We start from the raw sequence: 57,671 nt of genomic DNA, 5'->3' as shown, positions 1-57,671 counted from the left end.
GGTCGAGAACAACATCGTCCAGACGATCGCGTCGGCGGCAGGCACCCTCTCGGCCATCATCTTCGTGTTGCCCGGCCTCATCATGGTCGGCTGGTGGACCGGATTTCCCTACTGGATCACCGTGGCGCTGTGTGCGATCGGCGGCATCCTCGGCGTCATGTACTCCATCCCGCTACGGCGGGCACTGGTGACGGGATCCGATCTGCCCTATCCCGAAGGTGTGGCCGCCGCCGAGGTGTTGAAGGTCGGCGACTCCACCGCAGGCGTCGAAGAAAACCGCGGCGGTATGCGGATCATCGTGGTGGGCGCGCTCGCGGCCGCCGGGTTCTCCCTGGTCGCGGCGCTGAAGGTCATCAGCAGCTCCCTCGCCGGTGCCATCAAGGTCGGCGCGGGCGGAACCATGTGGGGCGCGAGCCTGTCGCTGGCCCTGATCGGTGTCGGACACCTGGTGGGACTCACCGTCGGTATCGCCATGCTCGTCGGCCTGGTCATCTCGTTCGGCATCCTGCTCCCCATCCAGACCAACGGCAATCTCCCCGCCGGTGAGTCGCTGCTCGATGGCGTCAGCAGCATCTTCTCCTCCGACGTCCGTTTCGTCGGTGCCGGCGCCATCGCGATCGCCGCGATCTGGACGCTGCTCAAGATCATCGGCCCGATCCTGCGAGGCATCCAGAACTCGATGGTCTCGGCGCGGGCGCGGCGTAAGGGCGACAAGGTCGACCTGACCGAGCAGGACATCCCGATCACCATGGTTGCGGGTGTGATCCTGGTGGCCCTGGTTCCGATCGGTTTGCTGCTCTGGGACTTCATCCACAACACCGCCCTGCACGGCACCGCCACCGGCATCATCGCCGTCAGCATCATCTTCGTCTTCGTCATCGGCCTCGTGGTCGCAGCGGTCTGCGGCTACATGGCCGGCCTCATCGGTTCGTCCAACAGCCCGATCTCGGGTGTCGGCATCCTGGTCGCCATCCTCGCCGCGTTGCTGATCAAGATGGTCTACGGCGACGCCGACGACGCGCAGAACACCGCGCTGATCGCCTTCACGCTGTTCGTGACCGCGGTGGTGTTCGGTGTCGCCACCATTTCCAACGACAACCTGCAGGACCTCAAAACGGGTCAACTGGTGGGTGCCACGCCCTGGAAGCAGCAGGTCGCGCTGATCATCGGCGTGCTGTTCGGGTCGGCGATCATCCCGCCGATCCTCGGGCTGATGAACACGGCCTTCGGTTTCGCCGGTGCACCCGGCGCCGGCGACGACGCACTCGCCGCCCCGCAGGCCGCGCTGATCTCGTCCCTGGCCGAAGGTGTCTTCGGCAGCGACCTCGACTGGAACCTCATCGGTCTCGGCGCCCTGATCGGCGTCGGTGTCATCATCGTCGACGAGATCCTGTCGCGGTCCTCCAGCAAGCTCAGCCTGCCGCCGCTGGCCGTCGGTATGGGCATGTACCTGCCGATCGCGCTGACCCTGGTCATCCCGATCGGTGCCATCCTCGGCACGATCTACAACCGGTGGGCCGTTAGGACCGGCGGCAACGTCGAACGCAAGAAGCGGATGGGCGTGCTCCTGGCCACCGGTCTGATCGTCGGCGAGAGCCTGTTCGGTGTGCTGTTCGCCGGCATCGTCGCGGCCACCGGCGACGAGAGCCCGCTGGCCGTTGTCGGCGACAGCTTCAGCAGCTGGGCCGAGATCCTGGGTGTCCTCGCCTTTGTCGGTGTCATCGCCTGGCTGTACAAGTGGACGCAGCAGGTCGCGCGCCCGCTCAAGGACGCCACGGTCACCAAAGACTGACGTTCAGAGCTCGTCGACGGTGATGTGACCGTCCTGGAGGGCACGCGCGAGCAGTATCGCCTTGGTCACCGCCGGTCGTCCCGCGGCGTCGTACTTGTCGCGGATCCGCGTGATGTGGGTGTTGACCGTGGCGCCGGAGATGAACAGGGTGCGCGCCGCCGCGTCTTTGGTGTCGCAGACGAGCCAGGCACGCAGCACTTCGATCTCGCGCGCGCTCAGGGACGGTCTGGTCGCGGGTAGGGCAACTGCGATCGTGTCCACGGGTGATTCCAATCTTCGGTGTCCGGCGGCGGATTGACCGGCGGGGTGTACCCGAAATTAATGTCGCCGACGACGGCCGCACCAGACGCGTCTTGCGGGGTCCCCCGAGTGGGGGGCCGTACAAATCGGGGCATCGAAAAGGGCTTCGGCGGCGCCGGCCCCCCGCTAGGTCTGGGCTTCGACCCCGGTGTGGTCGAAGGTGATCCGCCGGGTTCCGGCGCGGTCATGCACGTAGATCGAGGCCAGCGCCAATCGTGCCGGGGGCAGGATTCGCACACAGATCTCGCCGTCGTGAGCATCGCGCAGGGTTTCGATGATCCGAGCCCGCAGCACCTCCCTGATATCGGCGGGCGTCGCGTCCATCCCGTGATCGTCGATGAGGATCACCTCGACGCCACGGGCCCGGGCCAGCCGCGCCGACGCATCGATCTCGGGGCTCGTCAGTGCGGGTGCCCGCAGGCGGTCCCGCAGGTTCGCCTCGACGAGTTCATAGGTGGCCGCCTCTTGCGGGGTGAACTCTTCGGCGGTCGCGATGCGTTCCAGCAGCGGTCTGGCCATCTCGTCGAGCTGACGCAGACGGGCATCCCGTTCTTCGGTGGCCGCACGGGCCGCCGAGAGCGCCGCGATCCGCGCGGTGGCGGCATCACGCAGGGCGAACACGGCTTTACCGTTGGGGCGCAGCGTGAACGACAGCAGGGTCGCCATCGCCAGTGGCCCGGCGTCGATGACCACCATCCCGGCACCGAACAGGAAACCCTGGTCGGTGAACGTGGCCCAGAGTCCGTACACCAGCGCCATCCCGAGCAGCCCCCACCAGGCGCTGATCCAGCGTCCGCGCACCGCCATGAAACACAGAATCGTTGTGCCCGCGCCGTGCGTCCACCCCTGCAGCGGCACCTCGAACGGAACCGGCATCACCGAGAGCATCAGCGCGGACGCGATCGGTCCGGCCGCGGCCAGGGCCCAGGTCAGCGGCATGGGCAGCGGGTCTCCCGGCACGGTGATCAGGGCGATGGTGCCCGCCGCGAGCACCACCACGCCCACGGCGACCGGCCAAAATGAACTGATTCCCTGCCGGGTTTCGATGGCGACGATGGTGATGGCGACGATGTACACCGCGACAACACCTTTGGCCGCCGGCGTGTGCATCCCGAGGATCGCGGTGATGTCCCGAGGTGCCTGCGCTTGTGACCGGCTGATCATTGCGGTCGCGTCCAGTGCAGGGCAATCCGCGTACCGTGCCCGGGTTTTGACTCCACGGTGACACGACCGCCGTCCAGCACCGACATCCGACCCCGAATACTGACCGCAAGTCCCAGACGCTGCGGCGGCACCGCACGGAGATCGAATCCGACGCCGTCATCACTGATGTCCACCTCGATGGAGTCGGCTTCGAAGCGCGCGGCGACATTTCGGGTCGCATCCGGGCCGGCATGGGTCACACTGTTGCGCACCGCTTCGGTGGTCGCTGCCGCGATGGTCAGCACCACATTCGCCGGATATGTCTGGGCGTCAACGCTTTTCGTGACCTTCGCCGCGATGGTTGGATCGGCATCGACGACCGCGCCGCGCAATTGAGCAACTGCGGCGTTGGCCGGAAGGACGTCGTCATCCGTCGGTTGTTTATGGAATCCGTCCATGTCGGCCAGGGTGCGTTTGGCCTGCTCGGCGAGGCGCTGCGAAGCACCCTGGCGGGCGGCGCCGAGCAGTGTCGACATCACACCGTCGTGGGTCAGTGCGTCAAACCGGGTTCGTTCCAATGCTCTGGCCTGTGACGCGGCCGCTTCCGCCGCTGCCGCATAGGCCGATTCACGCGTCGCGTCGAGGATCGCGGCGGTCCTGATGGCCATCACCGCGGCGGAGAACGGGATCAGGCAGAAGGCGAAAGCCCACGCGATCTCGGGGATCACCGGGCCGTTGAACTCGGGCACCCGGACCTCGTGGTTGATCAGCTGGACCACCACGGTGACCCCGACCAGGTAGGCAAACGCCCACCGCGCCCGCCACGCCGCTGCGGCGACGATCGCCGGAAGTCCACTGAATTGGGAGAACCACATCCCCCGTTCGCTGACCAAGAGCACTCCGTCCCAGCCCAAGGGCCAGAGAGCCAAAGCCACCACGTAGGCAATCGCTGCCGCCGACGCGGTTCTGCGTAGGACAGGCGCACTGCTCCGCATCGCGCGGGCTCCCATGGCGAGTCCGGAGCCGAAGATCAGCATGATCGCGGTGACCGTCCACCACCCGGCCATGACGTCCATGGACTCCCCGATGTTGGGGATCACCAGCACGAGATAAAAAAGGTAGCCACCGCCGACAAACAGTGAGAACTGTTGCAGGATGCGCTGTCCGGCGGGTTTGGCTTCGTCCCCGAGCGCGGAAGCTACCGCCGGAAGCGGCGCGGAATCGGTAGCCATCCGTCCTCAATCGCTCGTTTGTACAGGTCGGTTTTGGTGGGTGCGGGCCGTCCCGCGTCCCGATACTTCTTGCGGATCCGGTCGACGTAGTCGCTGACCGTTTCGGGCGACAGACCGGTCTCCTTCGCCACCCGCACCGTCGGCTCCCCCGACGCATACAGTTCGAGTACCTGCCGCAACCGGGGCGGCAGGTCGACGAAGCCGGGGTCCGAATCCAGCGCGGCGGCCCAATCGACGGACGCCACTTGCCGTCCCGCACCGGCCGTCCGGATCGCCTCCTGGATCTCGGCTTTGCGCGCCGACTTCCGGATCACCCCGAGCACACCCGCCGAAGCGGCTTCCCGCACCAGGAACGGTTCGTCGCCGGAGGTGTACACCAGCGCTTCGATGTTGGCTTCGCGTAACCGGGTGACGTTCGAATGGGGTGACGAGCCGTCGGACAATCGCAGGTCCAGGATCACCAGTCCGATATCGGAGGTCGACTGCAGCAACTCATCGACCGTCTCCGCGCCACCGACGAAGGCCATGTCCGTGCCCTCCTCGATGATCGCCCGCAACCCCTCCACCACGGACTCATGGTCGTCGATCACACCCACCCGCAAAACACCGCGATCGGTCACCGGCGCCACCGGCCATGAACTCGCATGCCCACATTCTGACCTACGAACTCACCTGGTGCGCACCGGGATCGGTTACCCGGTAGTAGTATCTCTGCCCTTGAATCCCTCCTGCCACAAGGCCATCCACAAGACCGTCTCACGAAAGGACGTTTGGTTTTGTAATGCGAACACGTGGATCGCTGATGCCAAATGCGTACTGGCGACTTCGTCGGGCGGCATTCTGCACCTCGCCCTCAGCAGATGGCAGGGGATTCGGATACGCCAAACCGCGACCACAGTCGTCGACGCCGTATCCTTCGGGAGAAGGAATACCCATACCGAGGAGGTACCTGTGGCCGGCGGTCTCGTCGCACTGCTGGATGACGTCGCTGCGATCACCCGGGCCGCTGCGGCGACCCTGGATGACGTCGCGGCCGCAGCAGGTAAAGCAAGTGTCAAGGCTGCAGGTGTCGTCGTCGACGACACTGCGGTCACCCCGCGCTACGTTCACGGGTTCTCCCCGGCCCGCGAGCTGCCCATCGTCGGCAAGATCGCGATCGGATCGATCCGCAACAAGCTGCTGATCATCCTGCCGGTAGCCATGCTGCTGAGCCAGTTCCTCCCCGCGGCCCTGCCGTATCTGCTGATCGCCGGTGGCCTGTTCCTCTGTTATGAGGGCGCCGAGAAGGTCTACGAGGCCTTCGCCGGCCACCACGGCGCTGACGACGAGCCGGCCGCCGAACGCGGCCCAGAGTTCGAGAAGACGATGGTCAACGGCGCCATCCGCACCGACTTAATTCTTTCGGCCGAGATCATGGTGATCTCGCTGTCCTCGGTGGAAGACGAACCGTTCGTGACGCGTCTGCTGGTCCTCATCGCCGTCGCATTCCTGATCACCGCGCTGGTCTACGGCGTGGTGGCGCTGATCGTGAAGATGGACGACGTGGGTCTGGCGTTGGCCGGACGCAAATCGACGCTGAGCCAGCGGGTCGGCCGCGGACTCGTCTCGGCCATGCCGAAGCTGATGACCACGCTGACCGTCGTCGGCATCGCGGCGATGCTGTGGGTCGGCGGGCACATCCTGCTGATCAACATCGGCGAGGCCGGCTTCCACTGGCCCGCCGACCAACTGCACCACCTCGAACACTGGGCGGAGGAACTCGTCCACGGCTGGTTCGGCGGCGTGCTGTCCTGGATAGGCGGGACCACCGCGTCGGCGCTCGTCGGCCTGGTCGTCGGCGCCATCATCGTGGCGATCATGCATGTGATCCCCAAGCGCAAGAAGGCCACGGCAGCTCACTGACAGCTCGCCGGAAAGACCGGTCGGGACGAATGTTCTACTGGGGTTCGTGACTGAACGCGCCACCGCCCTGGAGATCTCGCCCGAAGCTTTGACCCTAGGGATCTCGCTGTACTCCATGGCAATCCTGATCAGCATCGGCGTCGGCATCAACGCTGCCCGGCGACATCGTCGTCGACTGGCCTGGATCATGGCATCGGTCGTCGGGGTACTGACCATCGCTGGGGTGGTCATCGCAGTTCTGAGTAGTACGACGCACTCTCCGTAGCGCCGGGCTTTACCGGGTTTCGGCTTGGAGCATCAGGCCCTAACCGTTGACCGGAGGCAGTACCGGCAGCTCCTGAGCTTTTGCCACAGCCGACCGCCGCACAGCCTTCAAGGTCGCCGTGAACGAGTTGTCGGCGCCCTCGATGTTGAGAGGCAAGTCGAGGGTTTCGATCAGTTCATCCTCGAGTAGCCAGGGCTTTGGGTGCGTGATCCACGAGACCAGTGCATTGCGTGCCATCCACTCCGACAGCGTTGCCTCCCCGCTGCCGAACATGAAGCGCTCGCTGAGCCCAACCCGCCTGAGTTCATCAGCCAGCAGGCAGCCCAGAGACTTTCGCAGCGTCCGATGTTGACCGGGAAGACGATCGACTGCACTCCCGGCGTCAATGCACGCAGATCAATATTCATCAGCTCATCGTCACCGTCGCCCTCCCCTGTTCGATTGTCCCCGGTGTGCTCGATCGCCCCATCTGGTGAGGTGCGGTTGATATAGAACACAAAGAAGGAGTCGCTCAGCACCTTCCGATTCGGATCGACAGCAAGGTCGCTCGCGTCCAGGTCGAAGTCGACCCCGGAGGCGTCCTGACATCCCAACCGAGACCGACACCGGCTGCCGTCAAGTTTGGAGCCTGCTTGCTCAGAAAGACGTTTCCGCCTTTACCCAGGCTGACCGACATATTCTTCCTACAGCTCATTCTCCACGTGTAGTCCGAACGATGGACAAGGCGGAGTTCCCTTTTCCCATTGCTGCACTTGACATTAGCGCGCTGCCCCCGACATCCCGGAAAAGGCACAGCACTGAATGCCGATCCGCAGCAATTGAATTCGACGTCAACCCGGAACAACCTCGCGCGCGTATCGAGAAGTCAGGACACATTTCAGCGACCACGCTGGCGGGAATCAGGGTGTGCGTCTGTAACACTCAGGGCCCGGGTGGCTATATCTGTATGAATGCCGTCGATCCCCTCCGACGGCGCACGCCCCGAAAGGCCACCCCTCCCCTATGCCTGATCCCTTCGCCATGCCCTCCAACTGGGACCGCCCACCGTCCGGCCCGCCGCAACGCACAAAGAAGCGCAAGTGGCCGTGGATTGCCGGCGGGTTGGTGGCGGCACTGGTGGCGTTCGGTGCCATCGGCGCGGTGACCGGAGACGATAAGCCGACCTCCGTCGCCGACAAAGCCCCCGCGCCCCTGAGCACGACAACCACGACGACGACCACCACCCCCACCGAGAAGCCGCTCCCGGTCGCGACGCCCATCGCGCAGGTGAACAACGCTTCCGGGGCCAACAGGGCGATGACCAAGCTGAACGCTCTGGAGGTCAAAGGCCGCGCGCCGAAGACCGGGTACGACCGAGGCCAATTCGGCGACGCCTGGACCGATGCCGTGAGCGTCGAAGGCGGACGCAACGGGTGCGACACCCGCAACGACATCCTGCGCCGCGATCTGACCGCAATTGTTTACAAGGCGGGTTCACGTGGGTGCGCGGTGCAGTCGGGCGTGCTCGCTGACCCGTACACGGCCACATCGATCAACTTCCTCCGCGGCCAGGACACCTCGAGTGCCGTCCAGGTCGATCACGTGGTGGCGTTGTCGGACGCCTGGCAGAAGGGCGCCCAGCAACTCACGCCCGCCCAGCGCATCGACTTCGCCAACGATCCACGCAACCTGCAGGCCACCGACGGCCCCACCAACCAGCAGAAGAGCGACGGCGACGCCGCCACCTGGTTGCCGCCCAGCAAGGCGTACCGCTGTACGTACGTGTCCCGACAGGTGGACGTGAAGTCCGAATACCAACTGTGGGTCACGCAGGCCGAGAAGGACGCCATTGCGCGCGTTCTCAGCACCTGCGGTGCCGCGATGCCAGAGGCTCCCGCTGTCGCCAAAACAGAAACCGCGACTCCTCTTCCCAGGACCTCCACACCCGCGGCGGTTCGCCCGGCGAACACCCCGCCGCCGACGCCCGCGTACACCCCGCCACCGGCGCCCGCGTACACGCCGCCTCCGGAGCCGGTATACACGCCACCAGCGGTCATCGACACACCGTCGGTCTCCTATGCGAACTGTGCCGCCGTGCGCGCTGCCGGCGCAGCTCCGATCTACGCGGGACAGCCCGGTTACAGCAGCAAGCTCGACCGCGATGGTGACGGCGTGGCCTGCGAGACGTGACCGGATGGCCCTTTCAACAGGTACCCACCTCCCCCACATGATCTCGAATTGACAGGCCAGACACCGACGAAAGCAATTTCGGCGGGACATCCGTTGCAGCGGAGAGCATTACAGATCCCATAAAGAAGCCAGGAAACCATACGGTTTCCCTTTCCTAGTACCACCACATCACGCGAGAGGCACCTTTTCGATGTCAGACCAGCCCCAGAACCCCGGACAGCCCAATCCCTATCAGGGTGGGCAATACAACCCGAATCAGGGTGGGCAGCCCTATTCGCAGCAGCCGTATCCCCAGCAGGGTGGCGGTTACTACCCTCCGCAGCAGCCCCCGAAGAAGCGGAAGAAGTGGCCATGGATTTTGCTCGCCATCTTCATCGTGATCATCGCCGGCATTGCCAGCTGCGCGGCTCTGATTGGCGGGGTAGCGAACGAAATCGACAAGGATTCGAAAGAGGTCGTCCAGGTAACCTACGAGATCTCCGGTGACGGTCCCGGCGGGTCGGCGACCTACACCACCGGGGACCTAGATACTGCGCAAGAGACCGACATTCAGATTCCTTGGTCAAAGCAGGTCGACATCACAGGTCTCCTCAAGTCCGTTTCACTTATCGCGTCGAATGGTTTCGACAGCCAGGGAAGCATCACATGCACCATCAAGCGGGGCGACACTGTGATCGTCACCAACACCTCGTCCGGCCCAGGAGCGACAGCAAGTTGCTCAGGAGACGCTGATACCGACTGATTTCGCATCGGGCCGGCCGTCATCAGCTGTTGGTGCCGGCTGGCCTCGAATCGTGGGTAACCGCCGACTGCCGGGAGGACAACCACCCCGGCGTCCGGTTCACTTCGTCGATGATGCCGCGTATCGGCCGCTATACCGCCACTGCCGGCAGGTCCACCTTCTCCACGTCCACCAAATTGTCCGAGTAGACCCCAGCATTGCCCAGGGTTGAATGCTTGTCCGCGGTAATCGAATTCACCGTCGATCCGGAGCACTTGTTCTGCCAGTGGCCCACGTTGGCCATCACCAATCCCGGCAGCAGATTTGGTTCCATGGCCGCCGGCCCCTGGAACATGCCCCGGTCGTTGAAGACCCGCACGAAGTCGCCCGCGTCGATGCCGCGTTCCGCGGCGTCGGCCGGGTGAATGAACACCAGCTGCTCACCCTGGGCGACCTGCTTGTCCGCGGCATTGCCGTACTGACTGTTGAGGAACGCGTGCGGCTTCGGCGACACAATGCTCAGCGGGTATTTCGCGGCGAGCTCAGGATTCGACGCGACTGATTCGAAGGGCGGTATGTAGTCGGGTAACGGATCGACGTAACCACCCTGTTGCATCCCCTCATACATCGAACGCCACACCGGGACAACAAAGTTGCCGCCTTCAGCAAGACTTGCTTTGAACTCGCACTTGCCCGACGGTGTGGGGAAGTTCCCTTCCGCGTGCGGTGCCCGGACGTCGGGCATTCCGACGTTGAGTCGCATCCAGCCGACCTCTTTGAGCTTTTCGAACGTGATGCCCTCCAGGGCCGGTGCGTCCCAGTCGTGGAAATCGATGAGCATTTGTTCGTCGGTGCGGTCCCAGTAGGAATCCATGTAGCCCATGGTTTTCGCGAGTCGCCGGAACAGTTCGACGTTGGGCACGCACTCCCCCGGCGCTTCGATGGCCGGTTGGTTGAGCGAGATGTAGAGGTGGCCCCAGGTGACCATGATGTCGAGTTGTTCCGCCTGCATGGTCGCCGGGAGGATGATGTCGGCGAACTTGGCGGTATCGGTGATGAAGTGTTCACTGACGACGGTGAACAGGTCGTCGCGCATCAGACCCTGCATCGTCTTGTTCTGCGCCGGACCCTGCGACACCGGGTTCGAGTTGTAAACGAACAGCGACTTGAGCGGCGGGTCGAGTTCCATCTCGCCGGTCAGCGCCATGCCGAGGTCGAGTTCGTTGATGACGCGGGTCCCTTCGGGAATCCACTGCGGCATACAGATGGCGTCGAACTTCGTCGGGAACTCCCAGATCGGCATCTCCATCGTGCCGCCACCAACATGCCGCCAGGCACCGACCAACGCCGGCAGGCAGGTGATCGCACGAATCGCCTGACCTCCTCCGCGGCTACGCTCGAGTGCAACACCTTGACGGATCGCGGCGGGCTGACTCGTCGCGTATTCGCGTGCGAGGGTTCGGATGTCATCGGCGGGGATTCCGGTGATCTCTGCGACGTACTCGGGTGTGTACTTCGCCGCCCGTTCCGCGAGCTCGTCGTAGCCGACGGTGTACTTCTCGACGTAGTCCGTGTCCGTCAAGCCCTGCGTGATGATCTCATTGATCAGACCCATCGCAAGTGCGCCATCGGTACCGGGTTTGATCGGTATATGCCAATCAGCCTGTCGCGCAGTGCGGGTGCGGACCGGGTCGATGACGACGATCTTGGCGCCGCTGTTCTGGCGGGCTTCGAGTAGAAACGGCCAGCCGTGCAGATTCGTGCTGGTCATGTTCATGCCCCACACGATGATGTATTTCGAGTGGGCCATCGATTCGATGTCGAGGCCGCCGGTACCACCGACCGTCATGTGCCAGGCGGTGGACGAACCGGACTCGCAGTACGTCTTCTCCGCCACCGTCGAGCCCATCCGGTTGAAGAAGGCATCGCCCGACGTCAGGCCGTTGAGCACTCCTTGGTGTCCGAGGTACGCGTGCGGCATGATCGCCTGGCTACCGTATTCGTCGATGATCGACGTCCACCGCTCTTTGATCTCCGCCAGCGCTTCGTCCCAGGTGATGCGTTCGAACTCGCCGGCCCCCTTGGGGCCGACGCGGCGCATCGGGTGCATCAACCGGTCGGACTGGTAGTGATGTTCGGGGAAATTCTTGAGCTTGACACAAAGCCCACCTCGGGTCATCGGGTGGTCCTTATCCCCTTTGACATCAACGAGTTTGCCGTCTTCGACGTGATAGAGCATGGCGCAGGTGTCGGGACAATCGTGCGGACACGCCCCACGCACGATGGTGAGGTTTTTCCCGGTCAACGAATCGGCATCGGTTCCCAGAGTCATGGTGGCTGTCCTCCAAGGGCGTTTGGAGAGTGAACAATGACCCTTTCAGTAAGCGCGCCCCATGTTGCACCGACGTGAATTGATTATTAATTCAGCTTGTCGGCCACCGAGTAGGCGGTGAAACCGACGCTCGGAGGATGTTGCGATGACCGGGTCAGGCGATGACACACCGTTGCTGGGGTACCCCCGTGAACCGGTCGATCATCCAACCGAGCGCGGTCGGGATACCGAAGAACCCCGGGATACCGTGTCCTGCAGCGGTTCCCGGGAGTATTGGCGGCAGCGGGAAGGTGGTGAACTGTACCGTCGCACCCCGGCCACACCAATCCCGGGCGACGTCACGTGAACTACTCCACGGCACCACGTCGTCATTGTCGGACGCCACGATGAGAATCGGCGCGTCGGGCGTCAGGCTGCCGATGCGCTGCTGGTCGAAGATGGGCTTGAGGACCGGGCTGGCAGTGGCCACGTCACCCAGCGCGCGACCACTACTCGTCCACGCGTTCGTTCGCTGGAACGCGTACCGCGCCAGCGTTTCCGGCACGCACTGGTTCGCAGTTTCCCGCAACAGCGACTTTCCCGCACTGTTGAGCACCCGGTCAAGTTCGGGACGGGCCTCGGGATAGTCGGCGTAGACACCGTTGAGCGCGTATCCGACAGCACCTGTGAGGATTCCACCTTCAGCGAGCGCCAGGGTCTTGAGCGGGTCCACGGGCGGGGCGCCGGCGTAGGTTCCGCGGACGTTGAGCTCGGGCGCGTACTGGGCTTGCAACTCGGCGGCGCCGGCGACCGCTCCCCCGCCCTGCGAGTAGCCCCACATCCCGACCGGCGTGTTGCCCGGCAGGGATTTCAAGTCGATGGCCGCCCGGGCCGCGTCGAGCACCGCATGGGCCTGGCCCACCCGGTTGAGGTACCCGTGCACCGAGGGGGTACCCAGGCCTTGGTAGTCCGTGACCACCACCGGGATTCCCTGCGCGACCGCCGCGTAGATCGCAGCAATCTCGTACTGCACCATCACGTCGAGTCCACCGCCGTACTGGATGACGGAGTTGAACAGCCGCGACGGTGCGCATTGATCGCCTTGACCGTGGGTGCCGACGGCGACGGCGATGATCGGTCGCGGGCCTGGCTCAGCCCAGGGAATGGCCGGCTCGAAGTAGGTGCCGGTGACGGCGGTCGGTGCACCGTTGATGTCGGTGCTGGCGTACATGATGCGGGTGCCGGTCGCCGGGAAGGCTCCACCGTCGGCCGGGGCACTGAACGCCAGCGGCGACGGTTCGGACCGAAGAATGCTTCCCGGGCTCTCCGAGATATCGACAGGCGGCTGGTAAAACGCAGGTCCCGGCGCCGCGGCTGCACTTCCCACTCCGCCGAGCATGGTTACCGCGGCGAGAATCATCACCGCCAAAACACTGAGCAGCAGGTGGTGAAGGCGTGCGACGGTGGGTGCCATTCTGCGGAAATTACCAGGTCCGACGTGCACGAGGACCAGTTTCACGGACATGGTGTCCGGGCAATTACGTGGGCACAGAGATCGTCACTCGGATCGGTATGTTCACGACCGCCCGACGAGCCTCCGTAGCCACCCGCCGAACCCGCCTCCGTTGCCAATGGGCTCGTCGGCCATCCGACTGTTGATGGCCTCGACATCGTGGAAGGCCTCCGCTCGGGCCCGGATCGCCTCCACGGCCTCAGGTCCGGGATCGTTTGAGCTGCCGGTGCTCGTGGGCTCCTACCAACCGCGCGCGGAGCGCCGCCATACGAACAGTTTCGGCATCGCGCAGGGCCAGTCGCGCGGCGGTCTCCTGTTGCCGAACAAGGCTCACGTCAACGGAGCGTGCGTGTTTCGCGGCATCCTCGAGGAGCTTTACCCGCTCATCGAGCTGCTTGCGACGGGCATCCAGCCACTGCTTGCCGTCTGCCGCGGCTTGTTTGTCCGACGCGCGACGGGACTGCTTCAGTTTGTCGACCAGTTCCTGCATTGCACTTGCCTGCACAGCCGAAGAAGCGATCCAGAACAGATCCGCCCCGAAGTCAACGTCGCCCAACCATCGCTCGGCGGCAGCATTCGAGAAGGTGATCACCTCGACCGCCAATCGTGCCTTGTCCACGAACTTGCGGTCCTTCTTGTCGCAGTCCGCCACCTCGTTCTGGGTGACCAGTTGGCCGGACGCCACCAAAGCCCTTCTGTGCGAATCCCGTTCATTCTGCACGCGCTGTCGGAGCCGCCCTCCGCCCGCGAGAAGAGCCGCGGCCATGATTACACCGCCGAGGAGAAGCCCGATGTGCACGATCGATGCCGCGACCAACGCGCCGACCACGCACACAGCGGCCGCGCTCTTACCGAACCATCGACTCGACACCCCCGACAGGATCGGACGCCGCCTCAGACGAGGTGCGTCGGCGGCGTAGTAGTCGTACAGATCATCCACAGGAGTCAGAGCTCATCGATGGTGATGAGGCCGTCCTGCAAGGCCCGCGCCAGCAGCGCGGCCTTGGTATTGGCGGGCCGGCCGACGGCCTCGTACTTCCCGCGGATGCGCGAGATGTGGGTGTTGACCGTCGCAGCGCCGATGAACAGCGAGCGGCCGACTTCCTCTTTGCTGTCGCAGATCAACCAGGTCCGCAGGACCTCGATCTCACGGCCACTCAATCTCGGCCCGGTGGTCCGGGCACCTGCCTCATCCATTGTGTCCATCACGGATCCAATCCCTCCCTCGCAGACAGTCGGAGTTGACTGCCATCTACGACGAGAAAGTAGAGGAAAGGTCTGACAACGAAATCCGTTGCGCGGCTGGATATTTACTTCCATGCGTGTCATTTCGAACGCGTGATCGAGCGGTTAGGGCGATTGACGGGAATTGTCAGACATCTTCTCTACCCTGGCCCACACACGTCAGAGGGAGGTGCCCGATGTCCACGTGCCATGACATCCGCATCAGCCGCTTGGGCCTGCCGTCGACGAATTGACAGGACGCAACGGCGATCGTCGAAACGCCGTCATCAGATGGCATGTCCCCCGATGGACCATGCAAGCGACACCCTCCAGGTTCTACACTCTCCACGAAATCTTCTTGGGATAGGCTCTCAACAGTTCGACATTGCCGGGGGGCAGCAAGGGGGGAATAATGCGGATAGATCCCGCTGTGGTGCATGAGTACGCGAAAGACGTTTGGAAGATCGCTGACGTTGTCGCTGGGGTGCGCCTTGACTCGTCGTTCATGCATGGCTCGTACGCGTGCGAAGGCACCGACCTGGTCAAAGGTCTCGCCACGCACGCTCACGACCAGCATCTTGAGATGCAAGCACTGGCCAAGGAGTGCGACGATTTCGGTACCGCATTGAAGTCGACTGCGGATACCGTTGCGCGACACGAATCGGATAACGAACGGTCCTTCACCGACCTATCCAGATCCCGCTTGACGTGACCGTACTAATCTCGCAGATACGTAACTGGAGAGTCGGAGACATGGGCTCCATGGCCACGGACCTACGAACCAGTGCAACCACCCTGCACACGAGCGCATTGACTTTGATGAACCGACTTCAGGGGATCTCGACCGACTGGCAAGGCGAAGCACGTGACGAAGCGGCCCTCGAGGCCAACGCAAAGTCCGAGACTTTGAAGCAGAAAGCCCAACGGCTACAGGCCACCGCCGACATCATCGACACAGCAGCCGTGCAGCTGAAGTTGCTTCGCGACAGCGTATTAGGCCTCGTCGACGACCCTGGCAACAAGGTGAAGTTCTCAGTGTCGGATGACGGCACCGTCGCTATCACCGCCCTCTACGCGTCCCAGTTGCAGATCCGAAGCAATTGCGACGAAGCTCTCTTCAGCGCATGGATGGCGAAGCTGGAGATCGAGCGGCGGGACCTTCAACGCAAGCTCACGACGCAACTCGGATCCGCAGACTGTGCGGGACAATTCTACGATTGGCAGATAACCAACGCTCTGATGGGCAACACCGCGGCCGGGCGTCCATTCTCACCGCGGATTCCGCCTCCACCACCCAAACCTCTCGGACCGAAAGACAAGGCAAACAAAGACGGGTCAGGGCCAGATTCCTACGACACTTGGGACCCGGGGTTGCTGGACCAAGTCAGCCTGCAACAGCTCCGCACAATCGCCGAATCAGGTTCGTGGGCGACTTCTCCCGCCACTGCGCAATCGTCGGCACTCCTGAACCACTACTTCGATAACTCAGGGACCGACTACCAAGTAAGTGTCAACCAGATGCTCAAAGACATGCCGGCATTCAAGACGGAATCGGCTGAGCAAGCCCGCATTCAATTCGATGCAGCGAAGACCGACCTCCCCGCGGGATACATGGGACCAATCGCGTTCCAAGGTGAATATGACAGCTCGTACCGGCCGAGCCTGACGAGCAACCCCGATTGGAATGCATCGCTAGGGACCTACTCGTATCAGTCCAGTGGGGTTGCAACACCGACGGCTGACGGCAGCTACGACTTGTCGTACCAGACCAGCATTTACGATTTCTACAATTGGGATTCCACAGGGAAGAGTCCCAGTTCTCAGTATTCGGACCTCAACAATCTCAATCGAGCCGGCTGGGCCAACACATTCGATACCGTCGGAACTTCCGGCCTGCGGGCAACAACATGGCCGTGAGAGGGATAGTGCACGCACACAGGAGATTCGCGCCCAACCAACATTCGAAACGAAATTGAGACATGCATCCACTCACCCCGCCTGCTAGCCGATCGGTATTCCGGCGGAAACGCGTTCTCATCCCGGCGGCGATTCTCCTGCTCGTCATTCTCGCTACGGCCTCCTTTTTTGCGTGGTATCACCGCAGTCCGCAGCAAATCGCCGACGCCGCGACAGACGAGTCTCGCGTCGAGATCCCAGCGGACGCAACTGAGGTTTCGGCCACCTACGACCGGATCCGCATCCAAGGCGGTTGTTCACGATTGTCATTCCTGATGCCGAGCCAGCAATGGCGCACGTACGTACATCAGTACGCCACAGAGCCATTGACACCTTCGAACTACGGCCCCACGTCAACGTGTGACAGCATCCCGTCCGATTGTGTCGAGGATGTCCGCCCCGATGGGCTCACAGGGTTCATCAGCAAGGACGAGATTAGCGACGGCGCCAAGTATCGGTACCTCTTCGTGATCCCGGAATGCGAGCCCGGCCAGACACTCATATCGTGGAGTACGTTCGACATGTAAGCCCAGATGCGCGACGCGACTGCCGATTTCCTTCCACCCGATGTCAGTTCGATCGCATGATTGAGCAGAACGGCCGACTGGCGCAGAATTGTCACACCCCACCTCATAGTGGCCCGAGCTGAGTGCCACAGTGGAAGCTACACCGCCTCCGGTACCACAGCGTCCGTTCGGCATCCGATCTGTCTAGTTCGCTACGGTATGGGTCTTTGGAAATCACGCAATCCGCTAAACAGATTCTATTGGTTGGTCCGAAGCCGTGATCTAGTGGCTGAATCGACTCGGCGCCTGCCGTCTGACGTAGCTCAAATAGACTCTGCAGGATCGAATCTGGCGGATCCAGTGTCGGACAAAAAGCCCGATAGCAACAACGGATCGCGCTGCCATCGTACGAGGGTTGGCCCGGACTACTCGAGCCGGCGACATCTGCCGCAGGCCTGAAATGGTGAGCTTCACAATTACGAGAAGGACTCTAAAGTGGTCGACAACGACAAGAACATTGTGCCGGTCTGGACCCTGGCCACCCGGGACGTCACGGTGCCCGTGCTCACGGGTGATGAGTCCATGACACCGGAGCGGCTCTCCGAGCTGCGGACCGTTCTGGCAGCCCTCGCCGACGCACCAATAGCAACTCTTGAGGCACACCCTCTGCCGACGACCTTTGACCGCAACCGAGGCATCCACCTTGACAGCGCAAGTCCGCTGGCCACACACCTCTCGCAGTTGATCAGCCAGACGTCAAAATCAGGCTCTGCTACGACCATTAGCGCCGGCGGCGAAGCCCTGTATCGGATGGTTGTGCCGGCGAAGGTTGCAGCGCAGGTCGGCGGCGGGCTCGTGAAGCCGATGGCCTCGAAGGCAGTTACCGGTGGCGTACACAGCGCCCTCGTCGGATCCTCAGGCATCGCCGCTCAGGCGACGTTTGTTCCGGTCGCCGGCCAAGCCGCGGCAGCCGGAGCTGCGGGTGGGTCAGCGGCCACTGTCGGCGTCGCAGCAGCCGGCGCAGGAGCGCTCACAGTCGCTGCTCCGCTGGTCTTGATGGCCGTTGCAGTCGGCGTCAGCGCGCACGCGGACCATAAACGTCAACAGGCACTCGAAAAGATCACTGAACTGTTGGAGAAGCTGAACGACGACGCGCTCCAGCACGAGCGCAGCGCACTCAACGGATGCCGCGACGCAATCGACAAAGCCACCGGAATCTTGCTCGACCAAGGACGTATTGGCGCGTCGATCGGGCTCGACTCCGCTGTTCACGCCATCAGCAGTGCGCTGGCCGATGCAGAAGCGCGTCTGAGCAATTGGGAAAGGGGCCTTGCAACCCTGCAAGACGGCCGCGCCGAACTCAAGCCGTTGCGCCGGGCATTCAATGGAATCGACGAGGAAGCCGGGGAGTTCTATGCTCACCTCGAACTCGCTGAACTCGCCATCGCTTTGAAGAAGCGGGTCATCGTTCTCCAGGCGGTCGAGCACGCTCAGATGGATCAAGACAACCCATTCGAGAGCTTCACGCGGACCCTCAAGCACGACCAAAAGCGTGTCAACGAGCTGGAATCGAGGATGGCGTCAGTGCTTACGGGACTGTCAAAGCTCCAACTAGATCGCTCCCACGGTGTTCGCGACTTCATGTTCTCGGGGGGCGACGTCGATCTGCTGCTGCGCACCTCCTATCGGTTGCGCGATTTGGGAAATGGCGTCAATGACACCCCGGTGCAATCCGATGTCACCATCGACATCGCGCGTAGCACGGACGGATCGGTTGTCGTCCTCCCTGCGCTTGTTGCTTAGACGTATCCCAGTTGTTGTACGACCTAGAGCAGAGGTATGAGAATGCCAAACGGCCGCAACGCAGATCCTGCGATCGTCGCTGCCAAGCTATCGCGGATTCGCGAGCCGCACGTCGCCGAGTTGAACCGTCTCGCCGACACGATTGCCGACACGCTGAGTCTTCCACGCGGTCACGTGCCGTACGTCGATCCCGATCAAGGCGGAGTCAACGCTCGACTCCTGGTCCTGCTCGACAATCCGTCTACCAAAGCAGAGGCCGGCACCGGGTCGGGACTGCTGAGTCTGGACAACAACGACCGGACCGCCCGCAACTGCAGAGAAGCCTATGCGCGACACAACGTGTCATGGTCTGACGTAGTGCACTGGAACGTCGTTCCTTTCCCCGTTGCCGACGCCCAAAATGGTGGCTCGACATATGCCGAACGAACAAAAGCCGCACACTGGACGCGCGAACTCGTAGACCTATGCCCGAACCTCGAATTCGTTCTGCTCCTTGGCGTGGCCGCACGTGATGGGTGGGACCGCGCGGCAGTCGACCGCGAATTATTCGTTCTGCCAAGCAAGATCCCTCATTGCTCAGCTCGGGGCCTGAACTCACCTGGCGGACGAGACCGATTCGAATCCTCGATCGAGCAGGCGGCAACGCTGCTTCGCGGTGATTAGCACGTTGTGGAATTGAACCCAACCACAACCACTCTCGATATCAGCAACGACCTGGAAGAAGCAGAATGGCACAGAACCGTTGGGACTACGAAGAAGGCGACATTCAAATCGTCTACACGTCACTGCCTGGCACGGCAGCACCTAAGGTTGGCGATGCCTTGCCCGATGTCTATTCACTGCAACTCGACGGTAACGGCGAGGAACCTGCGGCCACTCACGGCGAGGCGCAAGGAAGTGTTCTTCCAACGGCCATACCAGCGGAAGCGATACCTCACCTCGGCGTCTACGTGTACGCCCTCCGCGACGCGTCTACGCAAGAAGTCTTCTACGTCGGGAAAGGCCGCGGCAACCGTATCTACCAACATGTTTGGGCAGCAATCGGAAATTATGTCGTCACGTCCAATCCATCTGAAGCGTTGGGAAACGACGACTCTCCCGAAACAGTCACCGCCAAAAATGAGCGTATTCGTCGGATCTTCGACAGTGGAAACACCGTCGAACACTGGGTTATCAGACACCATCTCGAGAAGTCGGACTCCGCGGACGAAGTCGCGTTCGCTGTCGAGCAAACCCTGATCGACGCACTCCAACTGAACAACGCCGACCTCACAAATGTCGTCGCGGGACACAAGAAGACAGCATTCGGCATGAGCAGGGTCGAAGACCTGATCCACCACTACTCGGCCCAGCCTGCACCCGCACTGCCGATCCCGTGCGCCCTCATCAAAGTCAACGCCGCAGCCAATCTCCAGGCAACGCCTGAAGATATCTACCGGTGGTCCAGAGCCGCGTGGCGCGCAGGCTACGACATGAGACAGATCCGTGGCCTTCCAATAATCGTCTTCGCCGACGATGTAGTCCGCGCAGTCCATAGAGTCGAAGCGTGGAAGCCGGCACGCAATGACTCTGGCCGAAAAATCAAAAACTGTTGGCAATACACCGGTCAACCGGATGACGCACTAGAAGCGGTGTTCAAAGGAAAGAGTCTGCGGGATGTTCGCGAAGCGCGACCCAACCATTCTTGGCGGCAACACGGGTGGCATCCATATCCCGCGCCGAATCCAAAATAGCCTGTTCGAGTTGCTCAACCCGAAAGAAACAAGCACTCGTTCTTCTAGCCAAACGTCCTTCTGCCAGCACCTCAGGAACCCGCGAGCACCGCTAACAGTCGAGATACGCTTTCGCACAACATCCGGACTTCAACAGCCGTCGGCGACAACTCGTAGGCGTGGTGATGGCAACACGCACTAAGTTGGTTCCACGTGAACTCGATCTGCGCCGTATGGCTCTCGCCGTCTAGCGATTTCAGGATCGCCAACCGCGATCGCATCGTCGCGCCTGGACACTCGGCTCCCATCTCGGCCAGCCGTACATCGACCAACGTCTCTACGGCCTGCCGTGCGACAAATGCGGCGAGGCGTGCTGAGTTGCCGGAACTCGGTCCAGCGGCCCCGTCAAGGATTCGCTCGGACTCCCGCAACAGCTGCGCCACAGCATTACTCGTCATACTTCGGCCAGAATATCGTCGACCGTCTTACGGAGGCTACTCACATCATCTTTTGTGATGCTACCGATATTGCCGTGCGAGCCCCTGTTGCTGATGCTCAGCGCCGGGAAACGATGCGGCCGATAGCTCCGCCAGCCCGAGATATCACCCGTGGCGTCCCCTTGAAGTGCCAACGCGACTCGCTGATTGGTCTTTTTGCACGTCTCCCACACAACTTCCGATTCACCGTGTGACTCGCCCGCAGCCGCACATTTCGCGTAGAACACCTGCTGGGCAGCGGATTCCAGCGCAAGCCGGAACAGACCCGGCACCGCACGTCGCTTGATTTCGTCGTCAACGTTCTCATCGGCCACCAGAACGAACGCGTCGGTAGCGTACCTAGTCGCCGGGTTCTCCGCTGATTTGACCGAGATGGAGGAGCCCGCTTCCCGGGTGACCTCAAGTAGCTGAGCAGGGACTCCTAGTTGGCGAATGGATGCGGCGAGCCGGTCGTCGTGTGAAAACACGATCACCTGTCTGGTCTCGGCCAGCGTGCGTAGAACGTTGATGAAGCCTTCGATCTTGGCCGGATCCATCGCTTGGATGGGATCGTCCAGAACAATGAAACGGAACGGGCTTGCCTGCGCAGCTGCCCGCGGAATGAACAACGCCAGGGCCAGCGCATGCAACTCCCCCTGACTCATCACTGTCAAGGCGGCCGCCGGCTTACCGTCGACACTTCCTTCGAGGACTGCCTTACGGTGAGTCCGCTGTCCGTGCAGCGTAATTGAGCTGATATCAACGTTGCTCTCCTGGCGCAACTGCGACCAGATCTCTCGCGCACGATCAGCTATCGGTTCCATACGCTGATTGCGCAGTGTGTTTGCGTTGGCAGTGACCCACTTCTTGGCGGCGTCGAGCTGAGCGACAACGTCGTCGCTGCCCCGAGCCGTCTGCTCCAAACTCAACCAACCATTGATCTTCGCCGCGACGGGCGCCCACTCATCTTCGAGAGTCGCAAAAGCCGCAAACGCCTCGGCCTGAAGCAGGATGAGAGCCTCAGCAACGGGTGACATCACGGAATCCAGGTGCTCGGCGAGGCTGCCCGAGTCTGCCGGCACCGCTCGCGCAACTGCTAACGCGGTCGCGTAGGCATGCACGGATGGCAGCGAGACTCCATCAATCGCGACGACATCCACTAACCCAGCTACCAGCGCGCTCGCCCCCTTACGCGCCGCCTTCAGGTCTTCCTGCGCAGTTCGATAGTCACCAAGCCGCTCATCCTCTGCCGTAAGGAACCTGCGCGTGTGTTCCTCCCATGCGGTGTCGAGCGTCCCGACACCGCAGACGGGGCAATGCTCGTCGTCGCCCGTCTCGCGGTATGCCAACGCAAGCCGCAGCAGCGCTGACCGCTGTTCAGCGGTAGCAAGCGCCTGATCCGCCAATTCGAGGACCCGTGATTCGCACTCTCGGAGGGACGATGTCGCTGCTGCAACGGCGTCGAGATCAGGCACCTGGATTTCGGCAATCTGGCGAAGCCTCGCCAATGTGACTGTTTGTGGCGAATCGGCGCCACTCACCAATTTCGCAATTGCATCGAGTTCAGGACGTCGCTTCTTCACCAGTTTCGCGGCCTCGACTGCCCGTGGGTCATTAGCTTTTTCGAGGGCATTCTTCAACACCTTCAACGCGTCAGAAGCCTGAATCCGCGGTTGCTTTCGTTCCTTCAGAAGGTCCGCCAGACGCTGCTCCGCGTCCTGGACCTCTTCGAGGCCAAGGAGTGTCGCCAGCTTGTCGTACAGTTTCGAGGGCTCTTGATCGAGCAGCGCACCGATCTCGTCGTAGGTCAGGATCGGCCGATAGATATCGAGTGCGGTCGACCACCCCAGACTGGTGGTACCAGGCTCCCGTTTGGCGCCGGCGACCTGAGTCCAGGTGTCGCTGCTGTCGAGCTGTGCGTCATCGGACCAGTCGACGCCGACTGTGGTGACCTTCGAGTCCGGTACCGCGAACTCGACCCGCACCTCACACGGCGTGCCTTGATGCAGGTTTCGCCAACTGTCGGCCCACATTTTCGCGCGCTTGTTGCGCCACCGGTAGCTCTGCCCAGTGAGCGCGAACTCCAAACCTTCAGCAAAGCTGGACTTTCCGGAACCATTTCGACCACTGATCACAGTGATGCCGGGATACGGCGAAACATCGAGGGTGGCTCGCGGGCCGATTCCTCGAAACCCCGCAACCGAAATCGACTTCAGGTAGGCGCCGACGGGTTGGACAAACTCCGCTGCGTCACTGTCCGGTCGTTCGGCGGGGGCAGCCGTTCCGTCGATTTGCTCCTGCAGCGCGTAGTCGCTGTCGAGCGCGCCGATTACGGCGTACTTCACGTGCTCTTCCAGCGTCGGATCAGCATCCAAGAGATCCCACACAATCTCAATCAATGACTGCTCTGCGGCCGACGTCGGTTCTATCATCGAGGCTCCTCCAAGTGATCTGAATTGCCACTCTCGCAGATGTATCCGACGTTGGGACTCGATACGGATTCCCGGGTGGTACGTCACAGTTCGTCAGACCCTCGTGATCTACTCCAAGAGTGAACGAACCTCTCCCCCGCGGTATTTACGAGTTGCTCCACACGCGGCGGGTCGACGCAGACCTGGGCTCCCAATCACTCTCTCCCGATTTCGCTGATATCAGCGATGGTGACGTCCCAACGATCTTGAGCCGGCACCTTGCCGAGGCTCTCGTTCGACATCTCGGTGCCCTCAAGCCGACCGATCAAGTCGCCCGGGCTAACGAGTTCCTTGGTCAGCTCGATCAGACGGACGAGGTTCTACGGCCTGAGTTGCTCGTGGCCCTCCGGGAGGCAGACGAACCGAAGCTGCAGCGCCCAGCCACACCGCTCTCGGAGGTCGCCCTCCTCACCAACACCAAGGGCGAGCCAAACATGGCCGGAGAGATCGCCCATGAGCTCGCGAGCGCGGACAGCGTGGACCTGCTCTGTGCGTTTATCCGCTTCGCCGGCATCTCGGTTCTGGGTCAGCAACTTGCGGCTCTTCGCCAGCGCGGGATACAGCCGCGAGTCCTCACCACCACCTACCGCGGTGCCACCGAGCGACGTGCGCTGGACACCCTGGTGACGAAGTACGGAGCGCACGTCAAGATTCGATACGAAACCGCCTCCACCCGACTACACGCCAAAGCCTGGCTCTTCCGTCGCCTCAGCGGCTTCGACACCGGTTACGTAGGAAGTTCCAACCTGTCACGCTCGGCGATGGTCGATGGTCTCGAGTGGAACGTTCGGATCTCGGGGGTCAGCACACCATCGCTGGTGCGCAAGTTTGAGGCCACCTTCGACACCTATTGGAATGACCCAGCTTTCAAAGACTACGACCCGGCCACCGACGCAGATCTTCTCGACCGCGCGTTGGCCGAAGCTGGCGGCAACTCCCAGGGTCGGCAGACACTGACCGTGTCCGGACTCGACGTCAGGCCCTACCCGCACCAAGAACGGATTCTCGAAGCCCTCGACGTTGAACGGCAGGTGCACAACCGCCACCGCAATCTCGTGGTCGCGGCGACCGGAACCGGCAAGACCGTTGTCGCCGCGCTGGACTACCGGAGTTTGTGCGAGCGCGCAGGCGAGCGGCTTCCGCTCCTTTTTGTGGCCCACCGCAGGGAGATCCTCGAACAATCGTTGCGCATGTACCGAGAAGTACTCGCTGACGCTAACTTTGGCGAACTGTATGTCGGCGGGGAACGACCAACTCAGTGGAAACACGTGTTCGCCAGCATCCAGTCACTTCATTCGAAGGTACTCGACGGTATCAATCCAACGCAATTCAAAGTCGTTGTGGTGGATGAATTCCACCACGCTGAAGCCGCGACCTACAAGCGACTCCTCAACCACGTCCAGCCCACAGAGCTTCTCGGTCTGACAGCCACACCAGAGCGCACTGACGGCCGTGATGTCTTTTCGTGGTTCGACGGCCGAATCGCCTACGAGCTCCGGCTCTGGGACGCACTCGAACAAGACCTGCTGTGCCCGTTCCACTATTACGGTGTAGCCGACAACACCGACCTGCGTTCGATTACGTGGTCACGCGGCAACTACAACATCAGCGGGCTTTCAAACCTCTATACCAGCACCGACGCTCGCGTCCGGTTAGTTCTACAAGCGCTGAGCGACAAGGTCAGCGACCCGACCGCCATGCGCGCGCTCGGATTCTGCGTGTCAATTGCGCACGCGGAGTTCATGGCACACAGATTCACACAACAAGGAGTGGAGTCGCTAGCAGTATCCGCAGACACCAGTCCTGTCGCGCGTGCAGAAGCGTTCGCCAAGCTCCGAGCTGGGACCGTCCAATGCTTGTTCGGGGTGGACGTCTTCAACGAAGGGCTCGACATCCCTGATGTCGACACCCTGTTACTCCTGCGCCCAACGCAAAGCGCAACTATCTTCTTGCAACAGCTAGGACGCGGGCTTCGACGCACCAAGACCAAAGCAGTCCTGACTGTCCTCGATTTCATCGGCCAGCAACGCCGAGAGTTCCGGTTCGAGAATAAGTTTCAGGCGCTCACCGGGTCCAGCCGCGGACGATTGCTTAGCGAAATCAGCGAAGACTTCCCGTTTCTTCCTGGCGGCAGCCGGTTGGTCCTCGATAAGGTGTCCCAGGAGATCATCACCGAGAGCATTCGGCACACGATTCGACTTAACCGACGCGCCGATCTCGTCGCCAGCATTGCCTCGCACAACCCTCACACGCTGCAGGAATACCTCACGGAATCTGGCCACGACCTCGTAGATGTTTATGGTGGCACCGCCGGCAAATCGTGGACCGCACTGGCCCGCGATGCACATTTGCCCACGCCTGCTCCGGGTCCCGGCGAGGAGGCCTTGCTCCGACGGATTCGGATCGTCACGCACGTCGACGACCTCGAACGCGCCATGGTGTACCGGAAACTCGCACAACCCGGCGGCCCCCGATATCGCGAACTGTCGTCCCGCGAACAGGCGTATGCGCGCATGCTGTTCTTCCTGCTGTGGCCAGATCGCAGCAACCACGAGGACTACGACGCCGGCCTGCAGCACTTGCAGTCCAATCCAGCGATCTGCGACGAAATCGGTCAAATCCTCGATGTCACTACCGACCAGATCAAGCACGTACCCAAACCCATGGATGCCAACGACCTTCCACTCTTCACCCATGTGCACTATCGACGCGAGGAGGTGCTCGCTGCTATTGGGTGGGCTTCGTTGACGCGCAAGGCATACGGCCAGGCGAGCGGTGTCGTATGGACGGACGACGGGGCAACGGGAGCGTTGTTCGTCAATCTCCACAAGGACGAAGGTCAGTTCAGCCCCACCACCATGTACCGCGACTTCCCGATCTCCCGCGAGACGTTCCACTGGGAGTCCCCGAACAACACCACAGTCCAGTCGAAACTTGGTAAACGTCTACTCGGTGCGAGCGGCGAGAACGGGCGGGTGCTGTTGTTCGTCCGGGACCGACCTAACGGCGACATCGGCGCGGAGCCATTCATCTTCCTCGGCCCCGTTGACCTCGTCAGCCATCAGGGTGAACGTCCGATCGCAATCACGTGGAATCTACAGCGACCGATGCCAGCCGATGTGTTCGCTAGTGGGTCGGTGATTGCGAGTTAGCATACCCTCCAATGAGATTGGGAACACTTAGCACGAGAGGTGTATGTCAGCAGAAATCGCGTTGTGGCGGGTAGAAGGCGAGGCCAAGCGAGTCTTGCCATCGTCTATGCCGCTAGAGTCGCGCCTTGAAGTAATCATAGAATCTGACCCGGCGATGCTTGGCCGGCAGTTGATGATCATCGGACGTCGGGTGATCACCGCACACGGCAAGCAGATCGATCTTTTAGGTATCGATGGCGATGGGTACTTGCACGTAATTGAGCTTAAGCGAGACAAGACACCGAGGGACGTAGTTGCCCAGATCCTGGGCTACGGCTCGTGGGTTCAAGATCTATCGAACGATGACGTACGGGACTGCTGCACAAGTAGGTGACATCTGATCTGGCTTGCCTGCGGGCGGTCGGGAAGGTCAGTGATGCCCTTTTCTCGCAGTCGCAGTTGCATAGCGATCCAAGGACCCGAAGACCCACTCACCGGCACCGCCACCCGGCAACCCGCCTGCCTACGTCACGAAAAGTACTGCCATACAACAGCAGAAGCGATCAGCGCATATCGAGATGAAAGGCCGGGGCTAAGTTGCTCGTCACGTCGCTGCAGGGGGTCGCCAACCTTCGAGGCGGAGACCGCTTCGACGAGATCGGTTGCCGATGGACTACTTACAGTCGACGATCTTCCCCTACCAGTCCGACAATCCGGGCGGGCCGAACTTCGCGAACCAATGTCACGTTCTAGTATCTGCGATACAACCGTACTAATGAATTGGGGCCAGCGAGTTTGAATTGGCGCGGTCTCAGGTGCGAGCGGGACTGCCCTCGAGCACGCTGGTGTGTCGGACGAAGTCGCTAGGCTGAGCGACGCAACGACGGTGTTGATATCAAGAGACGGAAAGGCATTTGGATGAAGCTCGTCTACTTACACGGAGTCGGTGATGGCGATGGCGACCACGGATGGCTCAGTGCACTGAATGACAGCCTCGTAGCCCAAGGGCTCACCGCAGTCGACGAAGTCGACGTTATCGCACCCTCCTATTCCGACATCTTGTCGTCACCGGATGCAAACGCCGCGGTTCCGAAGCCGACCGCGCAAGGCGAGAAAGCTGACGTCTCGTCTGAGCGTGCAAAGTTCTTGAATCGACAGATCGAGGCCGCCAGGGCAGTCGGCGCGGACCCCTCTGTGCAAAGTATCGGGTTTCCACTTCTGGACCTAGACCCGTCACATGCAGCACTAGGCGGATTGGCGAAAGCGCTACCCAACAAGCTTTTTGCGAACGAGATCCATCAGATTGAAGCTTATGTGTACCAGAAGGGCATGCGCGGAGCTGTTCTGCAACGTGTGCTGTCTCAGCTCCCTGAGCGGGGGGAGATCGTCATCGTCGGCCACAGCCTGGGGAGCGTAGTAACAGTCGACCTCATTACTCGGCTTCCGAAAGACATCGTCGTTCGACGTGTTGTCACCATCGGCAGTCCAGCCAACACCGCGCTCTTCGCGGCATCACGAAGGGAGCTCATCGGGAACTTTCCCTATAAGTCAACAAACTCATGGCTGAACTTTTTCAGTCCACGAGACCCGGTGACGCGCGCTCGTGGACTCGCCGGAGTGTTCGCAGACGTTCAAGACTTCCGCGTCGACATCGGCGCGGCTGGGCACCGCTCGAAGTCCTACCTGCGAAACACAGCCGTCGCACGGGCTGTCGGAACGGCGTTTCATCAATCGTCCAGGACCCCTCGCCGCACAACGAGAGTCACCACAGCGCTGACCGACGACGTGGCTGCGCTGATCCTCGAGTTGCACTTCCGGTATGCAGTGCGTGACTCGATCAACGACAAGAAGGTTAGCGCGCGATACTCGGAGGCCATCCGCATTAAGCGGGCTGATCTAGTAGCCCAAGTCTGGGACGCCGACGCAAACGGCATTCCGCTCCCGCGTGAACTCCATAAGCTCGCTGAAGGCGACACGCCCAAGATCCCCAATCACTGGACGGTCGCTGGGCTGATCGAACAGCTCACCATTCTCGCTCTCAGCGACTTGATCGCACCCTTCGAAATTGATATTGACGATGCAGCGTTCAAAGCTCTGCCCATAATCAGCGAAAAGGCGGGGCAATCGACCTCGTTCGGTCCCGAACTCCGATCGATCGTTCGCGTGTTCAATGAATCGATCACAAAGATGACCAAACCTGGAGCCAACTGGGGACGCATCGCATTTGCAGCTGCCGGAGTCGCTGTAATCGCGATAGCGCCGTACAGCCTCATTGCACTAGCGCCAGCAGGCGCGGCGGGCGCCGCAGCGTTGACGGGCGGGTTGGCGGCGCTTGGGCCAGGTGGAATGGTCGGCGGACTTGCTGCGATCGGCGGTATCGCTAGCACAGGCGCTGCCATCACCACCGCCGCCGCTGTTGGCGGACGAGGCGAAAGAGGCCAATTGAACTCCGGGCAACTGCTGTTGGCTACGGCAGTCGCCTATGCGCAAAAGAGCCTCGGGCACGAGTTCGACGACGCGATCTGGTTGAAAGCATCTGCGGCCGCCGCAGAGCTATCGGCTCAAATAAATACAGTGGAAGCGATCAGCGACAGTAAGTCTCGGTCGCTTTCGGCGTTGATTTCGGAGCGTGACCTCGCACAGAACCTCATCACGTTCATGGAAGCGAACAACCTCACGCCAGCCGCCACCCCCCAGCTCGTTTTAGAGTAACGTTCTAGGCCTAAAAAGGCTCTTCGACGCTTACAACAGTGCCTCTATGAACACTCGGTCAAGACGGCTACGGCGGATACAACCCTCCGAACGGCTCCAGGCCGAGCTGAGAAGAATTTCGAGCTGCAAGTCATTCTTTCGCCGCCGGTGTTGGCGCCCGTGGCCGTGTGACTTAGGCGCTCAGGCAGAAGCCAACGGCGTCAGTAGTAGATCGAGGGTAGTTTCTGGCACGACGTGGCCAGTACCGACAATTGCGGGCTCTGTCTCGGAGTCTTCGCCCTCTACGAGGACAACGCGACTATCAGGCCACACTGCCTCTGGCAGGTCCCGACTCTCGGGGTCTTGCCACAACCACCGGCGCCGCCGGCAACGTGACGGCGCTCATCGAGATTCCCTTGTTTTGCTCACCGAAATTCCCTACCCGTGTGGCACGGCCAACGAGGGCGGGTCTCCCCGGATGCTGGTGGTCTCTGACAGTTGCCGCTGTTGTCCAGTAATGTCCTCGGCAAGCGTGCGGCCGGTAAGCTCTGCCGGCAGCAGCGGATCCTCCCGTCGTCGGGCCGGCACGATGCCTTCCGCCATACCCATGACGATGCATACATCGAGGTCCCGACCAACACCAACACCGGCGCTGACCGGTCCATGGACACTCCGGTTCCCGACCGGCCGACGGTCCGCGTGACCCGACCGATCCGGACGGTCAGGGCGTCGACAACACGATCCATGGTGGGGGCCGTTGCGACTCCGTCCATCGCATGGAGGTCCTGGCAAATCTGTCGGATCGACTCTGCGTCTGTTGCGGTCGAGTCATCGTCGCCCGTGACGTAGTGGTGAACCGCTGTTGAACGAAGCCGAGTAGGAGTTCGGCGGCGTCTGCCCAGACGGAGCTGATCCAATTTGGAGGAGTTCTCGTCGCAGGCTTTCAACGAAGCGGTGCAGCACCTGAGCTTGGTCGTATCGCTTATCACTCGGATCCAGCTGCGCCAGCCGATCCCAGTCAGCGCCGCCAACTGTCGGAACGTGTTTGCGTGTCAGTAGGTCGAGCTGCCGCAACGACATCGGATCACCGCTCAGTTCTGGCCGCTTCAGTGATCGTTCGGCCAAGATGGAAAGCAGCTCCCGGCGAGGCATGAGGTCCAGGTCGAGTTGCAAGAGTTCAAGGAGCGACCGCGCCAGCGGTCGGTCGACCAATGAATCGCAATCAGACCCGGAGAACACGATGTTCCCGTTGGTGAAGTGCTCGTGGATCAGATGAAGGTAAGGGTCGTCAGTGCCGTAGAAGACGCCGATGCGGTGGCCTAGTGTGCCTTCAGACAGATGTTCGCGGACGATCCGAGACGGCGGGCACACGCACCTCACCGTCAGCGTCTGAGGTGTGGACGACCATGGTCCCGGTGACGTCGGAGTTGCCTTCGACCGTCTCGCCGCGGCTCTGCATCGACCGAAGGATCTCGAGCGCTGCCGGCTCCGCCTCGCAGGGCTGGAACACAACGATCGCGCCGAGCCCTTCCTTCGCCACCGCGTACGCCTCGTGCGGCAAGTAGTAGTCGGTCTTGAGCGCATCCACCGCCAACGCGTGCACTCGGAGCATGTCCTGGACGAGTTGAGTCGGGTTCTCTAACAGTCGGATTCGCCTGGCCGGCGACCTCCAAGGAAGCGCCCGCGATCGCCTGTGCGGTGATCGGTTGGTCGGCTATGTCGACGAAGAGTCCGGGCTGCGCAGCCACACTTTCTGGACTGATGCTTCGAGTAGCGGGTAATCCAGCGGAAGCCTCGGTGCGAGAACTGGCGCAGCTAGTCGTCGACCACCTGTGCGATCGTCACAACGCGAGTGTTTGCAAGTCCCCCTCCCCGAGCCAGATAATTCATCACGTCGCGGCTGGCGCCAACACTCGGCACGATCACCGTCACGAGCGTTAACGTCAACCCCAGCTTCGCGCGCTGGACGGCGTCGACAAGGGTGTCGCAGGCATCTCTACTCATCGCACCATCATCACCGATCACAGTGACATCCAGCAGTGAAAGTCCTTCGTCAATCGAATGATTTCATCCGAATCGACGACGGCACATGTCGCTGTTCGGGTGGTACAAGTATCTGAGGGCCATCTTGGCTCAGGGGCGGGCCGGGACTTGAACGCTGGAAGGGATGGAAGATGGCGACTCCAGCGTCAACGACGCTTCACTTACCGCGCTCGATCCTCTGACGCGGTTGAAGGAAGCCTCGTGACGATGAGTCTCGGATAACCATCCGAACGGCGTTCATACCGACTGGTTCCCTTCGAGCACGAATCTGGCTATCCGTGCCCTTAGCCTAGTTCCGTGGACAGTGCTACATAAGCAGAAGCCAAAGAGTAGTCCGGGCACTATCCGATTGAATTACTCGTCGAAACGCAGGAGAAAAGTTGACGGTGGAACTGCAGGACGCAATCGCCGATGGACTACATCATTGTTCAGAGAGCGATCTGCAAACCATTGCAGCTATGCGCGAGTCAGTGGTGACGCGGTTTCCGTTAGCTGATTGGCCCGCTCTCGACCTAGATCGCTACGCCCTCGGGACGAAGAATTCGAAGCAGAGTTTCAGCTACGAGCTCGAAACCGCAACCAAGCAGATCGGTAGCATTTCAGGAGGTAGTGCCTACAAGTTCGGGATCTTCTACCACAACGACGGAGACTGGAAGTTCCCGAAGATCTTCGCCTCTCTCGACGAAGCGTGGGCGAAGATTCGATCCGACTTCACCACACTGTTTGAGCTCGCCGCGGCTGGCGAGTGGGGCGAGGCGGCGACATTACGCGTCGCCGGGGTGTGGCCCATGGTCGTCCTGAAGGCACTGCACATCTACTTCCCCGATGAAATCCTGCCGGTGTTTGCGGAATCCCGGTTGAGGCACTATGCGAGTGCAATCGGGATTGAACCCGAACAGTCCCCGTTAGCCCTCAACAGGGCCCTTAACGCTGCATTGCGCGCCTATCCAGATCTTGCCTCCGTAGACGGATTCCAACGAATGATACTCCTGGAGGGTTGGCAACCGCCCGCCGCACGAGGTCGGGGTAACCGGACAGAGTCGAGCGTCTATCTCAAAGTTTCCCCAGGTGAACAAGCGTCTGCGTGGCAAGACTGCTTAGACGGGGAATACATCTGCATCGGCTGGGACGAGCTTGGCGATCTGTCCCAGTACGGCACTTTCGATGAGTTCTCAGAGGCCTTCGCACGTACATACCCACAGAACACCGAACGTCAGAACCTTCTAGCCGCAAAGAACATCTGGAAGTTTCGAAACCTGCAGCCGGGAAACCATGTAGTGGCAAACAGAGGCACTACGGAAATTCTCGGCGTCGGAACCGTTCGTGCCGACGGATACCAATACTTACCTGATCGCGAACAGTATCGGCACACAGTCTCAGTCGACTGGGACACCACTCATGCCCGGAAGCTTGATCCAGGCTTCGGAGGGTGGCGCAGCACTTTTCAACTCTTGAAAGCAAAGGATGTCGCCCGCATCCTCGGAATAGACGGAACAGATTTGGCCTCGCAGTACGAATCCGTCGACCTTCCTGAGTACACCGACGCAGAGGAAATCCGATACGCCCAGTGGGCCAAAGCATTGGCTCGAAAGAAGCAACTCATCCTCTACGGTCCACCAGGAACAGGGAAGACGTACAGCGCAATGCGCTTTGCCCGGTGGTACAGCAACCAACATAGCGAAGGAAGTACCCCCGGATCGGTGACACCACTCACCTTCCATGCGTCCTACACATACGAGGAGTTCGTTGAAGGGTACCGCCCGATTGAGGACAAGAGCGATTTCGGCGGACTGCGGCTTTCTCGTATCGATGGAGTCTTTAAGAACGTTTGCTCAGAAGCAGCAAAATCTCCAGATATGACATTCTTTCTGATTATTGATGAAATCAATCGCGCAAACCTTCCACGCGTTTTTGGGGAACTTATTACAGTCATCGAGGCCGATAAACGGGGCACCGAGGTCTTGCTACCAACGAGTCAGGAGAGGTTCTCGGTGCCCGAGAACCTACTGATCATCGGCACCATGAATACTGCAGACCGATCCATCCGAACTCTAGACGCCGCACTGCGTCGGAGGTTTGCGTTCCAGGAGATACTGCCGGACTCTTCGATGCTTGAGGGCCAAGCATCCTATGGTTCGCTTACTCTGGCGCTGGATCTGTTTCTTGATGATCTAAATAAAAGAATCACCGCACACGTCGGCCGCGACCGGCAAATCGGTCACGCCTATTTCATGCACAAAGGCGAACCCATCAGTGACCCTGCCGAATTCGCACAGGTCATTCGCCTTGAGGTGATTCCTCTGCTGCAGGAACTTGCTTACGATGACTATGCGCAGCTTGCACAGTTCCTTGGACATTCGCTCGTCGATGCCCCGGGGCAGCGTTTGGTCCCGGTGGATGACGAACAACTGGTGGAACTGCTCGCTGCCGAATACGGGGTCACCGACCCTCTATGAGGACGCTGACTGAGTACGAGAGCGACGTTTTCGAGGTCCAGCCTTCACGCCAGCACGAAATGACGGCGACTACTGACCGACTCAAGAACAAGATCAAGCTGCGCTGGTTAGCAGCGGACCGTGTCGAAGTTACTGCCTCGCAGTGGGTCGGGTCCGTTGATGTTCCCGGGGTTGGGCCGGTGAGGGTGGTCCCGAAACTCGCCGGAAGCGAACTCGATGTACTCGCGATGATGGCTGTCGCAGAGGGAAACTCGCACGATGTTCTCGACTCGCTCCACAATCTGCATTCACCAGGAAAAACCGACTCGTTACCCGAACTACTAGCGCGATTTCTGACCGATGCTGCGAACGTCGTTCACCGTCAAGGTCTACTCGCTGGCTACAGGCCGGCCCAGAATGATCTTCCGTACATTCGAGGCCGGCTCAATATTAGAGAACAGGCGCTACGAAAGTTCGGCGTACTCGACACCCTTGCGTGCAACTACGAAGAGTTCGACACGGACATCCTCGAGAATCAGGTTACGTCAGCTGCATTGGAGGTCGCTCGTCGTCTGACGTCTAACCCCCAGCGGCGAGCCGCGATCTGCCGCACCTACGAGGACTTCGTCGGGGCCGCGCCTAGCCCACCGCCGAGTCCAGAAGTCGTTCGGCGTACATTGCAATATGACCGTGGCAACGAACGCTACCGAACCGCACTGACTTGGTCGCTAGCGGTGTTAGAGAATAGCTTCCTAGACAAGATGTTCGACGCTGGACAGAACTCCGGTCTAGCATTCCTGGTCGAGATGAATCTACTATTCGAACGTTTCGTCGCCGCCTTAGTTCAGCAGTCACTACCCGCAGGTTTCGTGGCACTCAGTCCGTTCGACGATTCGAATGTCTTCAGATCCGATGTCGGCACTTTCGCAATACATCCTGACATGCGCATTTCTGACGGCTACCGCTCCTGTTCCATCGACGCCAAATACAAACTCTACGACGCTAAAGGACTCTCCCTGAACGATTTGTACCAACTCACGGCGTACGCTCAGGCCTACCCCGGATGGGGTCCAGTCCCTCGCTCCATGCTGATTCATCCCAGCATGGGGTCAGCAACTCCCCGAACGATCCGATTCCAACCAGATGGTCGCCTCGTAGCAGAGGTACATGTACTCCCGCTACCAATTCGGGGCGTAATCGCCGCACTCTCAGGCGGCGACCCTGCGCCCCTCCACTTCTTCCAGCATGCCCTCAACCGTTGGCTCGGAGCAGAGGATGGACTTTGACCTAACTGGGCTTTGATCCAATCGTGGTGCGCTGCGATCGCGGGCCGGTCACCGCCCGCATCGCCGGATCGACCACCTCCGGGAACAAGCCCGCGACCAGCTCCCGGCAGACCTGCTCCTCGACCCGCTCACCATTGCCGGGGGTCTTACCGGCCGCGATCGCCGGCGCTAAATATTTGCGGATCGGTTTGCGGTCGATCCCCAACGCCGCCAGGATCTGCACCTGGGACCGGCCGCCATGCCAATGCCGGAACAACTCCATCAAATCGGTCATCGCCCGCGTCCTCCTTGCCACCACGGGCCCCTTCAGGCCGGGTAGGAGACCCTGCAAGAAGCGAACCTGTGGCAGCGCCCGAACCGGGCCGACACACCCCAGGGTGGGGAATTACGTGATGGCCCGGTGGGGAATTACGTGACGGACAACCCCATCAACCTGGGGAATTACGTGACCACTGACAGGCAATGAGCGGCCAATTCGCTAGCCGTGCAGCCTACGCGAGGGATAGCGGACCGAACGCTGCACGCGTGGACTTAATCACGAAGCCCGCCATCGCGAGGTTTCCGCCACCTCCGAGGACGGCCCCGACCCCAAACGGCATCGCTTTGCCCAGAACTAAGATTCCTGTTTTGGTTCCATAGCGTGTGACAAAATGCGGGCCGAGGACCTTGTTAACGGCCTTGATACTGCTCAGCGGCACAGCGTTTGCAAGCGTCTTACCCCAGTAGCCACCTGTCCGGCCGGCGATTTTAGTCACGGTAGCAGAGCCACTACTTCCCATAAGAACGGCCAGAACTAGCGCCCTCTGGTGCTCGAGTTCGGCGGGCTGTGCGTGGTGGACTTTCGACACAGCCAAAACGTAGGTCGCAGCAGTGGACAGAAACAGTGTGCTGTCGCCGGCCGCGAGGCCGAGAGACGTCATCGTGCCCACTGCAGGGATCGCCGCGCTGGCACCTGTCGCGGCGCCGGAGGAGCCAACGGTCGACAGGAAGTATTTATCCAGGCGTTTCACAACGCCCACATCGTCCGCATCCGGGTTTCGTCTTCGCACTCCCTCGACCAGTGGCGTCGCAGCCTTGTCCGCTTGCTTCAACGCCGAATCGAGCGCTCTCATCATCAGGGAATGACCAGCCACAGCATCCGGTGTCTTTGACGGGATCGACTTTGCCATTGTGCCCTCACTTCGACGCTCGCGGTGTTGACGAGGCGTCAACGTGCAGATTCTTACACAGACCACTGACTGACCGGCCCGGAGTCTTGGTGCCTTCGAAGAGGGGGGGCATGACATCGTGGACCACGATGTCAAATCCCAGAATCTGTCAAGCGGCAATGCCTGTCGAAAGCGCGAAGCATCAGTCGAGCGCAAACATCGTCGACGCGGTCTGCGGGTTGAGTGTTCAAGAGTGAATGACTCTGTCGCCAATCAGTCTCAGTGGCAGGCCCGATAGCCGGGACCTTCCAACATGGGCCGCGTGCCAAGCGCGATCTCTGGGTCACCGGCAAGATCGATCTCTACTTGTTCAAAGTCGCAACACCCCTCAAGGAGTTCGACGCGCCATTCTGGCCAGACGAAGTGCATTCGCGAAAAGTGCTCTACCCGTACCGATTCGACATCGCTCTGGTGACCAAAGCTCAACAGATCCCCACCCAGTTCGGCACTCCTATTCCCGAGGCGTTGTCCGACGGCATACGAGTGGTGAGGTTCCCCCGCATAGTGGAGAGTGGTTACGCGGCCATCAGGTCCGCGGTCAGTGACATCTCATAGTTGATGGGGCTGAGCATCCCGATCGTCGAGTGCCGCCTCGCAGGGTTGTAGCAACTCATCCAGTTATCAACCGCAGCAACAAATTCCGCCTTATAGACACAACTGTGGCGATAGTAGTTCTCATGTTTGAACGTCGACCACAACGATTCGGCACCAGCATTGTCCCAACAAACCCCTGTCCGGCCCATCGACCGCAGTAGACCGTGCGGTTTACATGCCTGCGCCATGGCATGAGCGGTGTATTGGGACCCCTGCCCGAGTGCACAATCGTGCCCTTCACCCGGCCGCGACGTGTCCGCACTGCCATCTCGACTGCGTCGGTGACCAACTCGGTGGGCGTGTGATCAGCGATCGCCCACCCCAGCACGCTCTTGGAGTGCGCATCCTTGATCGCGCACAGGTACATGCCACCTTCGCCGCAGGTCAAGTAGACATCCCACGCGGGTCAGGCGTCAAGCGGCTGCCGGTTTCAGCTGGCCGTACTGATTGGGCCAGGCAGCGTTCTCGTCCCATGGCTCGTTGTTTCGTAGGCACCACCACATGCGGCCGAGCAACTTGTTGGCGAGGTTGCGGAGAGCAGCGTTGTGTCGGTCACCGACGGCTCTGCGCTTGTCGTAATAGGCACGAGCACCCGGGGACTTCGTCAGAGCCGAGAATGCCCACCAGTAGCAGGCATCGCCGAGACGTTTGTTGCGGACTTTGCGCGCTTTGACGTAGTGCGACCGCCCGGACGCGATGGTGACCGGCGCAGTCCCAGCGAAGGCACTAGGCCCGCTGCAGTGCTGAGTCGCTCAGGGTCATCGCCGATTTCGGCAAGCAGGCGCGCTCCGAGAATCGGACCCAGTCCCGGCGCGGAACGCAGAATCCTTGATTGCGGATGGGTGTCGAACTCAGTCGACAATCGTGTCTCGAGTTCGGCCACTGCTTTTTGCATGGACTCGATGATTACGACCAAGCTACCCACCGTGGCGCCCAGCGCATCTTCAATCGGCTGGGGTTGGCCCAGTGCATCAGCTTGCAGGGTCGCCACAATGTGGTCAACCGCGACTGCGTCGTTGCGGCGTCCGCATTGTTTGAACTTCGCCACTACTCGGCGCCTTGTCAGATTGCGTGCCTTCGTTGGTGACGGTGCTACGCCTAGAATTGCCAGAGCAGACAGTAGCTGGAGGTTTGGAAAGCACTGCAACGCTTGCGGATAGAACTCAAGCAACGCTGATCGAAGCCGACTGACTGTCTGCTGGAGTGCCCAGATCGCCCCTTGATGCTGACGGGCTAAAGCCTTGATTGCTCTGGCCTGTTCACTAACCACGGGTAGCGGACGATGGATGTGGCGATCTGTCCGCAAAATGTGGCCGAGGACTGCCGCATCACCCGCGTCGGACTTTCGTCCGGCCTGACTATGACGCTCTCGGTACCGCGCGACAGCACGTGAGTTGATCGGGTACACGGTGAAGCCGGCCTCTGCCGCAGCCACTACTAGCAGATTTTTGTCGGTTTCAATGGCGATCGGCGTGCTCTGCGCAGAACCACCGTGTTTGGCGATCAGCGCCAGAAATCGAGTGAATCCTGCTGCGCCAGTGTCGATTCTCTCGTGTGCAATCAGGCTGCCGTTGTCATCTATCAGCGCAATGTCGTGGTGGGATTCGGCCCAGTCCACTCCACAGGTCAGTGGCATCGTCGGTCTCCTTCACCTGCCTGGATTTTCGGTAGAGAGCTCAGGACAGGTGCGGCGACCTAATGGACAGCACTCGAGGTGCGGGCATCTCACAAGCCGATCTCCTCTCCTGCAGCCGACCAGCAGGGTCACCGTCTATCTTGAGATCTCGCGAGCGTCCGTGACTACACGTACAGTGATCACCTGCTGGCAGCTCACTGCTCAGACTGACCCGGATCGGTGATATCTCAGTGAACCTCTGCTGGTCCGCGTGTCGTGTCGGACCCAAGCCCGACATCCCCATTAGGTGATGTCCGAAGTCCAGACCGCATCGACCCGGCCCTGATCGAACACCCGGTTGACCAGATCAGGCGGGAACGTAGCGAACGGATCGACCACCGTTGTCGGCGGCGAGAACGTGCGCGAGCTGATCCCGGCGATACCTCGCTCGGCCATCATCTTGGCGACTGTCTTCTCAGTGACCAGCTGGCCCTTTGCGCGCAGTTCGGCAGTGATTCGAGGCGATCCGTACACCCCGTGCGACTCTTTATGGATGGACGCGATCTGTACACCCAGCTCCTCGCGGCACTGCTTCTTCGGGCTCAAATCTGTTGCCACCGTGGACTTGAGGTGCTTGTAGTAGCCCGATACCGACACGCCCAGCAGCGTGGCCATGCGACTGATTGCTGTGGTGGCGCACTCCGCGGCCATCAACGCATATTTCTCTACCGTTGATGGTTCGCCGCGAAGTACGCCGACGCTTTTTTCAAGAACGCGATGTCTTTCTCCTGCTGGGAGACCTGCCGGCGCAACCGCGCCAGCTCGTCACGCTCCGCGGCCGTCAGCGGCTCCTGGCCACTCTGACCCGCAGCATCGGGACGCCGCGTTCATCGGCCGCACACCGGCCCAGCAAGCCTTCGTTGAGGCCGAGGTCGCGGGCGACCTCGGCGATGGATCGACCTGAATCGATCACTCGATGCGCTGCATCGACCTTGTACTCGGTCGTAAACGACCGACGCTTCCGCGACATGTGAACATCCTCCCAGCGGGACCGCTGATCCCGCTATCTCGGTGTCCACTATCTGGGGGAACCTCGCGCGACCAGAGCTGACAGCCCGTAGCCAGGCCGATCTTTAATACGCGCCACTTACGCTGTCGAGTTTGACGTCTCGTCCCCTTGACTCCTGACTACACTCGCTTGCCTCGCGCCAGTCTTCGATCTCGCATTCGTATCCACACCTGTCGCATCGCGACGACGTCGCGTTCATCAAGTCCAGCCCCGTCAATGAGAACGTTCTGGTCGACGAGATCCAATGCCTCGTCATAGCATTGCACCCGAACCAGCTCATCTACTTTTTCACTCAGACCTTCAGGCACAATCGAAGGGTCAGGCACAGGCAACTCCGCGCACTCCGACGGTTCCATCTCCAGTATTCCGCCACCGTAACTGCGCCCCATGACCTCGGACATAGCAAAGGTTACAGAGTTGAACGCCGCAGCCGACAAGCGATGAATGTCAACCCCAGGCTTCGTAAACACCCGATGGACCGTGTCGGTGCTCGTAGCGCCAGCATCATTCGCGGAGATTCGCAAATGATTCGAGACCTGCCTGAGCATAAATCCGTCCGGAACTGACACCGAGGGAACCACCCACCAATGATTCCGGATTCTGCACTTGTAACCCGTATGCACTTCTTCGTCTTCACCCATCCCCACATAATCTGCAAGCTGAGGAAACTCTTTTATATCGACTTCCGGTTTAACTGCCAATAGATGCGTCCGCGCTCCGGCGACGGCTTGAGCGTCGAGGTCCTCTTGAGTGAAGGAAAGACCTTGCATCTGGACGCTACGAGCAAGAAGTGGAATAGTCCAGTCGGTCAGTCCGCGATCATGAGCTTCGGACTCAGTGAGGCAAAAGAAAGAATTGCGGCCAGTCACTACACCGACGTTAGCCGCCGCGTAACGGCTTAAAGGCGCCATTTTCCCATCCCCCCGCAAGCGGCGGACTAGCTCTATTGCTTCGGGACCTAGGTAATATTTTGTCCACTTCTCAGACTCGTGCAGACGAGCCTGCGTGGGTGTGCTATCAAGGGAGACAGACGCAAGCGCTTCCGCGTCGTGCACCTCGATAGTGTTGATCCGTGCCGGTCCAGCACCCTTGATTGCAAGTAGCAATATGACTTCCTGCAGGATGCCTGGGAAGACAAGCTTCTTGAACGATACAAGGGTAATCCGATTGCATTCGTCAACGAGGTAGGAACGCAGTTGCGAGGCGTACCCAACCTGCAACAGTTCGGCTGGCAATACAAGACCTACACGTCCACCCTCCCGCACCGCCAACATAGAGGCGATTACGAAGGGCACCCACGCATTGGTGAGCTTCGACGGGCGGAGCCCTTCGGATCGCATCAGCTCAAGCGCGCGGTCACGGGCCTCATGCTCCCACGATCCAAAACGGATGTAGGGAGGATTGCCGGCAACCCCGTCGAACTTGCCGTGGTGTTCGGGTGTGAACCAGGCAAAGAAGTCACACTGCACCACTTCAGCTCCCGCTATACGTCTCGACTTCTCCGCCTCGTCCGGAAACAATTCGACACCCATGGGCTGCGTTCCGTTTCCCCGGGCCAGGTGGGCAAGAATCGCACCATCGCCACAGGACGGCTCAAGCACCGCGGGACCCGCACGTAAGACCCAATCGGCAACAAAGCGAGCGATCGGTTCAGGAGTGTAGTAGCCGCCGCGAAGCTTAGCTCCCCTCGGTTCGGCCTTCGCCGCGAATCTCGTCATGGTTCAGATTGTCCACTAGACCCCGACACGTCCGGACTTCACCCGCCGGTCAACTGCGATGTCGGTCGTCGCGAGTATGGTGCTGATGTGTCCTTCCAGCGTCGCACGAAGACCGAAGCCTTCGATACGATCAAGGTTCTCGTCGAGCGGTATCGGCCACAGCATGCCGCGCTGTCCGCCGCCGAGTCCCCGTTCACAGAGACGGAGGCACGTGTCAATTTCATCGATGACTTTCTGATTGCACTCGGTTGGGATGTTCGCAACGAGGCCGGGGCGCCGCAGATGCTCATGGATGTTGTTATGGAACGCCAAGCCTCAGACAGCGACGCTGTTTGGGGACGGCCTGACTATCGGCTCCGTGTGGACGGCAGTGATCGGATGCCCGTCGAAGCAAAAAGGCCCTCGGCTCGGCTGAAGGCAGCGAACGACGGCGCGATGCAGGCACGCACATACGGGTGGTCGCTCTCTCTCCCCGCGGCGGTCCTGACGAACTTCGCTGAAACTGCGATCTACGACACCACGATCAATCCCCGGCCAGGAGACAAGGCAGATATCGCACTAATTCCAGGTTGCAGGTTTACATTCGAGGACTATCTCGGACGGTTCGACGAACTCTGGGACCGGCTCTCCTATGAGACGGTGTCCACCTCACGTTTCAACGAGATCTACGACTACAGCGACCCGCCTCGCGGTGAATCACCTTTCGACCTGACATTCCTAGCTGAGTTCAGGCGCTGGCGCCTTCTTCTTGCAGAGGACATAGCCGCTCTCAATCTGGAGCTACAAGCGCCCGAGGTTGGACGTCGAGTCCAGAAGGTGCTCAATGCGTTGCTATTCCTTCGCGTTTGCGAGGACCGAAATATCTCCCGCTACAAAAAGCTCCTAGAATCGGCAAATTCCAATGATGTCATCACACACTTTCGCGAATCTGACAACATATTCAACGCTGGGATATTCCGTGCGTTACATGGCATCACCGTCAATAGTACGACCCTTCTCAAAATTATCGAGGAGATGTACTGGCCACGGACACAGTTCGCATTCGCGGTACTACGGCCCGAGATCCTCGCTGGACTCTATGAGCAATACCTCGCCGAACACGTCGTCATCGACGACGAGAGGTGCGTGGCTCTGGAGAAGAAGCCGGAGATTGTCCATGCAGGTGGAGTCGTCCATACGCCGGCATATGTAATCGACGAACTAAACCAGAGCGCGCTCTCGCCGTTCATCGAGCATGGAATAGTCCACCCGCTTCGAATCCTGGACCCAGCAGTCGGTTCAGGCGCCTTCCTCCTCGATGCGTTCAGTAAACTCGTTACAGCCACCGAATTGGCTGGCAAAAAAGTCGAACTCGACGAACGCGCCAAGATTGTTAAAGATCACTTGTTTGGGGTCGATATCGATGGAGCAGCGGTCGAGGTCACACGCCTAAGTCTCCTCCTTGCGGTAATCGGTGATGATTTTCTAAACGCAGAGCATGCGACCGCCCTATTGCCAGATCTCGAACACAATATTGTTGCTGGCAACAGCGTTGTCAGGGAGGACTTCGATCGGCTTTTGCCTAACACCGCGTCGATTCCACACCGAAGATCTGCGGTAATGCCAACAAATCTCGCCGAGTCATTTGGTTCGAAATATCCAAGCAACGGATTCGAGGCCATCATTGGTAACCCACCTTATGTCCGAATCCAGACACTATCCAGCTTTATGCCAGACCAGCTCGCGTACCTCCAACACCCATCTTCAAAATATAGTGCGCCCGCAGCACATAACTTCGACTTGTCGCTTGTCTTCATAGAACGCTCGCTCGAATTGCTCGCAGCTACCGGCCGCCTAGCAATGATCGTCCCACATCGCTTCACTAACCACATGTCAGGTGCTGGGGTGCGGGGTAAACTCGGCGAGCGCATAGAGCGATTCGTCCATTTCGGAGAGGAACAAGTCTTCCCCGGGCGAACTACATACAGCGGACTCGTAGTCGCTGGACCGAAGACAACCGAACCAGCCCTCTTCGAGCTGGTGTCCGACCTTACAAGTTGGCGATCTTCTCGAGCGAAGAACGAGATTACGGTTGCGCGCAGTGACCTCACCTCCGCGGTTTGGCCAATCGCTACGGAAGACCAGACAACACTCTTTCAGCAATTGACAAAACACGAAGTCGCCAAGCTGGGCGACCCGAATTGGGTTCACATCTTTGTCGGGGTCCAGACTTCGAACGATGACCTATATTTCATATCACCAACACCCATGGCCGACGGGGATTTGACGGCGACATTCGTTGACAACAAAGGGATTACCCGAAAAATCGAGCGCTCCATCCTTCGACCCGCGATTAAAGACCAAACCATCGCTTCCTTTGATGGCCAGCCATCACCAGACAAATGGGCAATATTCCCGTACCGATTTGAGTTCGCCAAGAACGGGAAACGTAAAGCTACGCCACACGATTTAGCGACTATGCGAGAGTCGTATCCGCTAGCTCTTGAATATTTCGAAGCACACCGCGAAACGCTGGCCGCACGAAGTGTTTCACCCGATCCGGGCGAAGCATACTGGGCGTACGGACGATCCCAGAGTCTAGCTCAAATGGACGATCCGAAACTGATTGTTCGAGTCCTTTCCCTTGTGCCGCGCTACGGCTTAGATACAGATGGTCTAGTGGTGCCGGGGGGTGGCGACGGAGGCCCGTACTATCTGCTCCGCCCGAAGCCAGAATGCCCCTATCCCATTCAGATAATTCAGGCAATACTTTCTCATCCCGTTGTTGACCTCTTCGTTACGGTCAACGGTAAAAAGTACCGTGGATCATATGCGGTGCACCGCAAAGCATTCCTCGTTTCAGTCCCTATACCCAAGCTGAACAAGACTGATATTTCGAATATCGCAAAATGGGTGACGGAGGCCCAAAAAGTCTCGGTGGCTCAAAGGAACGAGACGGATGCCAGCATCAAATCGTCCCTACAGGCCCGGAAATCGTACCTGCAACGCGAAATTGAATCATGTTTGAGCGCAGCGTATCGACTCGATCTTGATCTGGTTGACCGAGTCGTGGGCAGCTAGATGCCTCCGCGACTGTACCCGTTGAGGTAGTGGACATCGGATCAGATCGTCGGGAGCTTCGACGACGACGGCGGGCCTCCAACCGTAGGACCGTGGAAGGCTTAGGGAATACTCGACGGTTTCCGCCCGGCGTTACACCTCCTTGTTGATCTGCAGAGTCTTGTCCAGCAGGCCCAAACGGGCCGGGTCGGTATTGTCGGACAGGTCTGCGAGTTTCACTGCCAATGCGACAGGATCTTTGACGATTGCTGCGCAGTAGTCCACATCCGCAACGTCGTCCTGTCGGGTCAGCAGCTGCACCGCAGCAACGACGCCCACAGGGATGCTGCGAGCCATGAGGTCTGATGCGATGAACTCGGAGTCCTCGACAGCGTCGTGCAGCAGCGCCGCCGCGACCGCCGTGGCATCCGCGGGGTCAACCCGGCGCGCCACCGACCGTGGATGGTCGATGTAGTCGTTGCCGAGCTTGTCCGTTTGCCCTCGATGCGCTTCTACTGCGATCGCATCGGCAATCGCAACGATGTCCGATTCAGTTCGCTGACTGGTTTCACTCGCTGCTGATTCCTCCTTGTTGCTGTTCAACAATCCATCGGTGACGGGCCAACTGCGCCGCCTCCACACGATCGCATAGCTCGCGCAGCGGCACGTCGGCATTCTCCCCGGCCATCTTGCCCAGAGCCTGATACTTGCTCACCTGAGAGCCGAACCGCGAAACGAGATAGTTGCCCTCTTCTCCATCGATCGAATACCCCAGTGGCACAGTACCTGCCTCCCCGAAGATCAGCAGCCGGTCAGACACCCAGCTCCTCGGTGGCGTGTACCCCGGGTTGATGTATGCCCGCAGGATGGGACGTAGTACCGAAAGCACTTGACCCAACTCTGGGTCGCTGTGGTGATACACCGATGCGGTGCGCCCGAGCGTCAACAAATACTGCGCCGTTCCGAAGTCCGCATCCTCGGGGCGTGCGGCGACAGAGCCTCGCCCAAACAGACAAGCCTTCAGCGTCAGCAACTGATCGACCCGATCCGATCGCCGGGCCTCCTCGGCTCGCGCGATCAAACCATCCTTCCTGAGGATGCGTTCGACAACGTTGTTGGCCTTGCTGTTACGCTCCTCGTCCGCGTCGCGCGCCGCCTGTCGATAGCGTTCGATCAGCCCCAGTTCCCGCTTCCCGACGTGTTCGCCTCGCGACGATCCCGGGGGCGGCTCAGCCACAATCTCTTGGCAGACCAGATCGCTGCCTCCAGAGCGAGTCACCGTACGCAGCAGATCAATTCGACGTAGCTGGTCCGAATCGAGTCGTGTGCGGAGGAGCGAGATACGCCCCGCCGGCACGTCTGGACGCGCCAGATACAGTGCCACCGTGTCGGCGAGCCGATCCGATGTCGCGTTGGCTGTCCACTTCCCCGGAATCTTCATCGCCGATTTGATTAATGCATCATCCCGCCACAGGCACTCCCATGCTTGTTGGTCCGTCGCATCGGGTCGAGGCACAAGATCGCGCCACGGCTGAAGCAACGGGCTGACGGTGACGGCCATCCGCGCAATCAGCCGCGGCGGCAATGTGACTGTGGCCCTGCACAGCGCGAGCATCAATATTTCCATAGCGCTCCTTGCACGCCGAGCAATCTCAAACAACCATCCGATGCAGATAGAACGCCTGCGGTCTCCGAAAACGCGGCGCTAGTCCCCCGCCGGCGGCAAAAGCCCGTCCGGGTAGCGGTATTCGCAGCCGAGGTCGTTGGGTGAGCGCGTTCCGCAATTGTCGCGGAACCAGGTGACGCAGGCGTCGGCGACGAGTTCCGGGTCACGAATGAAGATGTAGCCGTCAGTGCAGTCATCGAAGTTGTCGTTGAAGAGCCAACGGTTCAGGGGCAGCTTGTCCGACGAGTAGTCGGCGATCAACAAGTGGCCGAGCACCGACCGCGAACGCCGAAGCATCATCACGCCGCCGGCCAGCATCTGGACCTGAACACATGCAACGTCGTCCTCGTCTTCGTCCTCGTCATCATCGTGATAGACGTAGCCGCTCGGACCCATCTCGAAGATGAAACCGACCGGTTTGTCGGCGAGCGACTCGACGATCCACGTCGTCATGCCCAACCACTCCTGCACGTCCGATGTCTTGTCCGATTCATCCACAGTGGCCTCCCCTCAACCGATCTCTGATGACAAGATAGCGCCGAGTACCGACAGTTCTGGGTGCGACGACGCCCAGTCGTCCACCGAATCGTGGATCCGATCGAGTGCCGGACTTCCAGATATAGTGAACGCGCGGTGGGGACCGCGACGTGACGTGGCCGGCGATGCCGGCCAGAGATTTGGGGGGCACACTTATGGCACCAAAACCGACACCACCACCACCTACTGTGGCGGCCGCACCCGGGGCTGTCCCGCAGCCACCTCCCGAGTTCGGTATCGATTTTGATGAAAATCGCCAAGGGCTCGTATGCACCAACACCACCGATGCAAAATCCGCTGGTGCACTGAACAACCGGGTCCCTCGCTAGTGGACCAACCATCAGTCAGCTGAGAGGCTGGGATCTCGGCGGGTTAGGAAAAGCAGCCACCACTTCCGTCGCCAACGCAGCGAACCTCGACGGCGCGCTTGACCAAGTCCAACGCGCAATGGACAACGCGCGATGGACAGCCGGTTGAGCACGTTGCGGACCTCGTGTCCGTGAACTATCTCTTCGCCAGCCCCCCCCCCCCCCGCGTGACCGACAATCCAGCGTTGGGACCGACAATCGATGTCACGTAACACCATCCCCTCGCAACTGCGAAGCGGCCTTTCGATAACAGTTTTCGCGATTGTCACTGCCGCGCTATCTGCAGGCTGTTCACAATCCGATGGCAACGAGGCCAACAAGACCGCAATCGAATCGGAAGCTGAGGCCCGCACCATCGTGACCGACAACGTTAGGTTGATGTTCCCGGCAATCGCGACCATCACGCCGCAGAATGCCACATTGACGCCCTGCGGCAACTACCACAAGAACGCCATCGGGGAGGGTCCACCGTGGACCGCCGAAGCATCTCAATCGCTGACTGGACCGGACCAGGTCTCAGAAGCGATCCGACGTCTTGACGCTCTCGCTGAATCGGGCTATCGCCTTCGGCCGCATGGTCCACTGCCGACACTCCCAGAAGAGAAGGCCTACGAAGACAAGCGCGGCGTCACGATAGGCATCATGGCAACAAAGCTCCCCGACAGCGTCTACTTCTCCGTCTTCTCCAGCACCCCCTGCACTATTGACGAACCGTGACGTACGACGCAGGGACCGTGGTGTCAATCCGGCCGTGAGGTCGAGCAACAATCTGAGGAAACGATGGTATTGAGCCGACACTCGCCTGCCCGGCTGCGGCAGGAGCTGATCTGCGGCCTCCGGTGGCGCGCAGAATGACCACGCCAGCCGACCGAAAGATACGATGCTACGGCGCATTCCGCCGACTTAAAGCTGGGACTTCCGCGTTGTCGGATGAGAGCAGGCTGCGCCGACTGAAGTACAGCTCGGCCAGACTATGCTTGGTCGCCACCGTGCTCCTGCTGACAGGTTGCTCGTCTGCCGACGAGAATGACGCAGAGAGCGACGCGTCAATTACATCCGAAGCCGAGGCCCGCACCATCGTCACCGACAACGTTCGGTTGATCTTCCCCGGCACCACCGCCATTGCACCTCAGAACGCCTCGCTGACCCCGTGCAGCAATTACCACAAGAACGCTATCGGGGAGGGCCCTCCCTGGAGCGTCCGGGCATCTGAGCTTCTGGCGCGCCCCGAGCAGATCGCGGAAGCCGTCGATCGTATCGAGGCTCTCGCCGAATCTGGCTATCGACTTCAACCGCGAGGTCCAATGTCGTCGTACCCAGAGGAGAAAGTCTACAAAGACGACCGCGGCGTCAGAATTGGTATCTCAGCGAGAGAGCTGCCCGATAGCGTCTACTTCTCCGTATTCTCCAGCACCCCATGCACAATCGACGAACCCTGACGTACGACGCAGGAGGCCGTGATGTAAATCCGGCCGTGGGGTGGAGCAACGAACCAAGGAGCATTCAAACTCATTCTCCACGTCGGAGTGGAGTTGCTCGATGATGTCGATCGCTCCGTCACTGCAGAACTCCCCGACGCCGCACTCATCGAGATATTTCGGCAGTGGCCATCGTCGAGCACCGTTGAGCGGCTGTATGACGACGCCGGCGATGACTGGCCGCCCCTGTCCGGCGAGTTGACTGAGGCCCTGTCCACCGGCCCCACCGACGCGGTCTTGTTCAACCTCAACACCATTGGTGACCCGTGGAGGTCCTGGAAGCAGGCAAACGCACTGACGCTGTCCGATCGGTCGGTGTGGTTGGACCTCATCAAGAAGCACGAGCAGATCGACCGACTCGCGGTACATGCACCCGCTGAAGGCGCTCGTCGAGGCTGAACTCCACCGAGTTCATCCGGGCCGGATTGCCCTGAGTCGGAGAATGTTTGAAAGCCACGCGGCCTGTCACTCAACTCGATGGATAGACCGCAACTGCTACCCCGTCCCGAGCACCTCGACAGCACAGCGGATGCCCGGAGCCTCCGCGAGGCGTCTGTCGGCGGTCACCAGAATCACGTCCAGAGCCTCGGCCAAGGCAACATAGGCAGCGTCGTACGTCGTGAGATTCTCGCGAAGCTGCCAACAACGCCTCAGGAGCGGCATATGGTCACTGCGCCGGATCGGAAGATCGATCAGATCGGCGAGCGCCATTTCCGCACGTTGTTGGTTCACTTTCTTCGCCTGTGTGAGTCGACGCAGTACCGACACCACCTCCAGGTCGAGGATCTGCGGCGCCGCCAGGACCTCCTGCACCAGTCGTGACCGGGCCCGTAGACCGTCAATGTTGTCGTCCGCCAACGCCGTGACCAGAACACTGGCGTCGACAACGATCACGACTACTCGCCACGCTCGGACTGCAACAGCCCGACCGAATCGTCAAAACTTGCCGACCCACCTGCACGTTGCCCGGCCCGTTCCATGACCTCTTGGACAGTCGGACGAGAGGCTTCGTCGATCAAGTGCCTGAGCAAGTACTCCTGCAGCGACTGATGAGCCGCAGCGGCACGTCGCCGCAGGATCGCATGAACATCCTCCGGCACATCCTTGATCTGCACGCTCGTCATGGCGCCATTATGGCGCCACATCGTGACGTTGGCAACCGTCTGCGACTGACACCTGCACCATCAGCGGTGCGGCCGTCTGGCCCTAGGATTGCCGCCACGATCTGAGAGCAGCCACCAGATGACGAAGCAGCGCGATCGCGATACCCACCACGGGAACCGAGACATAACAGGTACTGAGGAAGATAATTGTCCCCCACAGGAAAAAGCTGACGGTGACGGCACCGAGATAGTCCGACGCCGAATCCGAGGAACCGTCCCCGATCATCCCGATCACTACCGCACCGGTGAACCCGACAGCGCAAACCAGGTACGCCACAGGGATTGCCCACAGTAATGAAGACCACCACACCCGCCTGAAGCCGGTCATCGATACGTTCCCCCTTGCACGCGTCGAATCGGCGCCCACCGAACAAGTTCCGCGCCAATCGCCTATCGACCATCACCCAACTTTTGTGTCAGATCGTAATGGCTGTGACCACCTGCATGAAACCAACACCCTCAGAACCCACCCGACCCATCAGCTCCACCGAGGCTCTTCCCTGACCGAATTCAGTTCTGCAGCAATGCTTATCGATGCGATCAGTACCGGCAGGAACTGCTCGATGGCCTCACGCTCGCGTCGAAATCCCGCAACAGCTTCTGGACCTCCACCTTGTGAGCGAGAAGCAAATTCCACTAGGTTCATTCGTTCGATCTGGTCGGTACAGATACGCGCGTACCGGCGCAGCATCGGGGTGTTGCCTCTGCACCCACGGGCGATCTCATCGGGCGTCAGCCCCGACCGATACCCGCGGGAGTACCGGTCGACCATGTCGATCAACCGCTCCGGAACCCCGTCGAATAGCGAGCATTCGAAATCGTCCCACGGCTCGGGTTGGAGTTGCTCGATGATGTCGATTGCGCCATCACTGCAGAACTCTTGCCAGGCCGCCAGAGCTGCCAGCAAGTTGGCTTGAGAGAAGATCGCGGCCTCCATGGCGCGCACCGCGAACACGTGACCTTTGGTGACGACGATGGAAACATCGGGCCAGCGCGACGAGTGTTCGGCGATCACCGCACCGAGTAGTTCCATGTCTGGGATCTGATGGGACAACACCGTGCAGAACTCAAGACGCAGCGCCTGCGGCGAGACCAGGATATTCGTATGTAGGCCAACATCGGTGATGAATCCAATGACGTTCTGTTCGAGCTGAACCCGGTCACCGAAGCGGGCTTTCAGAATCTTGTGAGCCATCTCGCGGAGATGTGCCGTGTCACGTGGAACAGTCCCGAGGTCTGGTGAATCTTCCCCGGCATCCCCGATCCTCCGCGACGATAACGCAGTGGGCTGCGGCGGTTTGGGCCGAGATCCAGTCGGGTTGCCGACGATGACGAAGAGAGGATGCTCTACCTCGAACTCATCACGCAGCAACCGTACGACAGCCTCCAAGAGCTTGTCGAGATCGCGTTTGCTGGCCTCGTTGATGTATGCACCACTGCGCAACTGTCGCCAGCCAAGTCTGACCACAGCGTCACACAGAGCCAGCAACGCCGAAAAGCTGTCAGCATCAGCGAAGTTCGCACGAGGCATCCCGTCGATCGCGCATCTCACACGACCCGACCCGGTCACGGTGAACTTCAACAGCATCTGGTAGCCAGGGGGTTGGTCGGTCCGCCCCACCTCGACGATCTCGTCCCGTCGCAACGGTCGGAGTTGTGCACCCAGCCGGCTGCCAAGTGCGACCCAATCGGCTTCTACGCCGCTCTCGGTACCGAGGTTGTCGCCGTAGTCATCATCGTCATCAAAGTCGTCAAACCTACCGAAACTTGGTCGTGCCATGGTGCCCTCCCCAGCGCAGTTGGTCATCGGTGATGACCTCAAGGCACACCGTAGAACGCACCTACGACAACGAGGGGTGACCCTCGCTGACCTGCACGAAGCCCAGTAACACGGGCCAGCCCAGCAAGGCTCGACTCTGATCGATCAGACGGCAGGTGGGTGCGCGACTCGGCGCCGCCGAAGCCGCACCGGCAAACCGTCGGCCGGTGTCGGGCCTGTTCCCCAGGTCATCAGCGGGGTGTAGGACGCGGGCACCGACCATTCGAAGTCCAGCAGCATACGGTGCAGGATGGCTTTGACGGTCGAACCGGCGAAGTACATTCCGATGCACTTGTGTGCCCCGGCACCGAAGGGTGACCAGGCGTAGCGATGCATCTGCTCGAGGACGGCTGGATCGTCAAAGCGGCTGGGATCGAACTCATCTGGCCGATCCCACCAGGTATCCAGACGCATCGAGGTGTGCACGCTCAATGCGATCTCGGTGCCGGCCGGAATGAAGTAGTCCAGAATGCTGGTGTCTGCGGTGGCCTGCCGGAACAGGGTCCCGGCCGGCGCGTACATTCGCAGCGACTCCTTGAAGGCCGCGTCGAGCAGTGACGCGGAGTTGAGGTCGTCCATCGACGCATCATCCGGGAGCGACTGCACTTCCTCACGTAGCCGTTGTTGCAGCCGCTCGTCTTTGCCGAGGTGGTACATCAGCATCGAGAGCGCGATGGTGCTGGTGTCGTGGGCCGCCATCAGCAGGAAGATCATGTGGTTGGTGATGTCTTCGTCGCTGAAGGTACTTCCCTCGTCGGTCTGCGACTGGCACAGCACGGTGAACAGATCGTCGCTGACGCTGTCGCGTCGCCCTGGTATCGCGGTGCGGAAGTAGTTCTCCAGGTATCGCCGTCCGCGCAGACCGCGGGCCCACCGTCCGGGCACACCGTCACGTCGGATCAGGGCTTGCCCTCCCACAACGGCATCGTCGAAGGCATGCGAGAGCTTCCGGGCCGTTGCGCCATCGGGTGATTCGCCGATGAACACCTCACTCGCCAACTCCAGCAACAGCTCTTTCGTTCGGTCGTACAGCGGAACCTTGTCACCGACTGTCCAGGTGGACAACGTCTCTGAGACCAGCGGGCGGCTCAGCGCTAGATACCCATCGAGTCGCGGCCGAGTGAAGGCCTGCTGCATGATTCGACGGTGATAGAGGTGCTCGTCGAAGTCGAGAAGCATCAATCCCCGGTGAAAGAACGGACCGATGATGGGCTGCCAACCGATTTCGCTCGAGAAGACCTTCTTCTTGTCCAGCCACACTTCCTGCAAGGCATCTGGACCCGTCACGGTGGCCATCTTGAATCCGAGCGCACCGGTCCAGGACACCGGGCCGAATTCGCGATAGCGTCGGCGCGCGAATCCCAAAGGCTCTGCGACGCTCTCGAATACGTGACCCAGCACCGGCAATCCGTAGTTGCCCATCACCGGCCGGAGTCCGGAACCCGCCGGCGGAACGGCAAGTGGCTGCACCGACGACGGATACAGGGACGCCGCGCGCGCCGCGACCTGTTGGAACGTGTCGGTCATCGTCGCTCTCGACGGCACCAGCGACATCGTCATGGCGTCTGCGTCCGTTCGGTCATAGGATCCTCCAGTCGACATGCAATCGTCCGGCTTCGTCTTCTGGCACAGAACGGTACCAATCTGAAGACCGTCAGGGGTACGGAATCGTGGAGATGGAAGACTTGACCCCGTGACGAATGTCGGCGAGCGCAGTTACGCGGGTGCGACCACGTCCGCGCGCGTGGCGAAGCGACGATCCCGTCTCCTGGATGTGGCCCTGAGCGCCATGGCGGAAAACCGCTGGCGGTCGACGACGGTCGCCGGCCTCTGCGCCGATGCGCAATTGAACAAGCGGTACTTCTACGAGAGCTTCGCCGACCTCGATCAGGTGGCCGATGCAACCATCGATGACGTGGCGGCCGAAGTCGGCACCGCCGCCATCAACAGCTATCTCGCGACAGTGGGATCATCGCTCGAGGACCAGGCCCGGGCCGCCGTGGAAGCCGTTGTCGACGTACTGGGAGCGGACCGGCGAAAAGCGCTGGTCCTCCTCGGCGGCGTCCCGACGACGGTGGACAAGGAGGGCAAACGTAGCGCTGCCATCGCCGGCTTGACCATGGTGCTGACCGAACACGCCCGACACGTCCACGACGTGGAACTCGAACGCGACTCCTTGGCTGCGACCGGTCCGGCATTCGTCATCGGCGGTACCGCTCAAACCATCCTGTCGTGGGTGAACGGCGATCTAGAGGTGAGCCGCGAGCAGTTGATCGACGACATCACCGGGCTGTGGTTACTACTGGGCCAAGGCGCGGCAGACCTTGCACGATCGAGAATCGACAAAGATCCGCACTGACCTGACGTGATCCGGCCAATCGGCCCCTTGCCACCACTGTCCCGCTCGGCCGCCAATCAGTGATACAGCGCGTCGATCTCGGCGGAGAACCGCTCGGAGACCACGTTTCGTTTGATCTTCAGCGTGGCGGTGAGCTCGCCATGTTCTTCGGTCAGGTCCCGGACGAGGATCGTGAACTTCTTGACGGCCTCCGAATGGGAGACGGTCGAGTTCGCGTCGTCGACCGCAAGTTGCAGTGCCGCAATCAATTCCGGGTCGTCGCGGAGTTCGGCGGCCGTGGCTCCGTCGGCCTTGCCGTTCTCGGCACCCCAGTGCCCGAGCACGTCCGCGTCCACCGTCAGCAACGCAGCGATGAACGGTCGGCCGTCGCCGACCACCACGGCCTGCGAGACCAGCGGATGCGAGCGCATCCGATCCTCGAGAGGGCCCGGAGACACGTTCTTGCCGCCGGCGGTGACCAGTAGGTCCTTCTTGCGGCCGGTGATGGTCAGGAATCCGTCGTCGTCGAGGGCACCGAGGTCACCGGTGCGGAACCAGCCGTCGTCGAAGGCGTCGGCGGTGGCTTGGTCGTTGTGCCAGTAGCCGTCGAAGATGACGCCGCCGGCCAGCTCGATCTCGCCGTCCTCGGCGATGCGCACGCTGTTGCCGCCCATCGGTTGCCCGACACTGCCGATCCGTTGTGCCCCTGGCACATTCACGCAGTGCGCAGCAGTCGACTCGGTCAGGCCGTAGCCCTCGTAGATCGGCACACCCACACCGCGGAAGAAATGACCCAGCCGCGGCATCAGCGCACCGCCACCTGAGATGGCCAACCAGCATTCACCGCCGAGTGCCGACTTCAGCTTCGAGTACACGAGTCGATCTGCCACCTTGTGCTGCAACCGCAGCGGCAGCGACGGCTTGCCCGTATCGAGCGCCTCGCTGTAGCGCACCGCGGTGTTCTCGGCAAAATCGAAGATCGCCTTCTTGGCCGCACCACCCTTGGCTGCGGATTGTGCGGCGGAGTCACGGACCTTTTCGAATACCCGCGGCACGCCGAGGATGACGTGCGGCTTGAACCGCGAGAACTGTCCGACGATGGTGCTGAAGTCCGACCAGTGCGCCTGCGTCCCGCCGGCCTCGAACATCGCCAGCGACACCGCGCGGGCCAGGACATGCGCCAGCGGCAGGAACGTCAGCATGCGATTGCCGGGGATGGCGACCGTACCGATGGTGGCAGTGAGGATGCCACGGACCTCGGACAAGAAGTTCCGGTGCGTGAGTCGACAGCCTTTCGGTCGACCGGTGGTCCCGGAGGTGTACACCAGGGACGCGAGGTCGTCGGCGCGGATCTGTGCGATGCGCTCCTGGACGCTGCTCTCACTCTGCTCGCGGCCGGCGGCGACCAGTGCGTCGACCGCACCCTCATCGATGGCCAGGGCGTCGACGCCGACGGTCGCGAACGCCGCTGTGTGTACGGCAGATTCCCCGATCGCCAGCACCGCACCGGAGTCCTCGACGATCCACCGGATCTGATCCAACGAGGAGGAGTCGTAGATCGGGACCGACACCGCCCCGGCCGCCCAGATGGCGAAGTCGAAGAGGGACCACTCGAAGCGGGTGGCCGACAGCAATGCCACCCGGTCCCCCGGCTGCACGCCGCGCGCGATGAGTCCCTTGGCGACGCCGGTCACCAGTTCGGCGAAATCGGTGGCGGTGACATCGCGCCAGGTGTCACCGTCCGGACGGGAGAACAGCACCAGGTCCGGTGTCTGTTCGGCGTGCCGGTAGACGGTTCGCACCAGGGCGTCGTTGTCGGCGATGGTGAACTTTGCTGTAGCCGTGTACTCACGCACTGTGGTCATCTCCGGGGTGTCTCGGTACCCGTGCGGACGGGCGTGGTCTTGGAACGGAAGTGGTGAAGCATGGTTGCGAACTCATCGACGTCACTTGTCGACCAGTCCCGGACGCGGTCCTGCACTTGCGTGAGTCGCTCGCGGTCGGTGACCGCGAGAACGTCGCTGCCCAGGTCGGTCAAGGTGAGCGGGTGTCCCTGCCGCACCGGACCCGGTGCCACCAGGATCCAGCCGGCGTCGACGCATTGCCGAAGTTGGCGTGACACCGTCGAGCGGTGCACCTCAAACGCGTCCGAGATCTCGGTGGCCCGGCAACCGGGGTGACGCGCGATGTACGACAGAACCGAGTGCTGAGCAAAGGTGGCCGATCCCTCGGCCGGGCGTTCGCCCGTCATCACCTCACGGACCAGGTACACGAGTTCTTCGTGTACCTGCGCGACTGCCCCACTTCTGTCGTGTTGCATGACGCAACTATAACGCTGTGGGCAGAGGGGACGGCGGTCGCCCGCCGGTCAGCGCGCCGGTTGCCGATCTGATCTCGTGAGCCGGACCCGCAGCGTTTCCACTACGGTCCGATGCGCTCGATCAGTTGATCGCGGAACCGTTCCACATGACGTCAAAGAACTGCGCTGCCATCAGTTCTTCCTTTTTGTTCCGGCTGAGTCCCAACGTCTTGCGGTACTTCAGGACATGCTGCAACGACAACGCCGAATACAACAGCGGTAGTCGATCGTGCGGCTGTTCGTAGACATCACCCGCGCCCCGGACAGCGGCGAAATCGGTACGCGCACGGGTCGGATGTTTCAGCGCATCGCGCAACGCGGCAGCTTTGATCGCCCGCTTGCGTCCGGCCGGGACCACGACCGGGGAGTCGGGCCTGGGGCCGAACAATGCCGCATCGAACTCCTCCGGCGTTGCGACTGTACAACCCGCCGTCGGGCGCGGATTGCACTCGACCATGTGGTGCACGCCGTCGTCTGTCATCAGGTAGTCGAAACTGATCTGACCGTGCCAATCCAGTTCGCGCGCAATGGTTTGCGCGGCGTTCAGCGACTCCGGAGAGTCCACCGATTCATAGACGATGCCACCGCGACCGTCGATGGTGAGTGCGTGCTCGTAGCAGGAGTGCAAGACCACTTCGCCGTGATGAACCACGCTCCAGCTGCACCGGTCGACGCCGCGTAGGAACTCCTGCACCAGCCACGGGTCCTCGGGGGTGGGCGTGATGTCCTCGAGTGATCCTTCCCCGGCCAGCTGGCCGGAGTTGGTGATGACATCAAGTCCACCTCGTCCGAAGGCCGCCCGAGCGAACCAGTGGTCCCAGTGCGTCACCGCCTCGACGAGTTCACTGTTCGACGTCGCGACAATCGACGTCGCCACCGGTAGGCCCAACGATTCACAGATCCCACTGAAGCTCACCTTGTCGTGGACCTTCGCCAACGTCTCGAACAACGGGAAGAACAGTTCGGCGCGGCCTTCAAAACGGTCACGATGCGCGGCGAGGTAGAACACTTCCTCGAACATCGGCAGAAGCCAATTGATCTCGTGCTTGTCGATCAGAGCATCGACCGCGTCGATGAACGCAGCGGTTTCCTGCACTGGCGCCGGCACCTGGACGTGCCGCGCTGCACCCCGCGAATGACTGCCGGGCGACGCCCTGAAGGTGTCGGCAGCGGTGACGTCCCTGCCCGCCGCCCCCAGCTTGCGGATTTCATCGACCGCGAACGGCATGCGCGACGTGGTCACCAGCAGCCGAGGCTCAGGGGTGCTCATATCGTCGGATACTACGCACCAGACGCCCTGGCTGCGCCCAGATAACGTCGAGGACCTCAGAAATAGTCTGGACATAGCAAAATACCCTGTATTCGAGTCCATTGCTGGAATCGGATACAGGGTATTCGCAAATTGTGTTCGGCGGTGTCCTACTCTCCCACACTGATTAGGGTGCAGTACCATCGGCGCTGGTAGGCTTAGCTTCCGGGTTCGGAATGGGACCGGGCGTTTCCCTACCGCTATAGCCGCCGTAACAATGTGAAACAACCATCGTCACAAATCAAGTCAATGATTAGTGCTGATCATTTGTTTGTTTGTGTGTTGTTTCAGATATTGCACAGTGGATGC

Annotated in this window: 51 protein-coding genes, 1 rRNA gene and 2 pseudogenes (1 of these 54 running past the window's edge); 21 read left to right on the top strand and 33 right to left on the bottom strand. The window is 60.9% G+C overall.

The window, feature by feature from the left end; translation table 11 throughout:
• Nucleotides 1-1,792, top strand: the 3' portion of a protein-coding gene (locus AC51GT_RS17960; RefSeq protein ID WP_496327011.1) for an OPT family oligopeptide transporter. It extends 212 nt beyond the left edge of the window; the window shows 1,792 of its 2,004 coding nt (coding positions 213-2,004); its start codon lies off the left edge, out of view; its stop codon occupies nucleotides 1,790-1,792.
• Between the two features lie 3 nt (nucleotides 1,793-1,795).
• Here the strand turns inward: AC51GT_RS17960 and AC51GT_RS17955 are convergent, their stop codons facing one another.
• From AC51GT_RS17955 to AC51GT_RS17940, 4 genes are all read right to left on the bottom strand, one after another.
• Entirely contained in the window at nucleotides 1,796-2,053 is a 258-nt protein-coding gene (locus tag AC51GT_RS17955; protein WP_496327010.1) for a LuxR C-terminal-related transcriptional regulator, read from the bottom strand.
• Nucleotides 2,054-2,218: 165 nt separating this feature from the next.
• Nucleotides 2,219-3,256, bottom strand: a complete 1,038-nt coding sequence (locus AC51GT_RS17950; RefSeq protein WP_496329644.1) for a DUF8320 family protein — start codon at nucleotides 3,254-3,256, stop codon at nucleotides 2,219-2,221.
• Complete coding sequence (locus AC51GT_RS17945; RefSeq protein ID WP_496329643.1) at nucleotides 3,253-4,467, bottom strand: sensor histidine kinase; 1,215 nt, start codon at nucleotides 4,465-4,467, stop codon at nucleotides 3,253-3,255. The genes AC51GT_RS17950 and AC51GT_RS17945 overlap by 4 nt, the downstream gene beginning before the upstream one ends.
• Complete coding sequence (locus AC51GT_RS17940; RefSeq protein WP_496327007.1) at nucleotides 4,434-5,087, bottom strand: response regulator; 654 nt, start codon at nucleotides 5,085-5,087, stop codon at nucleotides 4,434-4,436. The genes AC51GT_RS17945 and AC51GT_RS17940 overlap by 34 nt, the downstream gene beginning before the upstream one ends.
• Nucleotides 5,088-5,418: 331 nt before the next feature.
• On the opposite strand from AC51GT_RS17940, the gene AC51GT_RS17935 reads away from it, so the two are divergent.
• Complete coding sequence (locus AC51GT_RS17935; RefSeq protein ID WP_496329642.1) at nucleotides 5,419-6,369, top strand: DUF808 domain-containing protein; 951 nt, start codon at nucleotides 5,419-5,421, stop codon at nucleotides 6,367-6,369.
• A 46-nt stretch (nucleotides 6,370-6,415) separates the two neighbouring features.
• Nucleotides 6,416-6,634 carry a hypothetical protein gene (locus tag AC51GT_RS17930; RefSeq protein WP_496329815.1) on the top strand — a complete coding sequence of 73 codons (219 nt, stop codon included), beginning with the start codon at nucleotides 6,416-6,418 and terminating at the stop codon, nucleotides 6,632-6,634.
• Between the two features lie 39 nt (nucleotides 6,635-6,673).
• Here AC51GT_RS17930 and AC51GT_RS17925 read toward each other — a convergent pair whose 3' ends face one another.
• Nucleotides 6,674-6,949 (bottom strand): GIY-YIG nuclease family protein, encoded by a 276-nt coding sequence (locus tag AC51GT_RS17925; protein WP_496329809.1) that lies wholly within the window; start codon nucleotides 6,947-6,949, stop codon nucleotides 6,674-6,676.
• A 29-nt stretch (nucleotides 6,950-6,978) separates the two neighbouring features.
• A pseudogene (locus AC51GT_RS17920) lies at nucleotides 6,979-7,310 on the bottom strand (TerD family protein); the annotation flags it as partial.
• A 326-nt stretch (nucleotides 7,311-7,636) separates the two neighbouring features.
• Between AC51GT_RS17920 and AC51GT_RS17915 the strand changes: the two are divergent.
• Nucleotides 7,637-8,803 (top strand): GmrSD restriction endonuclease domain-containing protein, encoded by a 1,167-nt coding sequence (locus AC51GT_RS17915; RefSeq protein ID WP_496329641.1) that lies wholly within the window; start codon nucleotides 7,637-7,639, stop codon nucleotides 8,801-8,803.
• 190 nt (nucleotides 8,804-8,993) lie between these two features.
• Nucleotides 8,994-9,545, top strand: coding sequence for an MmpS family transport accessory protein (locus tag AC51GT_RS17910; RefSeq protein ID WP_496329640.1), 552 nt, complete (start codon nucleotides 8,994-8,996; stop codon nucleotides 9,543-9,545).
• Nucleotides 9,546-9,675: 130 nt separating this feature from the next.
• Here AC51GT_RS17910 and AC51GT_RS17905 read toward each other — a convergent pair whose 3' ends face one another.
• From AC51GT_RS17905 to AC51GT_RS17890, 4 genes are all read right to left on the bottom strand, one after another.
• Nucleotides 9,676-11,856: a molybdopterin-containing oxidoreductase family protein gene (locus tag AC51GT_RS17905; protein WP_496329639.1), complete on the bottom strand. Its 2,181-nt coding sequence runs from the start codon at nucleotides 11,854-11,856 to the stop codon at nucleotides 9,676-9,678.
• A 154-nt stretch (nucleotides 11,857-12,010) separates the two neighbouring features.
• Nucleotides 12,011-13,309, bottom strand: a complete 1,299-nt coding sequence (locus AC51GT_RS17900) for a lipase family protein (RefSeq protein WP_496329638.1) — start codon at nucleotides 13,307-13,309, stop codon at nucleotides 12,011-12,013.
• A gap of 238 nt (nucleotides 13,310-13,547) precedes the next feature.
• Nucleotides 13,548-14,177, bottom strand: a complete 630-nt coding sequence (locus tag AC51GT_RS17895; RefSeq protein ID WP_496329637.1) for a hypothetical protein — start codon at nucleotides 14,175-14,177, stop codon at nucleotides 13,548-13,550.
• A 116-nt stretch (nucleotides 14,178-14,293) separates the two neighbouring features.
• A complete protein-coding gene (locus tag AC51GT_RS17890) occupies nucleotides 14,294-14,554 on the bottom strand; it encodes a LuxR C-terminal-related transcriptional regulator (protein ID WP_496329636.1) in 261 nt (86 codons plus the stop codon).
• Between the two features lie 430 nt (nucleotides 14,555-14,984).
• Between AC51GT_RS17890 and AC51GT_RS17885 the strand changes: the two genes are divergently transcribed.
• From AC51GT_RS17885 to AC51GT_RS17865, 5 genes are all read left to right on the top strand, one after another.
• Nucleotides 14,985-15,284: a hypothetical protein gene (locus AC51GT_RS17885; RefSeq protein ID WP_496329635.1), complete on the top strand. Its 300-nt coding sequence runs from the start codon at nucleotides 14,985-14,987 to the stop codon at nucleotides 15,282-15,284.
• A gap of 41 nt (nucleotides 15,285-15,325) precedes the next feature.
• The gene (locus AC51GT_RS17880) at nucleotides 15,326-16,489 is read left to right on the top strand and encodes a hypothetical protein (RefSeq protein ID WP_496329634.1); all 1,164 of its coding nucleotides are present in this window, start codon (nucleotides 15,326-15,328) and stop codon (nucleotides 16,487-16,489) included.
• Nucleotides 16,490-17,529: 1,040 nt separating this feature from the next.
• A complete protein-coding gene (locus AC51GT_RS17875; RefSeq protein ID WP_496329633.1) occupies nucleotides 17,530-18,837 on the top strand; it encodes a hypothetical protein in 1,308 nt (435 codons plus the stop codon).
• Between the two features lie 36 nt (nucleotides 18,838-18,873).
• A complete protein-coding gene (locus AC51GT_RS17870; RefSeq protein ID WP_496329632.1) occupies nucleotides 18,874-19,500 on the top strand; it encodes a uracil-DNA glycosylase in 627 nt (208 codons plus the stop codon).
• Between the two features lie 65 nt (nucleotides 19,501-19,565).
• Nucleotides 19,566-20,570, top strand: coding sequence for an LEM-3-like GIY-YIG domain-containing protein (locus AC51GT_RS17865; protein ID WP_496329631.1), 1,005 nt, complete (start codon nucleotides 19,566-19,568; stop codon nucleotides 20,568-20,570).
• Nucleotides 20,571-21,003: 433 nt separating this feature from the next.
• Here AC51GT_RS17865 and AC51GT_RS17860 read toward each other — a convergent pair whose 3' ends face one another.
• Nucleotides 21,004-23,457 carry an AAA family ATPase gene (locus tag AC51GT_RS17860; RefSeq protein ID WP_496329630.1) on the bottom strand — a complete coding sequence of 818 codons (2,454 nt, stop codon included), beginning with the start codon at nucleotides 23,455-23,457 and terminating at the stop codon, nucleotides 21,004-21,006.
• Nucleotides 23,458-23,576: 119 nt separating this feature from the next.
• Between AC51GT_RS17860 and AC51GT_RS17855 the strand changes: the two genes are divergently transcribed.
• The 3 genes from AC51GT_RS17855 (at nucleotide 23,577) to AC51GT_RS17845 (ending at nucleotide 29,339) form a co-directional block, all read left to right on the top strand.
• Complete coding sequence (locus AC51GT_RS17855; protein ID WP_496329629.1) at nucleotides 23,577-26,648, top strand: DEAD/DEAH box helicase; 3,072 nt, start codon at nucleotides 23,577-23,579, stop codon at nucleotides 26,646-26,648.
• Nucleotides 26,649-26,691: 43 nt separating this feature from the next.
• Nucleotides 26,692-27,021, top strand: coding sequence for an endonuclease NucS domain-containing protein (locus tag AC51GT_RS17850; RefSeq protein WP_496329628.1), 330 nt, complete (start codon nucleotides 26,692-26,694; stop codon nucleotides 27,019-27,021).
• 524 nt (nucleotides 27,022-27,545) lie between these two features.
• The gene (locus AC51GT_RS17845) at nucleotides 27,546-29,339 is read left to right on the top strand and encodes an alpha/beta hydrolase family protein (protein WP_496329627.1); all 1,794 of its coding nucleotides are present in this window, start codon (nucleotides 27,546-27,548) and stop codon (nucleotides 29,337-29,339) included.
• 1,309 nt (nucleotides 29,340-30,648) lie between these two features.
• On the opposite strand, the gene AC51GT_RS17840 is transcribed toward AC51GT_RS17845, so the two are convergent.
• Together AC51GT_RS17840 and AC51GT_RS17835 are read right to left on the bottom strand one after the other, a co-directional pair.
• Nucleotides 30,649-30,930 (bottom strand): hypothetical protein, encoded by a 282-nt coding sequence (locus tag AC51GT_RS17840; protein ID WP_496329626.1) that lies wholly within the window; start codon nucleotides 30,928-30,930, stop codon nucleotides 30,649-30,651.
• A gap of 203 nt (nucleotides 30,931-31,133) precedes the next feature.
• Nucleotides 31,134-31,322 carry a hypothetical protein gene (locus AC51GT_RS17835; RefSeq protein ID WP_496329625.1) on the bottom strand — a complete coding sequence of 63 codons (189 nt, stop codon included), beginning with the start codon at nucleotides 31,320-31,322 and terminating at the stop codon, nucleotides 31,134-31,136.
• Between the two features lie 425 nt (nucleotides 31,323-31,747).
• Between AC51GT_RS17835 and AC51GT_RS17830 the strand changes: the two genes are divergently transcribed.
• Both AC51GT_RS17830 and AC51GT_RS17825 read left to right on the top strand, forming a co-directional pair.
• The gene (locus AC51GT_RS17830) at nucleotides 31,748-33,817 is read left to right on the top strand and encodes an McrB family protein (RefSeq protein WP_496329808.1); all 2,070 of its coding nucleotides are present in this window, start codon (nucleotides 31,748-31,750) and stop codon (nucleotides 33,815-33,817) included.
• On the top strand, nucleotides 33,814-35,082 hold the full coding sequence (locus AC51GT_RS17825) for an McrC family protein (protein ID WP_496329624.1): 1,269 nt from the start codon (nucleotides 33,814-33,816) through the stop codon (nucleotides 35,080-35,082). Before AC51GT_RS17830 ends, AC51GT_RS17825 begins: the two co-directional genes overlap by 4 nt.
• Before the next feature lies 1 nt (nucleotide 35,083).
• Here AC51GT_RS17825 and AC51GT_RS17820 read toward each other — a convergent pair whose 3' ends face one another.
• Both AC51GT_RS17820 and AC51GT_RS17815 read right to left on the bottom strand, forming a co-directional pair.
• Nucleotides 35,084-35,356, bottom strand: coding sequence for an integrase (locus AC51GT_RS17820; protein WP_496329623.1), 273 nt, complete (start codon nucleotides 35,354-35,356; stop codon nucleotides 35,084-35,086).
• A 217-nt stretch (nucleotides 35,357-35,573) separates the two neighbouring features.
• The gene (locus AC51GT_RS17815; RefSeq protein WP_496329622.1) at nucleotides 35,574-36,251 is read right to left on the bottom strand and encodes a hypothetical protein; all 678 of its coding nucleotides are present in this window, start codon (nucleotides 36,249-36,251) and stop codon (nucleotides 35,574-35,576) included.
• 261 nt (nucleotides 36,252-36,512) lie between these two features.
• Here AC51GT_RS17815 and AC51GT_RS17810 point away from each other — a divergent pair, with 261 nt between their 5' ends.
• Nucleotides 36,513-36,845 carry a hypothetical protein gene (locus AC51GT_RS17810; protein WP_496329621.1) on the top strand — a complete coding sequence of 111 codons (333 nt, stop codon included), beginning with the start codon at nucleotides 36,513-36,515 and terminating at the stop codon, nucleotides 36,843-36,845.
• Here the strand turns inward: AC51GT_RS17810 and AC51GT_RS17805 are convergent.
• The 6 genes and pseudogenes from AC51GT_RS17805 to AC51GT_RS17780 all read right to left on the bottom strand — a co-directional run bounded on the left by AC51GT_RS17805 (nucleotide 36,806) and on the right by AC51GT_RS17780 (nucleotide 41,286).
• On the bottom strand, nucleotides 36,806-37,033 hold the full coding sequence (locus AC51GT_RS17805) for an integrase core domain-containing protein (protein WP_496329620.1): 228 nt from the start codon (nucleotides 37,031-37,033) through the stop codon (nucleotides 36,806-36,808). The two genes, AC51GT_RS17810 and AC51GT_RS17805, sit on opposite strands and share 40 nt — an antisense overlap.
• Nucleotides 37,034-37,098: 65 nt before the next feature.
• Nucleotides 37,099-37,251, bottom strand: a pseudogene (locus AC51GT_RS17800) (IS3-like element ISRhosp1 family transposase); the annotation flags it as partial.
• A 237-nt stretch (nucleotides 37,252-37,488) separates the two neighbouring features.
• Nucleotides 37,489-38,520 carry an IS110 family RNA-guided transposase gene (locus AC51GT_RS17795; RefSeq protein WP_496329619.1) on the bottom strand — a complete coding sequence of 344 codons (1,032 nt, stop codon included), beginning with the start codon at nucleotides 38,518-38,520 and terminating at the stop codon, nucleotides 37,489-37,491.
• A gap of 282 nt (nucleotides 38,521-38,802) precedes the next feature.
• Nucleotides 38,803-39,174, bottom strand: a complete 372-nt coding sequence (locus AC51GT_RS17790) for an IS3 family transposase (RefSeq protein WP_496329618.1) — start codon at nucleotides 39,172-39,174, stop codon at nucleotides 38,803-38,805.
• Between the two features lie 166 nt (nucleotides 39,175-39,340).
• Complete coding sequence (locus tag AC51GT_RS17785) at nucleotides 39,341-39,529, bottom strand: transposase (RefSeq protein WP_496329617.1); 189 nt, start codon at nucleotides 39,527-39,529, stop codon at nucleotides 39,341-39,343.
• 158 nt (nucleotides 39,530-39,687) lie between these two features.
• A complete protein-coding gene (locus tag AC51GT_RS17780; RefSeq protein WP_496329616.1) occupies nucleotides 39,688-41,286 on the bottom strand; it encodes an N-6 DNA methylase in 1,599 nt (532 codons plus the stop codon).
• Between the two features lie 87 nt (nucleotides 41,287-41,373).
• Between AC51GT_RS17780 and AC51GT_RS17775 the strand changes: the two genes are divergently transcribed.
• On the top strand, nucleotides 41,374-44,346 hold the full coding sequence (locus AC51GT_RS17775) for an Eco57I restriction-modification methylase domain-containing protein (RefSeq protein ID WP_496329615.1): 2,973 nt from the start codon (nucleotides 41,374-41,376) through the stop codon (nucleotides 44,344-44,346).
• 132 nt (nucleotides 44,347-44,478) lie between these two features.
• Here AC51GT_RS17775 and AC51GT_RS17770 read toward each other — a convergent pair whose 3' ends face one another.
• The 3 genes from AC51GT_RS17770 to AC51GT_RS17760 all read right to left on the bottom strand — a co-directional run bounded on the left by AC51GT_RS17770 (nucleotide 44,479) and on the right by AC51GT_RS17760 (nucleotide 46,489).
• Nucleotides 44,479-44,928, bottom strand: a complete 450-nt coding sequence (locus tag AC51GT_RS17770) for an HD domain-containing protein (protein ID WP_496329614.1) — start codon at nucleotides 44,926-44,928, stop codon at nucleotides 44,479-44,481.
• A complete protein-coding gene (locus AC51GT_RS17765) occupies nucleotides 44,894-45,952 on the bottom strand; it encodes a hypothetical protein (protein ID WP_496329613.1) in 1,059 nt (352 codons plus the stop codon). Before AC51GT_RS17765 ends, AC51GT_RS17770 begins: the two co-directional genes overlap by 35 nt.
• A gap of 78 nt (nucleotides 45,953-46,030) precedes the next feature.
• Nucleotides 46,031-46,489 carry a hypothetical protein gene (locus AC51GT_RS17760; protein WP_496326972.1) on the bottom strand — a complete coding sequence of 153 codons (459 nt, stop codon included), beginning with the start codon at nucleotides 46,487-46,489 and terminating at the stop codon, nucleotides 46,031-46,033.
• Between the two features lie 608 nt (nucleotides 46,490-47,097).
• On the opposite strand from AC51GT_RS17760, the gene AC51GT_RS17755 reads away from it, so the two are divergent.
• From AC51GT_RS17755 to AC51GT_RS17745, 3 genes are all read left to right on the top strand, one after another.
• Nucleotides 47,098-47,613 (top strand): hypothetical protein, encoded by a 516-nt coding sequence (locus AC51GT_RS17755; RefSeq protein WP_496329612.1) that lies wholly within the window; start codon nucleotides 47,098-47,100, stop codon nucleotides 47,611-47,613.
• Between the two features lie 260 nt (nucleotides 47,614-47,873).
• On the top strand, nucleotides 47,874-48,335 hold the full coding sequence (locus AC51GT_RS17750) for a hypothetical protein (protein WP_496329611.1): 462 nt from the start codon (nucleotides 47,874-47,876) through the stop codon (nucleotides 48,333-48,335).
• A 93-nt stretch (nucleotides 48,336-48,428) separates the two neighbouring features.
• Nucleotides 48,429-48,773, top strand: coding sequence for a hypothetical protein (locus tag AC51GT_RS17745; protein ID WP_496326969.1), 345 nt, complete (start codon nucleotides 48,429-48,431; stop codon nucleotides 48,771-48,773).
• A gap of 96 nt (nucleotides 48,774-48,869) precedes the next feature.
• On the opposite strand, the gene AC51GT_RS17740 is transcribed toward AC51GT_RS17745, so the two are convergent.
• The 5 genes from AC51GT_RS17740 to AC51GT_RS17720 form a co-directional block, all read right to left on the bottom strand.
• Entirely contained in the window at nucleotides 48,870-49,268 is a 399-nt protein-coding gene (locus AC51GT_RS17740) for a type II toxin-antitoxin system VapC family toxin (protein WP_496329610.1), read from the bottom strand.
• Nucleotides 49,269-49,270: 2 nt separating this feature from the next.
• A complete protein-coding gene (locus tag AC51GT_RS17735) occupies nucleotides 49,271-49,498 on the bottom strand; it encodes a FitA-like ribbon-helix-helix domain-containing protein (protein WP_496326967.1) in 228 nt (75 codons plus the stop codon).
• A gap of 82 nt (nucleotides 49,499-49,580) precedes the next feature.
• Nucleotides 49,581-49,865: a hypothetical protein gene (locus AC51GT_RS17730; protein ID WP_496329609.1), complete on the bottom strand. Its 285-nt coding sequence runs from the start codon at nucleotides 49,863-49,865 to the stop codon at nucleotides 49,581-49,583.
• A 150-nt stretch (nucleotides 49,866-50,015) separates the two neighbouring features.
• The gene (locus tag AC51GT_RS17725; protein ID WP_496329608.1) at nucleotides 50,016-51,317 is read right to left on the bottom strand and encodes a TY-Chap domain-containing protein; all 1,302 of its coding nucleotides are present in this window, start codon (nucleotides 51,315-51,317) and stop codon (nucleotides 50,016-50,018) included.
• A 144-nt stretch (nucleotides 51,318-51,461) separates the two neighbouring features.
• Nucleotides 51,462-52,883, bottom strand: coding sequence for a cytochrome P450 (locus AC51GT_RS17720; protein ID WP_496329607.1), 1,422 nt, complete (start codon nucleotides 52,881-52,883; stop codon nucleotides 51,462-51,464).
• 166 nt (nucleotides 52,884-53,049) lie between these two features.
• Here AC51GT_RS17720 and AC51GT_RS17715 point away from each other — a divergent pair, with 166 nt between their 5' ends.
• Nucleotides 53,050-53,715 (top strand): TetR/AcrR family transcriptional regulator, encoded by a 666-nt coding sequence (locus AC51GT_RS17715; protein ID WP_496329606.1) that lies wholly within the window; start codon nucleotides 53,050-53,052, stop codon nucleotides 53,713-53,715.
• A 56-nt stretch (nucleotides 53,716-53,771) separates the two neighbouring features.
• On the opposite strand, the gene AC51GT_RS17710 is transcribed toward AC51GT_RS17715, so the two are convergent.
• The 4 genes from AC51GT_RS17710 to rrf all read right to left on the bottom strand — a co-directional run bounded on the left by AC51GT_RS17710 (nucleotide 53,772) and on the right by rrf (nucleotide 57,576).
• The gene (locus tag AC51GT_RS17710) at nucleotides 53,772-55,550 is read right to left on the bottom strand and encodes an AMP-dependent synthetase/ligase (RefSeq protein WP_496329807.1); all 1,779 of its coding nucleotides are present in this window, start codon (nucleotides 55,548-55,550) and stop codon (nucleotides 53,772-53,774) included.
• A gap of 5 nt (nucleotides 55,551-55,555) precedes the next feature.
• Entirely contained in the window at nucleotides 55,556-56,014 is a 459-nt protein-coding gene (locus AC51GT_RS17705; protein ID WP_496329605.1) for a MarR family winged helix-turn-helix transcriptional regulator, read from the bottom strand.
• A 121-nt stretch (nucleotides 56,015-56,135) separates the two neighbouring features.
• The gene (locus AC51GT_RS17700; protein ID WP_496329604.1) at nucleotides 56,136-57,323 is read right to left on the bottom strand and encodes an ATP-grasp domain-containing protein; all 1,188 of its coding nucleotides are present in this window, start codon (nucleotides 57,321-57,323) and stop codon (nucleotides 56,136-56,138) included.
• 136 nt (nucleotides 57,324-57,459) lie between these two features.
• Nucleotides 57,460-57,576: ribosomal RNA gene (rrf, locus tag AC51GT_RS17695) — 5S ribosomal RNA — on the bottom strand.
• Between the last annotated feature and the right edge of the window lie 95 nt (nucleotides 57,577-57,671).

Source organism: Williamsia sp. z34 (assembly GCF_059553395.1).
This window is presented reverse-complemented; position numbering and strand designations above follow the sequence as displayed.

Bases quoted from the DNA above. Each gene is read 5' to 3' on its own strand.
- AC51GT_RS17795 (WP_496329619.1), bottom strand. From the start codon at position 38,520: ATGCCACTGACCTGTGGAGTGGACTGGGCCGAATCCCACCACGACATT.
- AC51GT_RS17905 (WP_496329639.1), bottom strand. From the start codon at position 11,856: ATGACTCTGGGAACCGATGCCGATTCGTTGACCGGGAAAAACCTCACC.
- AC51GT_RS17725 (WP_496329608.1), bottom strand. From the start codon at position 51,317: ATGGCACGACCAAGTTTCGGTAGGTTTGACGACTTTGATGACGATGAT.
- AC51GT_RS17900 (WP_496329638.1), bottom strand. From the start codon at position 13,309: ATGGCACCCACCGTCGCACGCCTTCACCACCTGCTGCTCAGTGTTTTG.
- AC51GT_RS17755 (WP_496329612.1), top strand. From the start codon at position 47,098: ATGTCACGTAACACCATCCCCTCGCAACTGCGAAGCGGCCTTTCGATA.
- AC51GT_RS17765 (WP_496329613.1), bottom strand. From the start codon at position 45,952: ATGGAAATATTGATGCTCGCGCTGTGCAGGGCCACAGTCACATTGCCG.
- AC51GT_RS17825 (WP_496329624.1), top strand. From the start codon at position 33,814: ATGAGGACGCTGACTGAGTACGAGAGCGACGTTTTCGAGGTCCAGCCT.
- AC51GT_RS17730 (WP_496329609.1), bottom strand. From the start codon at position 49,865: ATGACCGGCTTCAGGCGGGTGTGGTGGTCTTCATTACTGTGGGCAATC.
- AC51GT_RS17950 (WP_496329644.1), bottom strand. From the start codon at position 3,256: ATGATCAGCCGGTCACAAGCGCAGGCACCTCGGGACATCACCGCGATC.
- AC51GT_RS17790 (WP_496329618.1), bottom strand. From the start codon at position 39,174: ATGGCCACGCTGCTGGGCGTGTCGGTATCGGGCTACTACAAGCACCTC.
- AC51GT_RS17700 (WP_496329604.1), bottom strand. From the start codon at position 57,323: ATGAGCACCCCTGAGCCTCGGCTGCTGGTGACCACGTCGCGCATGCCG.
- AC51GT_RS17880 (WP_496329634.1), top strand. From the start codon at position 15,326: ATGGGCTCCATGGCCACGGACCTACGAACCAGTGCAACCACCCTGCAC.
- AC51GT_RS17860 (WP_496329630.1), bottom strand. From the start codon at position 23,457: ATGATAGAACCGACGTCGGCCGCAGAGCAGTCATTGATTGAGATTGTG.
- AC51GT_RS17910 (WP_496329640.1), top strand. From the start codon at position 8,994: ATGTCAGACCAGCCCCAGAACCCCGGACAGCCCAATCCCTATCAGGGT.
- AC51GT_RS17815 (WP_496329622.1), bottom strand. From the start codon at position 36,251: ATGGCAAAGTCGATCCCGTCAAAGACACCGGATGCTGTGGCTGGTCAT.
- AC51GT_RS17870 (WP_496329632.1), top strand. From the start codon at position 18,874: ATGAGAATGCCAAACGGCCGCAACGCAGATCCTGCGATCGTCGCTGCC.
- AC51GT_RS17705 (WP_496329605.1), bottom strand. From the start codon at position 56,014: ATGCAACACGACAGAAGTGGGGCAGTCGCGCAGGTACACGAAGAACTC.
- AC51GT_RS17780 (WP_496329616.1), bottom strand. From the start codon at position 41,286: ATGACGAGATTCGCGGCGAAGGCCGAACCGAGGGGAGCTAAGCTTCGC.
- AC51GT_RS17865 (WP_496329631.1), top strand. From the start codon at position 19,566: ATGGCACAGAACCGTTGGGACTACGAAGAAGGCGACATTCAAATCGTC.
- AC51GT_RS17890 (WP_496329636.1), bottom strand. From the start codon at position 14,554: ATGGACACAATGGATGAGGCAGGTGCCCGGACCACCGGGCCGAGATTG.
- AC51GT_RS17720 (WP_496329607.1), bottom strand. From the start codon at position 52,883: ATGACCGACACGTTCCAACAGGTCGCGGCGCGCGCGGCGTCCCTGTAT.
- AC51GT_RS17820 (WP_496329623.1), bottom strand. From the start codon at position 35,356: ATGACCGATTTGATGGAGTTGTTCCGGCATTGGCATGGCGGCCGGTCC.
- AC51GT_RS17805 (WP_496329620.1), bottom strand. From the start codon at position 37,033: ATGGGCCGGACAGGGGTTTGTTGGGACAATGCTGGTGCCGAATCGTTG.
- AC51GT_RS17850 (WP_496329628.1), top strand. From the start codon at position 26,692: ATGTCAGCAGAAATCGCGTTGTGGCGGGTAGAAGGCGAGGCCAAGCGA.
- AC51GT_RS17885 (WP_496329635.1), top strand. From the start codon at position 14,985: ATGCGGATAGATCCCGCTGTGGTGCATGAGTACGCGAAAGACGTTTGG.
- AC51GT_RS17945 (WP_496329643.1), bottom strand. From the start codon at position 4,467: ATGGCTACCGATTCCGCGCCGCTTCCGGCGGTAGCTTCCGCGCTCGGG.
- AC51GT_RS17840 (WP_496329626.1), bottom strand. From the start codon at position 30,930: ATGCTCCGAGTGCACGCGTTGGCGGTGGATGCGCTCAAGACCGACTAC.
- AC51GT_RS17915 (WP_496329641.1), top strand. From the start codon at position 7,637: ATGCCTGATCCCTTCGCCATGCCCTCCAACTGGGACCGCCCACCGTCC.
- AC51GT_RS17835 (WP_496329625.1), bottom strand. From the start codon at position 31,322: ATGAGTAGAGATGCCTGCGACACCCTTGTCGACGCCGTCCAGCGCGCG.
- AC51GT_RS17735 (WP_496326967.1), bottom strand. From the start codon at position 49,498: ATGACGAGCGTGCAGATCAAGGATGTGCCGGAGGATGTTCATGCGATC.
- AC51GT_RS17785 (WP_496329617.1), bottom strand. From the start codon at position 39,529: ATGTCGCGGAAGCGTCGGTCGTTTACGACCGAGTACAAGGTCGATGCA.
- AC51GT_RS17845 (WP_496329627.1), top strand. From the start codon at position 27,546: ATGAAGCTCGTCTACTTACACGGAGTCGGTGATGGCGATGGCGACCAC.